We start from the raw sequence: 57,671 nt of genomic DNA, 5'->3' as shown, positions 1-57,671 counted from the left end.
GGGTTCTACTGGTATTTTTCTTTACTGCTGGAGCTTCGTGGCATCTTGGAAATTTGTTAGATAAGCATAATGCTCGAGCACGTGAAGCGAATATGGCTCATAAAACAGCCATAGGCTATATTGCAGCTGGTATCGCATTCTGGTTGTTCAGTATAATCATGGGATAAAGTGTCCTTGTAGCATAAAAGTAAGCAGGCAAAAGACTGCTTACTTTTATTTGTGAGATCCAATATTTTCTATTGTTACATTAACAGAAGGAAATAAAGAAACATTAGGGAATGTAGCCTCATCCCAGTGCTCTTTTACTCTTTCCCAAGCTAATGGCTGATAGGCTCTTAGTTTAGCAGCAAAATCTCCTGGATCGACCTGTAGCTCTTGATACATATGAAAAGCATATAATATATTATGCTTTACTTCTTCCGCTACTAATAGCTCAACTTTATGAATCGCCTCATCATCCATTGTGTCATATTGATTGCCACATTGACTTTCACCAAGATTACCTTTCATCCCAATGTCCAGAGTATAGTAAATATCCTCTCCGTTGACATGGGCAGTTAATTTTGTCTCATGACGAAAAAGCTCAAAGGCAAGTATCTTACCAGGATGGTCGGGGCATTCAATGGTAATGATGGCTGACTTTTCCGTGGCACCAAAAAAAGCCGTTCCTTTAGTGGCATACTCATCTATATACCCAACAAATTTGCCCTCCTTAAATAAGGCAGTTCCACCTATTGTGACGATATCCTCCACCAATTCAACCCTACTGATTTGCACTGTTTTCTTATTATCAATTGCTTGTGAAGTCTCTCCTAAACCTGGAATCCAGCCTGGGACATGAGGATTTTTCTCATATAAGTGCAGACTGTCAGACAAAAATATCCCCCCTGGCTCACCGTCAGGTGGCTTAAATTCTAGAAGTTTTTTCGCCTCACCTGAAGTAATTAAGAGTTTTATCAACCAGCGCATTTCAGCATCTCTGCGGAACAAATCAATAAGGGGCTGCAAACCACCCTGCCGAGCAGCTCCTTCGCTAATCACAATGGCCTGAATGTGTTCAAACCAAAGACCCTTACTTACTTGTCCTAACATATCCCTCAGCATTTCAAATATAGACTCACCAGTACTGGAAATAACATACGTGGATATTGATGCCTTTCTTGCTCCCTCGCCACTGCCGCTTGCAGGTGTTAGCTGTAGTATTTGATAACTAAGACGGTAAAGTTTATTGCCATGAGGCTGCACAAAGTTTTCAATAGATTTTTTTTCTTTTTCTTCCTTAGTATCTCCTCCCTCATCAGCTTTATCAATCGCCACTGCTAAAACAAATAGTCTTTCCTGTAATTCTCTTTGATCCCAGCAGCCACCAATTAACAGACTGATCGTGATAATAAGAATACACCCTAAACAAACCTTAGACCATTTACCGATTACAAAATGCCCTAAAGATAACAAAACGCCACCACCTCCACAGCATGACCTCGCTACAGACAATCTAAAGAACCTGTTATACTTATACATCCTACTTATGACTACCAATATTTCTTATTGTCACATTTACAGAAACATATAAAGGAATGGTAGGATATAGCTCATCCCATTGGTCTTCTACCTGTTCCCAGGTATTCGGTTCATGGACCTTTAATTTACTGGCAAAGCTACCGACAGGGTCTACCTTCATATCTTTTTTAAAAACTTTCTCTGCATAGTAAATATTACGTTTAATTTCTTCCGCAAATGCTACTTCCAGAATACGGAGATACTCTGGATCCAGAGTATCATTTAGGCTAATATCACCTTGAAGCTCTCCAACATTTCCATACATAGTAATATCAACGGTATAATAAATGACCCCATTTTCTACATGAAGTGTTAGCTTTGTATCATGACGAAAGAGCTCGAATATTACTTGATGTCCAGGGGTTTTAGGAGAGTCAATTGTAACAACCGCAGATTTTTCACTACCTAGCATAATTTTCAGACCTGCCACAGCATACTCATCTGCATAACCAATAAACTTATCCTTATTAAATACAGCAGAACCACTTAGCTTTACCACTTTATCAGCCATTTCGATCCGCGGTAAAAGAACATTACTGTTATTATCAAAATACTGAATCGTATACCCAAGATCGGTGCGTGCTCCAGCAACATGAATATTTTTATTATGTAGGCGGATAATATTGGCTAGATAGACACCACCAGGTTCCTTTGATGGAGGGGTAAATTCAATTATGGACTGGGCCTTCCCAGATGTAACATATATTTTAATCCGAGAACGCATTTCTGCATCCCGTTTGAAAAAATCCAAAATTTCCGATAATCCCACTTCTTTTAAAACTGCATCACTAATAACAATTACTTGTATATGTTCAAACCATAGAGACTTGCTGCTTTGTCCTAACATGTCTCGAACCATTTCAAAAATAGACTCACCTGTATTGGATTTGATAAAGGTTTTAGTCTCTTCCCCTTGTTCCCCACCCGAAGCAAACTTTAATATTTGTAAACTTACACGATACCGTTTCGTACCATGGGGCTGGACAAAGGTTTCTACTTCTTTCACTTCATCTGCCTTATCAATTGCCACTGCCAATACAAAATTACGATCCTGCAATTCCCGCATATCCCAGCACCCAGCTGTAACGATACATGTGCAAATTATCAGCAAGCAACTTATCCACTTCTTTTTAGCCACAGTCCTTTCCCACCTTACCTTTTTGCCACCAAGAGAGTAACAGTGCCATGGGAACCACCCCAAAAGAAAATGCTATACCTACCCACATTGTCAATTTACCCATCTGGTCATATATTTGGGGATTATCAATTTGCACAATACCTACGTAGATTATGGGTACTAGCAGTAATAGGGCTGGACGATGATCAGCGTGACGCCACTGCCGCATACATATTTGTGCCATAAAAAACATCATAGCCGCCAAGGTATCAAACACCACTGGTATCCAAGTCACAAGTAAATAATTTTCCAAACGTTCTATAAATGTACCTGGCAATTCCACACTGCGAATGACGATTAAAGCTGGAAAAGGTAAATTCTTAGCATCTTCAACCGTTAAGACTCCAATGATAACAATGATAATAATCAAAAACAATAAAGTCACTCCAATAAAGGCCAAACCAACTTCTTTTGCTAATTTACTAAGACTCACTTTTCTGTAGACCAGAGGAAGCAACAACAGCACACATTCATAGCCACCGTACATGCCCCATGTAGAAATGCCCCCAGCAACAACCCCCTTTACATCGACTGGCCATAAAGGCAGCAGATTTTCTGGCCGGAAGTTTAAAATGCTGGTCAGCCATACGATGAGTAATATACTGTAGGCTATAACAAATAAGAATTGATGTATACGCAAAATAGTTCCCCAATCTTGCAGCGCACAATAAGTACATAACACTAATAGAGCTAAAATTACTACCTCAGGTGGTGTCCGATCAAACATGTAAAAAGTTATAATTTTTCCTACACCAGAGAATATGGTTACAACTTGTAAAAAAAATACAAGATTGAACCAAGTAATTACAAAACTCCCACCCATGTGCCCAAAAATTCGTGGGGCATACTCTACTATCGTCTCATCCGGATACTTTTTACCCAACCTTAGCATCAAGTATGTAGCTATGTAAAAAAGTACTCCACCAATTATTACACTTATCCAAGATCCATTCTTCGCTTGCTCAATTAGGGCGCGGGGGGTCAGCATAATCTGAGCACCTATACAAGTCACAAATAAAACAATTGCTAACTGAAATGCTGACATGCTTGTTTTCGCTTCGAGATTAGCCATCCTCCTCACCGCCCCTAGTTTGATCCTTAGAACCAAATTCTTTAGGCCTTTCTTTTAGTAGTTTAGATGGCAGCCTGACTACACCATCTTTCCAATCGGATAAAAGAGTGATATCAAACAATCCTCCAATATAGGATTCACCAAAACTACGCAGGGAACATGCATGTATTGTTACCGCTAATATTCCTATTATGACGCCATATAGTCCTAATATAGATGCTAAAACCAGCATGGGGATTCGCAGCCAACGCAAGGCCAAATTAAAAGTATAAGAAGGCATAGAGTAAGAGGAAATGGCGGTAATAGCAACAACCACTACTAACAATGGGTTAATTAACCCAGCTTGCACTATCGTTGTACCAACCATAAAGGCGCCAAGCATAGTGGCAGCACCAGACAATCTTTGGGGTAGACGAACGATAGCTTCTTGGAACACTTCTAATAAGATCTCCATCATAATGGCTTCTAAAAAAGAAGGAAAGGGAGTACGCGCCCTCAACTCTGCTACAGAAATCGCCATAGTAGTCGGTAACATTCCTGGGTGGTATGAGACTACAGAAACATAGATAGCCGGTAAATAAATAGCAATAAAAGCGGTTACGTTTCTAGTCAAGCGAATTAAACTGGCGATTACTGGTTGTATCGTGTAATCATCTGGTGATTGCATCAAGACGTTATAAGTACAGGGAACTAGCAGTGTAGCAGGTGTACCATCTAAGATGAGTCCTACCCTTCCTTCATATAGTGCCGCAAGAACTTTGTCTGGTCTTTCTGTTGTTTGCACTTGAGGAAAGGGTGACCATGGATGATCTACGATAAACTCCTCAATCTTAGCTGAAGCTAATACTTTGTCCGTGTCAATCAATTTGATGCGACGCTCTACCTCTTCCACCAAACCTGGCTTTACTAAATTTGCTGCATACAGTAAAGCAATTGAATTCTTCGTCCTTTCCCCTACCTTTAGTATCTGCACTTTAATATTGGTATCACGAGAGCGGCGGCGTATCAAAACAATATTATCTGTAAGGCCTTCATTAAACGCTTCATTGGGTCCCCTAAGAATATGTTCATTATTGGCTCCGCCAATATTACGTTTCACGTATTTAATAGCAGAAATGCTCAACCCCTCAGAAAGGCCATCGATTAAAAGAAGAGCATTTCCCATCATCACTGCCTCAATTGCTGCGCTAGCTTTAGTTAAAACACTCACAGAAGAAGCACCTAAGATATGCTCTGAAATACTTTTCATCGTAGTAAAAATTTCGGATAGGTTACCTGTATTCGGATTATCGGGTCCCGTCTGACTCATCAGCGGTTTAATTACATTTCTTTCTAAATTGGAAGTATCAGCCATACCCTCAAGATAAACGAGTAATGCACTCTTCCCGCCCGCATCAAAATTACGAAATTCAATATCGCCGCAGTCTTTAAAAATGCTTTGCAATAATTTTTTATTTTCTTCCAAAATACTTGTAAAGATAAAGGGTTCAGAGGAGGGAGCCGCAACTTGGCGCAACTGATCAACAAGATCTTCTATCTCTTCGCCAAATACAGTGCTTTGTCTGGTCATCTTCTGTAATTTTGTTAATTCCTTCTCAGCTTGTTGTATGGAAGCGTCAGGTCTATCGGCTGATAGCTTCCGAATCCTAGGACATTTCATCCTTCTCATGTCACTCCTCCTTCCTGCAATTACTATTTTTTGCATTTTACTACATCTTTATACCAAGAAATTCTATGGATATTGCATAGAAAAACAGCCAGAAGAAAATCTGGCCGTTTTTGATTAGTTCCAACGTTTTTCAATTGTTACATCTTTGAAGTATTGCCCGACTATCTCTTCTGGTTTCTTGCCTTTTGTTGCTAAGTTATTTGCTCCCCACTGGGACAATCCTACACCATGTCCATATCCCTTGCCGCTAAAGACGATAGCGTCACCGGTAACCTCTATCTTGTCTAACAACATGGATTTAAGTTTTGTACTGCCAAGCCCCACCCTTACCTCTGGAGCAGATAGCTCCAGATTCTTGTTAATTAGTAAAGTAGTTGTACGACCCGATGGTCCTTTTTTCCCAATCTCTACACTTTCGATAGTATCAGCCGTTTTCCCCATCTTGGTCATAACATCCATCATTTCTTTTTTCGTAAACGAAGCCGTCCAATTTTTCACATCGCTAGGAGCTAATTCATCAGGAGAGGTAACAGATTGAATGTAGGGAGGTTCCTCATCCTTAAAGTTAAGCCCTTCTTTCGCTGTCGCTGTGATACCACCGGCAGAAGCATGAAACCAAGCTTGAATCGGCTTTCCTTGATAGGTAATCACCATACCTCTGGTCATTTCAACAGCCTTTTTAACATTATCATTTACGGCCTTTGCATCATATGCTTGAAATTCCTTAATATCTGTCGATGCCTGAGTTCCTCTTGCAGGGACTCCACCTTTTTCATCCATTGCTTGCAGGGTAAAGGTTCGCGCGAGTATGGCTTGAACCGCTAAAGCCTCAACTGGCCAATCATTCTTCATTTCTCCTGCTACCACGCCAGCCACATACTCTTCCATTTTCATTTTCTTCTTTTCACCTGTTTCATGCATAAACACCAAAATCTCAGGTTCGTTTCCCTCAATTGCTTGCTTTTGCGGCGCTGCAGGAGTCTGCTCTGGTTTTGACTGTGGATTCATAAGAGAACACCCGCTCGCAGCAAAAACGAAGATTAGTACCAAGGCAATTACAGCATACCATCTTTTATTATGCATCTGTCTACCTCCTAACTTACTTTATCCAGCGGATAAGTAGGACTAGGCTTCAAATGGACTTTGACCTCCATTTAGCACAAGTCTTCTTACTTATTAGTATGGTCGAAAAACCTAAATACATTCATTGTCCATTATTCATTATGCGAAAAATCGGCATTCCTATACAAATAAAGATTAACAGCAATACCCCAACTGCCCCAACCATGTTTTCATTCTTCCACAACCACTGAGAGAAAGTATATCCGTGAAAGCCAGACAATATCGCCGCTGCTAAAAACATATAATCCATTCTTACCTTCTCCTCTTATAAACTTTATTTTACGGGATAGGTTCGTATCATTAAGCCCGTACGACGAATCTTTGTATCAATTGTAATATTTACCTTTGCCTGACTATACTTCTCACACCAAGAATACTGCAAGTAATCTTGATAATTTTTAAATTCTGGTCTTATATAGTAACCAAAACCTATTACATCTGATTTAAGCTCCTGGGTATGCTGAATCATATTTGCCATTTCCTCATGACATACTTGGTTTACTTGCTCCTCAAGCAATCGAAGATAACTCTCCTGTTCATAGTTAATCCCCGAAGGAAGATTTGTAATTTCACCCTCTAACATAATCTTGATATCGATGACTGGACGTTCCTCTTCCAGAGCCACCTTAATTTTAGGTGCAGATCCCAATCGCAGATTCACATTTAAAAATTTCTTTGGGAGAAGAGGATCTTCCATTGAAAGAAAGCCATTATTAAAATTTCCTAACAACATCGCCATCATACGTGTCTCTGTAGTACTTAATGTACCTACCATCTTGTCACCATTAAATATGGCAGTACCGGCAAATTGTATAGGATTGCCACCTTGAAGCGGTATTTTGCCAGCAGTATAACCGTCAACTTTGCTGCCAGCTACCTTTGGGGTCGCAATTTCTCCTTTACCGGACAAATCGCTAATATCTACAAATGTTGCATAGGATTCTGCGCTATTACTTTTAAGCCTGATATAAAATTGGTGAAAACTGACACGTAAATAGTATCCAGTTTCTACTCCTGAATCAAGCATGGTCTCAAAATACTTCGATGCAGATATATTAAAACTAGGTTTATTCCTTTCTAGAAAATCTCTCGCCGTCCCCTTTGCCACTAAAACAAACATAGACCCGCGATATTCCCGATAACGCTTCAGCGATCCCCACATATTAGCCAATCCTTCACGCGCCAGTTCCTGGCCCACCACTAATACCTTAACATGGGACATAGAAGGCACCAAAGCTGTAGTAGATTTGAGTAAATTAAGAGATTCTGCTATGGTTATAGCCGAATTGCTTATTAAAACTGTATCTTTTTCCCCCTCTCCTTTGTTCCCTTCCACATTAGGCTTGGCGATCTGATATGTTACTTTAATCATACCCTCTTGCTCTGCTTTATCAATACCGATTGCAACGATATAAGCGACTTCCTCACTTTCTCTAGCACCATTGCATCCAGAAAGAAATATTCCCATACTCAGTAACATGGTTCCTAATATGAGGCGGATGTACACAATTTCCCCCTCCTCTTTTTCCACCATGCCATGATAAATAACAGGGCAGGAAAAACATAGATACCAACATCAAATAGCATAATTAGTTTTTGATCCACTTCCAAAACATAACCAATATCAGGGGGCATCATTGCTAAATTTGCAATTAATATCGCTCCTAATGGCACGATGGGTCTTAGTGTGGGCAGTTTTAATAATACAGCAAGAAGATATAAACCAACATATAGGCTGCCTGCGACGGCTAATAAACCAAACACCACCCACACGACAATAAATAAAGCCTCAATCCTTTGAAGGTATTGATTCAGATACACCAAACGTGCCAATTCAAAAAGCGGCATTGTCTTTTCTGCACCGACAGCATTACCAAAGATCATAGTATAAACAAGGATAAAACTAACGCGCAGCATTCCTGCATAACTTAACGCATAAAGAGCTGCCTTCTTAATGGTCCTTGTATTTTGAAAAGCTGGGGCCAAAAAAACTAACGCTAAGACCCCTACATTATATCCTGCCCCTTTAATGCCTGTCTGTACAGCTTGCATAACGCCATTGCCTTGCCACGGAGTAAGATTGTACACAACATAAAAAGGTATTAACAGCAGCAGTATCATTCCGATTGCTGCTATGGAAAAAGGCATGACAATATAACTCGTCCGCGTCAAGGCTTCAATTCCTAAGTAGCATAAAATACCTGCTGATACTGCATACCACACGATAACCACTTGAAACTCCACTCGCGGCAAAGCAGTCAGCAAGGTATATTCGGAATACAAGCGTAAAATGAGGGCACCGTTGCTCAAAAACATAATGCTATAGCTTAATAATATCCCCCATGCGCCTATTGTACCGATCAGCTTCTGGCACACCATAAAAATATCTCCGGTTATGCCCTTATGCACATAGGCCATCATGTACAAAATAATTAGAGGAATGATTGTATAAATCACCATTGCCAGCCATAAAATAGATCCATCTTGCTGAATGAGATTCGAAATGGTAGACAGGAATACACGAGGCATCACAATACCAAATACCAGAGCAATGCCATCTGCTACGCCTAAATTGCCGGGATACAGATCATTCATGATCGTTGCCTCCTTTCGATGAATCTGTAATCCAAGTTCTACTAGTGTTTTTCTGTCGAATCTCGTCCTTAGTATTCAGAGCATCCGGTCTGCGCTTTTGATGATAGGAAGAACTTCTGAAGATCGTATCTCCTCCATTCACTGTCTTAGGTGCTAGTGGCGCCAAATAAGGCATGCCAAAGGACTTTAAAGAACACAGCATAGCAATAAACAGTAAAAAGCCACAGGCAACGCCAATGAGTCCCATGGACATTGCTAACAACACAAATACAAATCGAGATAAGCGAAACGCTGATGCCAATCGATAATCAGGAATGCTGTAAGATGCTAAACCAGTCAAGGCAATGACAATTACCATGATGGGACTTACAATCTTAGCTGTCACAGCTGTCTGTCCCAAAATCAACGCTCCTACGATACCGATGGTCGAGCCTAGTATACCCGGAATCCGTAGTCCGCCTTCACGAATTAACTCAAAAGAAAACTCCATAAACAAAATTTCGACGACTGTAGGAAAGGGTACTTGTGCTCTGGCCGCAGCGATGGATAACAATAACTCTGTAGGTATCGCTTCCTGATGAAAGGTACTAATAGCCAAATACAAACCAGGGAGCAGTAAGGATAATAACGCACCAAACCATCTAACCAGACGAAGCATATTGGTATAATACAGATTCAAGCTAAAATCATCCGATGAATGCATTAAAGTGAAGAAGGAGACAGGTAGAATATGTCCAAAAGGGCTGCCATCGATAAAAATAGCTACCCGCCCTTCTGACAAGTGAATTGCTACTCGGTCTGGCCGCTCTGTTGATAAGGTTTGAGGAAATGGGTTTCTTGGAAAATCTTCAATAAAATGTTCTAGTATACCCGAATCCGTTATAATATCAGTACTAATGCCATTAACACGTCTTTTGACTTCTTCAACCAGTTCTTCATTGGCAATTGACTTGATATACATAACAGCGCAATTAGAATGTCCTCTTGCTCCAATAGGAATCATTTCGGTTACCAGATCACTGGCATGAAGCATGGTTCGAATAAGGGCTGTATTGACACGTAATACTTCTGTAAATGCATTTTGCGATCCACGAACTGATTGTTCCGTCGTAGGGTTGCCAATACTGCGATGTTCATACCCTTTTGTCTCTACCGTTACAGCTTCTCCAGCCCCATCAAAAAACACTACTGCATCGCCAGTATTAATCGCTTGCTGCACTTCCTTAAAACTTCCTATCCTTGAGGCTTGACCACTAGGAAGGCACTCTTCCATGACAAAGCTGATAAAATCTTCCCCTTGCACATGCTCTTTACTATTCTTCATGAACATTAAAGGTTCTAGTAAGGTCATATTTATAATTTTCTTATCGATAAGTCCATCCATAAATACAATCAGAACTTTAATCTTAGGCTGATCTGAAATGGTAATACTCCGAATTACCACATCCTTATTCAGAGGCAGCTGATAAATGGATTCTAGCATGCTCTGATTTTCATTAATGTCCGTACTAATCACAGTATTATTGTACATACCGTCAATGCTGTGATTCTTTATTGTATGCTTTTTAATTTCCTTCCACTCAGTCTGTATCATTTCAAACTCAGCTTTAATTTTCTTGACTACTTCATGTTTTTCTTTACTTCGCAAATCCTTACTGCTTTTTTGCATAAACGCATCTAATTTTTTCGCATAATTGATCATGAACTCTAACTCTCGTATGCCCTCTGTGACAGCAGCAGAGGGGAAAAATTCACCATCGATTTCTTCTTTTTCCGTCCGCGGCTCAACCAAAACAAAAGGAGTAGGCTGATCTGGCGGCTGATATACCAGTACATCTTTGATTCCTGTAATCAGATTACTGATCATACGTTTTCCCATACCGCCACCTCCTCAATATTTCATTATAGCTTTTACCAAAATGTATTTTTTTACTACTAAATATGAAAATAGAGACCACTGCCTCCAAAGGCAGCAGCAATCGCTATTAGCCCTGCATAAGAAAAAGGCTGCGCGTCCTTTTAAAAATTAAAACATTTTGAACCGCAAAGACGCGAAGGACACAAAGGTTTTTTATATATTTTTTGTGCACTCCTTTGTGTGCCGCGATAGCGGCATAGTGCCTTTGTGGTTCATAAAATCTTATCTTTTTCGCAAAACTTATGCTTCTATGCTTATAAAAAAACAAGGATTTAAGCAAGTTAAAACTCGCCTAAATCCTCGTCTTGATGTATTACAACATCTTACTCTTTCTAATGTCCGCCAGCACCTAATTTGCGCTGTAGGATTCTACTTGGTATGGTAAACAATAAATTTAATATAAGAATTGTAATGACTAATAATGCTCCAGACCCATTCGCAATTTCCACTCTGTCAGGTACAAGTCCCACAGCCATAACATACCAAAGATGTACAGCTAAGGTTTCGCCTGCTGATGTCACATCAAAATTGACAATTTGCCGCCCAACTGTCGTACCAGCTGTAAAAATCAAGATCGCTGTTTCTCCTAATGCTCTCCCCGCAGTCAGAGTAATACCTGTAATAATGCCAGGCAATGAATTTGGTAATACAACCCGCCAAATCGTCTGCCACTTCGTAGCACCAAGAGCCAAACTTGCTTCACGATAATGCACGGGGACATTTCGCACGGCCTCTTCCGTCACTCTGACTAGAACAGGCAGATTAAGCAGCATTAATGTTAAAGCTCCACCGATAATGCTGAAACCCATGCCTAATGCGTTGACAAAGATAATCATGCCAAATAACCCTAATACAATGGACGGAACCGTTGCCAAACTCTCTGTACTCAACCGAATCAAATCCGTCAGTTTATTATCATGAGCATACTCGGCTAAATACACCCCTGCGCCAATGGCTAATGGTATGGAAACCAAGAGGGATAAAAGTAAAATGTAAAAAGAGTTAAATAACTGAGCTCCTACACCGCCACCTGCTTGAATATCACTGGATTTACCAAAAATAAAATCCCATGACAGCACAGGCACACCTTTATACAAAATAAAGAGCAAGAAAGCAGCCAATATACCTAAGATTACAATACCTGCCAGCCACATTAGCAGCGTCGCTAGTTTATCAAAAACCTTCGCAGACATTTAGATCACCTTCTTTCTGGCAATTCGGCGAATAATCAGAATCATTAACAATGATAGCACTAACAGCACAAACGCCATTAGGAACAACGCATTTCCCCAGGCTGAACCAAAGGGAGTATTGCCCATTTCCACAACAATTTCACTAGGCAGCGTAGAGGTGGGCATAAATAAAGATGTAGCTAATTGTGGCGTGTTGCCAATTACCATTTGAACTGCCATGGTTTCCCCTACCGCTCTTGCCATAGCTAAAATAATCGAGGTCAAAATTCCAGGCAGCGCAGAAGGTAAAAGTACATGCCAAATCGTTTGCCATCTTGTTGCTCCTAGAGCTAAGGAAGCTTCCTCTAGACTCTTTGGTACCGCTCGAAGAGCATCTTCTGAAATACTCACAATCGTAGGTAAAATCATAATCGCTAGAATAATCGAAGCTGCTAATAAACCAAAGCCTATATTTACATTAAAATAGGTTCGAATAAAAGGTACAATAATAGTTAGGCCCACAAAGCCATACACTACAGAAGGAATCGCTACATATAAATCCGTAGCTGGTCTCATAATTTTGCTCAACCAAGCTGGAGCAATTTTCGCCATAAAAATCGCACCAGCTAATCCCAAAGGCGCTCCTAATAAAATTGATAGTACCGTAACTGCTAAAGAACCCACGATAAAACTTAAGGCACCATATTCCAGCCCCATGGGATCCCATTTTGCTGAAAAGAAGAAATCGAAAGGACTTACTTCTTTAAAGGTCAAGAGCCCCTGCCCGCCGACAAAAACAATAATTGTAACAATAATAATCGTCATCAAACTTGCACTGGCAATAAATAGATACCTCATATAATGATCATATAATAATTTCGTTTTATGTTCTTTACTTACTAATTGCATTACAAATCCTCCTATTTTGAAGAAAGATTAAGCTTACGCCAACCTTTAAGCCTATCTAGCATGAAAAGCTACTTCAAGACTTCTTGTAGTTAAATTGTAACCCATTCCTAATTTTCCTTTGTTAAGGTATTGTTAAGAAATTGTTAAGTCTAAACTGCCAAAAATTAACTTGGTGTAACAGCATTTCGTTCTTCCTAATTAGAATATCCAGTTTCTTAACATTCTACATGTAAAAATCTCATTACATATTAACTCAATCTTCTTGCTGCTGCATATAATAAAACATAAGAAGCAATTTTTAATAGAGGAGGATTACATTGAATAAATGTTACGTTATTGATACTAATGTTCTCCTACATTCCCCTAACGCAATATTTACATTCAACGAGCACACTGTAATCATTCCCGAAGTAGTTCTAGAAGAACTGGATCGTTTCAAATCGGAAAGCAGCGAACGAGGTGCCAATAGCCGTCAAGTCAGCCGCATTATTGACAACCTACGCGCCACGGGCAATTTACTTAAGGGAGTCCCCTTAAATGATCAAGGCGGCATCTTACGAATTGAAACCAATCATCTAGATACTAAAATTCCTGTTAATTGGCCAGGAAGCAAACCCGATAACCGTATTCTGCAGGTGTGTAAAGGGTTAGCTGAAAGTAGTCATTACCCGATTTTAGTTAGCCGCGATACCAATATGCGTGTAAAAGCAACTATTCTTACGATTCACGCTGAAGATTTCCGCAATGAAAAGGTAGCCAGCATCGAGGAGCAATATACTGGCCGAGGCACCATTTATACTACCTCAGAAGTCATTAATCGCTTTCATGAAGATGTTTTAAATACCATTGATCCTACTCTTTTATTCACCTATGATGAAAATGCTCAGATATTGATAAACACATCTTTAGAAACCAACCAATTTTTTCTGATTCGTTCTACAGATAATGACCGTCATACAGCTTTAGGTCGCTTTGACGGTGAAAAACTCGTCCATCTACGTTATCAGCACCACAATCCCTTTGGCGTTGTTCCTCGTAACATCGGTCAGATTTTCATGCAAGAATGTCTTATGATGAGCGCTAGTGAAGCCCCTTTAGTCATTATTAAAGGTCCAGCCGGTACAGCTAAAACCTTCTATTCCTTAGCTGTAGGCTTACATCAGCACTTTGAGTGCCGCCCCAGAGATTATAATCACATACTGATTTGTCGTCCTAACGTCCCTATGGATGAGGATATTGGTTTTCTTCCCGGATCAGAAGTCGATAAAGTAAGTCCTTTCATGAGAGGCATCAGAGATAATCTGTTTACCCTGATGAATGGAAATACACTCGATGATAGCAAAGATCTAATGCAAGCGGAAGATACCATCCAAATTTTATTTGACAAGCATACGATTCAAACAGAAGCACTCGCCTTTCAGCGAGGTCGATCATTACAAAAATACTGGGTCATCTTTGATGAAATGCAAAATGCTACACCTCGCCAAGCCAAAGGAGTGATCACTCGCCCGGGATTAGGTACCAAGATCATTCTTCTTGGTGATCCTGCCCAAATTGACCATCCATATCTGGATAGTCAGTCCAATGGCTTGGTGTATGCCAGTGAAAAAATGCGAGGGTCCAAGCTTTGTTTCCAAGTAACGCTGCAGCATGATGAATGCGAACGCTCACCACTAGCCGCTGAAGCGGCTATGAGATTATAATATAAAAAATAAACTGCCGATTTGGCAGTTTATTTTTTGCGCATTCGCTGTCCTGTTTCTAGGTAAATAACCCATTCTCCAATATTGGTAGCATGATCAGCGACTCGCTCTAAATAGCGTGCTACAAATAATAACTGAGTTGCCTGTGTAATATTACGGGGATCTTCCATCATGTACGTTAAAAGTTCACGAAAGGTTTGATGATAAATATCATCTACTTCATCATCTGCGGCACATACATTTTCTGCTAAAGCAATATCAAGCTTGATATAAGCAGCCAAGGAATCTCTTAGCATTTTTTGTGCCATTGCCGACATCCGTGGGATATCTACCAACGGTTTAATCAAGGGCTGTTCTGCAATGCCTAAGGCAATTTTAGCAATGTCAAAAGCATGGTCTCCCACTCGCTCTAAGTCTGTCGTGATTTTAAGTCCTGTACCGATAATTCGCAAGTCCCTTGCTAAAGGCTGCTGCCTGGCAATGAGTACCATACATTTATCTTCAATACTGCTTTCCATGGCATCAATGTAGTCATCACCAGCCATTACATGCTTAGCCATCTCTATATCCTGGGTCGTTAAAGAAGCTACAGCCTGGCCAATAGCCAGTTCAACGCGGGTGCCCATTTCTAAGATATCATTACGCAACTCTTCTAACTCTTGATCATAATTTTGTCTGGTGACCGTCATGCTCTCGCCTCCATTATCCGAATCGTCCAGTAATATAGTCTTCCGTACGTTTATCCTGGGGTCTTGTAAATATGACATCTGTTTGATCATGTTCTACTAGATCACCATTCAAAAAGAATGCCGTATAATCAGATACTCTAGCAGCTTGCTGCATGTTGTGAGTAACCATAACAATAGTATATCTCTGTTTTAATTCTGAGAGCAATTCTTCAATCTTCATAGTTGATATAGGATCTAGAGCTGAACAGGGTTCATCCATTAACAGCACTTCCGGCTCGATTGCCAATAATCTTGCAATACATAAACGTTGCTGCTGTCCACCTGACATGCCCATAGCTGAGCTTTGGAGACGATCTCGTACTTCTTCCCAAAGAGCTGCCCCCTTCAGGCTCTTTTCTACCAGTTCATCCAGCTGTGCTTTTTTAGTGATGCCATGAATGCGGGGGCCATATGCAATATTGTCATAAATCGACATGGGAAACGGATTCGGTCTTTGAAAAACCATCCCCACTCTTTTCCTTAGCAGCACTACATCTGTATCGGGATGATAAATATTGACCCCATCTAACAGGACTTCGCCTTCTATTTTTACATTAGCGATTAAATCATTCATACGATTTAACGTCTTGATAAAGGTGGACTTACCACAGCCTGAAGGTCCAATCAGAGCTAACAAGCTGTTTTTTTCCGCACCAAGAGAAATTTTCTTTAATGCCAATGCATCTCCATAGTATAATTTTAGCTTATTCACATGAATTTTATAATCCATAGATGTCCTCCTGCCACTTAGGCGATTCTTCATATATCGAAACTAATCATCAGATAAATATTGATATAGAAAATATACCACAAAATGCAGGTACTTATTATTATGCAATTATTATGTTTTTGTTAAATTTCGCTAAAGCGGTAGCCAACTCCTCGAACTGTCTCAATTGCTTCTGCCACTTTCGGCTCAGCTGCCATTTTTGCTCTTAGATGACGTACATGTACATCCACCGTACGAGTATCACCAAAATATTCATAACCCCATACCTTCTCCAGTAATTGCTCACGTGTATAGGCTCTGCCCACATTTGTAATAAATAATTTCAATAACTCATATTCCTTAGGAGTAAGCTCTAGCTTCTCTTGATCTAAATATGCCGTATAACTGGAAAAATTCAATCGTAGTTTGCCAACAACTAACTCGCCATCGTGCTGTACACTGTCTTTATGGCTTCGCCTTAGCACTGCTTTTACGCGAGCCATAAGCTCCCGAGGACTAAAAGGTTTGGTCATATAATCATCTGCGCCTAACTCTAAGCCCACAATTTTATCCACTTCTTCATTTTTGGCTGTCAGCATAATAATGGGAATCGCTGCTGTTTCCTGCTGTCCTTTCAATCTGCGGCATACCTCTATACCATCAATATCGGGAATCATTAGATCCAGTATAATCAAATCAGGCTTATTGGTTCTAACCAACTGCAATGCCTCATGGCCATTCTCTGCTTTGAGGACGTGGTAACCTGTTTTTTGCAAGTTAAACTCAATTAGTTCTACGATTGAAGGCTCATCATCAACTACCAATATGTTGCTTATCATATACTTCACTTCCTTAAAATAAAAACCAGGTTATATTAACCTGGTTTCTATTTATCTAAAATTTATTTATTTACTACGTCTTTTAAGCCTTTACCAGCTTTGAAAACTGGATTTTTAGATGCTGGAATTGTAATTTCAGCGCCTGTTTGTGGGTTACGACCTTTTCTTTCTTCACGTGTTTTTACTTCAAAAGTTCCAAATCCAATGATTTGGACTTTATCTTGTTGTGCCAAAGCTTCCTCAACACTAACAAATAAAGCATTGATTGCTTTCTCAGCATCCTTCTTAGTCAAACCCGCTTTTTCTGCAACACTTGCAATTAATTCAGTTTTATTCACAAAAATAGCCTCCTTATGAAAAATCGTTACGAATAGCTTATTCGCTATCATTTTTTTTATTCCTGTCTAGATTTTAAAAAAATACTAAAAAAATCCCAAATTCTTTATATTTTGTTACTTTTCGCCTCTTCCCAGAGAAAATCAAGCTGTTTTAGTGACATATTCTCCCATTTTAGCTTTTTTTCCTTCATTACCTTTTCAATGTATAAAAACCTACGGCGAAACTTATTATTGGTGGTATTTAAGGCAACTTCACCATCAATTTTTAAAAATCTCGCCAAATTTACAATTGAAAATATTACATCTCCTAACTCAGCTTCCATGTTAATAGCTTGTCCTTGGGCACAGGCATCTTTGAGTTCCTCCAGTTCTTCATATATCTTGTCCCACACAGGCTCAATCCTATCCCAGTCAAATCCGACTTTAGCAGCTTTCGCTTGTAGTTTGTAAGCTCTCATGAGACTTGGCAGTCCCTTCGGTATACCATCAAGCACAGACGGTCTCTCATGACCGTGCTCCTGCTTTTTTATCGCATCCCAGTTTAGCACCACCTCGCCTGCGTCTCGGACGCTTGTATCACCAAATACATGAGGATGACGACGTATCATTTTCTCTGAAATGCCGTCAATTACCTGCTGCATGGTAAATACCTTTGCTTCTTCTGCAATGCGGGCATGAAATACAATCTGTAATAGCAAATCTCCTAGCTCTTCACATAATAATTCTCCTTGTTGTAAATCAATGGCCTCTAGGACTTCATAAACCTCCTCCACAATATACCGTCTAAGACTGGAGTGGGTTTGCTCAATATCCCATACACATCCCTCATTCGAGCGAAGCTTAGCCATCACATCGAGTATAGGATCTAATGAAAACCGTTTAACTGCAGTACTGCGGCGCGGCACATACACACTGGTAAGATGATCAATCTCCTGCACTCTATCCATTTCGAACAAAGGTACTGTTAGTAACTGTTCATCTGGTAATCCCAAATTTTTCACAACGATCACTTCATAGTCATCGGGGTAATATTCCATTAACACCAGTTTAGCCTCTGAAGCAACGTAATGATTGTAGACTTGTGTTACCACTAAAGCAGTCATTAACTCTGGAGGCAGGGATGCTAAATCAGCAGCATCCAGTACCGTAATGCCTTCAATGGGATCTATGGCAAGTCTTGTGTATAAGACTTCCAGAAAACTCATCCCAGGCAAAATCCTAACGGCAATCCCCTGTTCACCTGCCAATTGTCGAATTAGCATCACTGTTTTCTCTGCTACAAGAGGGCTGCCTGGTACAGCATATACTACTTTTTTTCCCAGTGCTGCCTGACGTAAACAGTCATGAGCGATCGTCTCGTAAACTTCCTCAAATGACGTCTTCTCCTCATAAACATAGTCATAACTAGTAAATGCAATACCACGTTCCAACATTGCTGCTACAGTTGGATGCTTTGCAGTACGCAAAAGCAATTTTTCTGCAGTCTTTAATAATTCTAAGGTCTCTACGGTGATAAGACCAAAAGAACCGGGTCCTAATCCTACAATTGTAATTTCTCCCACATTATCGCCTCATATTCATAATTAAAGTAAATTTTTTATTATTTTCGTAATATACCTATTTTACCTAATAAACGAGCTATTTTGCTACCTATTTTAGGTAGTTTTTCGATATCCTGCTGCTCTATACCTCCTAATAATAAAAGAACAATACTGTATACTATACCACCTATACAAACAGAAGCCAAGGTTGCCATTGTATTATGCAAGGTTTTTAACATCACCGCATCATAGGTTAACAAAACCGTAGCGCCCATAATAATGGCAGCAGCAACCGTCTTTATCGTATCTTTTATATTGATGCTAAACCCTACATAGCGATATACAAAATACATATTCAAAAGAGCAGCCAAGGCAAAATCAACGTTTGTCGCCCAAGCAGCGCCTTTTATGCCAAAAGAAGGTATCGCAGTTAATGTCCAGCTCATAACAATTTTTACAGCAGCGGAGATCATCATATTAATAAGAGGAATCGCTGTATACCCTAATCCCTGCAATACTCCCGTCGTAACCTGATGAATCCCCAGCATAATGACACCACCTGATAATATGGCGATTGGTACTCCAGCATTGGGCGTACCATACAGCATTTGCGATATCGGTGTAGCCAGCAGAAACATCCCGACAAAACTGGGTATGGTAATTAAATTGGCAAATCGCATCGCCATAGCTGTGCGCTGATAGATTCGCTTGTGATCTTTCAGAGTAAAGGCTTCCGATATGGCAGGGACCAAGCTAGATGCCAATGATCCCGTCAAAATAGTGGGTACATTGATAAGAGCAATTGCCATGCCCGTCAGGTATCCAAACAATTCCGTTGCCTGACCTACCGTATAGCCGGCATTTTCTAACCGCGCCGGTACAATTAACAAGTCAATGCTAGACACGATTGGCAGCATAATATTTGCCAGTGACACAGGCAGGGCCAATTTTACAATCCGCGAAATAATTTTCCCGCTTGCTTCTTGTTTTATAATCGGCTGCATTGCTATTTTTGCTTTTAATGCGGTACTATGCCGCCAATAATAGTACATTAATACCACTAAGCCGGCTAAGGCACCAGGTCCTGCACCAAAACTGGCACCAGCAGCTGCATATTCAAGACCAATGGGTAATAAGTAAAAAGCTAAAAATACCATGGTTACGACTCGAATCAGCTGTTCAAAAATTTGCGATACAGCTGTAGGTGTCATCATCTGCAATCCTTGGAAATAACCACGATAACTAGATAAAATCGTAACGAAGAATATAGCTGGAGCCAAAGCAGCAATCGCGTAATACGCACGAGGATCACGTACAAATTGATTTTCAACCAACCATCCAGCACCAAAATATAATAGAAATGTAAAAACAATTCCCGTTATCGTTAATAAGCCTAATGAAATGCGAAATACCCGATTTGCACCGCGAAAGTCAGATAAGGCCACTTTCTCAGCAACAATAATAGAAATAGCCACCGGAATACCGGCAGATGAAATACTCAAGGCTAGTAAGTAAATTGGATATGCCATCTGGTATAATCCAATTCCTTCGCCCCCTAATAAACGGGAGAGAAGGATGCGATTTACCGAACCAATTATTTTTACCACAACGCCAGCAAGGGTTAAAATGAATGCCCCTTTTAAAAATGTATCTTTACTCACGTAATTTCTTCCTCCTAAAGCATTCCTATTACTACTTATTCAGAAGATGAACATTATATTATCGCAAAATACAATTACTGCTAATACTTCTTTTGTAAAAATAAAATATTTTAAGCCGCAAAGACGCGAAGAAAGAACAAAAAAGTAGCGAATCTGTGTCCGCTACTTTTTACAACTTTCATTATTATGTGGCCATTTGTTTTGCTAAGAATCCTGCAGCAGTTTCTGCTAATTTTACTTCCATTTCACTCATTTGCACTCCTTGCTGCTTCGTGCAAATAACCACTGCACCAATGGAAGTCCCTTCTACAATAATCGGTGCAATGACTTCAGCAGTAAATTTTGATACCTCTTCTTCTTCACCAGAGTCAATAATCGAGCCCTTAGAGCCTTTGGCTTCTGCAAGATTGTTCAATAAAACCGCTTTACGATCTTCCATAACTTTTTCCAGAGCTGATCCTAACGGTTTATTCATAAACTCCTTCTTTGAAGAACCAGCGACAGCAACTATCGTATCTCTGTCCGCTATTAAGATGATATGGCCGACTGCTTCATATAACGAATCGGCATATTCCTTTGCAAAATCACCTAGTTCGCTTACTGGAGAATATTTCTTTAAGATCACTTCCCCTTCTCGATCAACATATATCTCCAATGGATCACCTTCGCGAATCCTAAGTGTTCGCCTAATTTCTTTAGGTATTACAACTCTGCCTAAGTCATCAATTCTTCTTACAATTCCAGTGGCTTTCACCAGTATCCCCCCTTTTCTACAGTTTTTGACATCTGATTTCAGTGATAGTATATATCTTACGAGACTTTTTTATTCACACACATGATACCTAAAATTTTCTAAAAACAGGTATATAATACAAAAATTTCATTTGCATACAGGGATCTTAGGATTACCGTCTCTTTTTCTTCTTAGGAAACCAAAGTTGTAAATACTTTGACTAGCCAATTCAGTAATTTATCATTGCTAATTTGTACGGTCTTGAGTCGAATACCTTCAGGATAAATCATAACACGAGCAGGAAATGCTTCTTTCAATGCCATGATCTGCTCAGGTTTAACATTTGGTTTATCAATAAATGCTACTTCTATATAATTGGGCTGTTGAATCACAGAACGAATACCAATGGCCCTGGAGAAATTTTTAATTTTCACCACTTCAAGCAAATTTAATACACAACTAGGCGGTTCCCCAAAACGATCAATTAATTCATCCACAAGATCGGAAATATGTTTTTCATTTCTGCAGGCAGCAATCCGCTGGTATATTTCAATTTTATGCATGGCATCACTAATATAGTCGCCACTTATATAGGCATCTACATTAAATTCCAGCACAGGTTCAACAGGCGCTTCTAACGTCTGCCCTGTCTTTAACTGCTGTACGGCTTCATCCAGTAAACGGCAGTACATTTCAAAACCTACGCTTACAATATGTCCATGCTGCTGGGACCCTAACAAATTACCAGCTCCCCTGATTTCTAAATCACGCATAGCAATTTTAAAACCGGCTCCTAATTCTGCAAATTCTTTTATTGCCTGCAGCCGCTTTTCTGCAACCTCTGTCAGTACTTTATCCTGGCGGTAGGTAAAATAAGCAAAAGCCATACGATGGGATCGTCCTACCCGCCCTCGCATTTGATATAACTGAGACAAACCAAAATGATCAGCATCATATACAATAATCGTATTCGCATTTGGCACATCAAGACCATTTTCAATAATACTTGTACATAATAATACATCATCAGTACCTTCATAGAAATCAAGCATAGCTTGTTCTAACATTTCTTCCGGCATTTGTCCATGAGCTACACGAATTTTAGCATCGGGCAGCATCTCTGCTAAGCGGCGGTACATTTTATCAATGGTCTGTACTCGATTATAGACAAAGTATACCTGACCGCCTCGCTTTAATTCCCGCTTAATTGCATCACGCATCACTTCTTCATTGTATTCTACTACATAGCTTTGGACGGGGAATCGTTCTTCTGGCGGAGTCTCAATAATACTCATATCTCTTGCACCGACTAATGACATATGCAAGGTACGAGGAATGGGAGTCGCACTTAATGTCAATACATCAATCCCCGCACTCCATTTTTTTAATTTTTCTTTTTGTTTTACACCAAAGCGCTGTTCTTCATCGACAATCAGCAGTCCAATATTTTTAAATATAACATCTGATTGTAAAATACGATGGGTACCAATTAATACATCTACCTGTCCACTGGCTAGTGCCTCAACAGTAGCTCGCTGCTCTCTTGCATTCCTAAAGCGGCTAATTACATCTACTACTGGACCAAAGCCAGCAAAGCGAGCACTAATCGTCTGATAATGCTGCTGAGCTAACACAGTTGTCGGTACAAGTATCGCAACTTGTTTACCGCCCATGACAGCTTTATAAGCAGCGCGAATGGCCACCTCTGTTTTGCCAAATCCCACATCACCGCATAATAAACGATCCATAGGCTGGCTTTTTTCCATATCGCCCTTAATTTCGATAATAGCACTGAGCTGATCGGGTGTTTCCTCATAAGGAAAGGCATCCTCAAACTCTTTTTGCCAAGGCGTATCAGGATCAAAGGCAAAACCGGATGCAACCTTTCTTTGTGCATAGATCTCCAGTAATTCTTTCGCCATATCTGCTACTGCTTTTTCTGCTTTGCCCTTTGCCTTTAGCCAATCACTGCCACCCATTTTATTTAAACGAGGTGCATCACCTTCAGAACCAATGTACTTTTGCAGTAAATGTACCTGATCCGTAGGGACATAGAGTTTGTCTTCCCCCGCATAACGAATATGCAGATAATCCTTATGTACATTTCCTACAATCAGAGTTTCTACGCCTACATATTTGCCAATCCCATGATTGATATGTACTACATAATCGCCAATCTTGATATCACGAAAATAAGCGATTTGTTGACCTTTCCCTACTCTGGGGCGAGGTTTTTTCTTCTGGCGGCCCATAATATCTTTTTCTGCAATTACCAGCAGATGGGCTTGAGGCAGTTCAAAGCCTGCTGAGAGTAGTCCGACTGTTATTAATACAGTACCTTCGGTCAGAGTATGGATGACATCAGAAAAAACGGCAGGAATACCTTCCTCCGTCAAGGTATGTTGCAACGATACGGCCTTCTCTTGATTGGACATAAAAATGATAGGATAAGACTTATGCTCCTGGCAATTTTTTAATTCAGCAATCAGCATATCCATTTGACGATGAAAAGGAACAATACCTTTGGCTGTAATACTAATAATTTCATTAGGCTGGGTATAAGGAATCTTTTGCAGCATCAAGGAAATATATAACACATTGTAATGCACTGCCACCGTTACTATATCTGACCACATAAAGGTGCTTTTCTTAATCTCTGGATTTTCCTTCACTAGTTTGCCCATCTGTTCGCGGATGCGAGCAGTCTCGTCAAACACAATGGTTGAAATCGCTGGTAAATAAGATAAAAACACCGTTGGAGTTCCACTTTTTTCAATCTCAGATAAAGGAAGAATATCCACTTGCTCTACCGCGTGCATAGATCGCTGTGAGGCAAGATCAAACTCCCGCAGGGAATCCACCTCATCACCAAATAACTCTAAACGAATCGGGACTTTACTGCTGATGGGGAAAATATCAACAATACCGCCTCTGGCACTAAACTGACCGAGCCCCTCTACTTGATCCACCCGTTCGTAACCAAAACGTACCAGCGACTCCAGCAAGTCTTCACGTATCATTTCTGATCCGTTACTAATTGTAATGCGATTATTTTCAAAGTGTTCTCGGGGCAGTACTCTTTGCATTGCTGCCTCAGGCGTGGCTAAAACGATTATATTTTCCCCTCGGATCAGACGCCCCAAGATATCCATGCGCCGAGCTGCTAACTCAACACCTTTTGCAACCGCTGTAAATGTAATAATATCTAAAGCCGGCAGTTCGAGAACAAGGGTATTGGGAAGCAACGTGGCAAAATCTGCGCGCAGCTGTTCTACCGACTCATGATTACCAGTAACAATCACAGTAGGCTTAGGAGCAGACTGATACGCGGCTGCTAATAATGCACTTTTTTGCACACCTGTTACGCCATAGATTTGACTTTGACTCACAGTCAATTGCGAAACGGCAATAACCCGCTTCATTCCAGGATCTTGTTTCATAATTTCAAATAATTTGTTCATAGCACCTCTTCCTATTATAAGAAAGCATTTCATACTGTACAATTACGTGCATAGAAAAAACCGTTCGGAGTCTTAAAGTGAAAAGGTAAAAAGGGGCTTTAGCTGTTGCTAAAGCCCTGCATCATTACTTCATTATACTTCGAACCTTATTGATTTAATCCATTTTTTTAATGTAGAAAATTGATTTGCTGTTGAACCGCTTTTTTTTCATCAAGTCCTAAGGTCTCTATACACTTATCGCACAAGGAATGAACATGCATGGTATTTTCTTTCACATCAACTTTTATTATATCTTGACGCTCTTCAGCCGTCAAGCAATCAAAACCAAACTTAACTTCATCAACTTGATCTACTTCAATTACATCAATCGCAGCCCCACAATGGGCACAATTATAAAATATTTTCATAAAAGGGCTTCCTCCTTTTCGATAATGAGTCCGCATTGAGAAGAGGTGGTATTTCATCTTTAAGACGACAAACGGATTAAGGTAACATTCCACATTACATGTACACAACTTGCCACGAGTATGGCAATCCAAATACTGCTGCTTATGTATAGTCCCAAAAGAGTCAAACATCCAAATAGACTATGGCCGATAATACTGACTAATGCGGCCCATTTACCTCGTTTTCCATCGGCGGTATTATACCAGTCATAACCTGCTTCTAATATTCCAAATACCACGTGAGTCACTAAAATATCTGCAGCTAGATAATAAGAACAAAGGCTCTTCGTTACTTCTTCGACTACTGGACTATAGCTAATAACCGCTTTCATTCCCACATATTTTAATAATATCTTATTTAATAAAAAGCTCAGTGCCGCCATGAGACAACCAATTACATAAGCCATCTTTACCTCATTAGGTACAAACGTAATGAGCCTATTATTGCCACGATAAAAAGAATTTATACAAAATTAAAAGCTTTTGAACGTGTTAACGTCCTCCTTAAAGGACTTTTCTATGCTTAAAAAAATAGGCGGATAAAAATGTAGCATTTTTATCCGCCTATCTATATGAAATATATATTACAAGACAGGAACACTCGATTTCTAGCTGTTTTTTCGCAGCCAATCAATTGCTTCTTCTGCCCGGAATCCAATAATTCCCTGTTTAAACAACACATCTGCCATGAGAAAGCTGTCATCAAAAGGCTCCTCCATCATGTAAGGTAATGCCATGCAATACATAGAAGCACTTTTCGCCGCCTCCACTCCATGCAATGAATCCTCCATTACCAAACAATTTTCAAAGGGTACGCCCAGCCGTTTGGCGGCTTCCCAAAATACATCTGGCGCAGGTTTTCCTTTCGCCACCTCTTCTGCCGATAGGATTACATCAAAGTACGCTGCCAAATTCGTAATGGCTAATATCATGTCAATGATTTCTGGAGATGAACCGGAAGCAATAGCTAAAGGATAGTTATTTTCTTTTAGAAATTGTAAAAACCGATACATCTCAGGAAAAACAATCGTATTTTCTTTGGCAATCTCAAGATAATATTTATTCTTTTTGGCTACTAAAATATCGATCGACTCATTGAGCCCATATATCCCTTTGATATCCTCCATCATTTCTCGTGTTCCAATGCCAACATATTTCTTCTTCATTTCTTCACTCAATGCTTGTATCCCATATTCCCCCAATAACACATCATCTGCTTTGGAGTAATTAGGTTCACTGTCCACTAACGTTCCATCTAAATCAAAAATAACCGCTTTCACCTTATGATTTAAAACTTCACTATTTTTCTCCATTTTGTCACTCCTCTCTGCTATAAGAAAAGTATTCGCACTGATCGTATATTTTCCTCTATAAGAAAAACGATTACGCTCCGGCCATCACTAGATTGATCCTGCCAAAGTCGGTATCAATCGCCACTGCATAATTCGATTTCCCCCTTAAAGCAGCACCTCTCGTAACTCGTTGAGGATGTAAATCAAGATCGAGTCCCATGTTGGAAAGATTAATGCAAAAAAGACCATTGGTAACATTCAGAAATTCTCCTGCACTATCAATAGCCAGCTCATCCATTTCACAAATTTTTTCTCCACTATATCGGCATGCTATTTCCAATAATACGCTCTCTTCGGCAGTAAAACTGCTATGCAAAATGATGTCTCCCGTCATGCTTTGTGAAACAAACCATTGATTCGAATCATGTTCATAAGTAATTGCTGCCAGCAAAGGACTGGTATCTAAAAAGCGAACCATAGCTCGAAGAAAAAGTGATATGTAATCATAATACAATTCTACATTCTCATCATCTTGAGGAATTTTTAATTGAGTCCGAATCTGTTCTTTAAGATAGGATATATCGGACTGTTGATCTAAGCTGCCTTCTGCTTTGTACTCTTCTAAGACATTCTCCAGCTGTGCTAACGTCATGTAGCCTTTATCGACCAATGTCTGGCCAAAGTTGAGATGATCATTTTCTTGAGTATCTAGCAAAGTGATCAATTGCTCTTCTGACAAATAGCCTTCATCTAAGGCTATCTCACCAAATCGTTTATCAATCCGCTGTTGCAACCTGTGAATTTCCTCTACTTGCTCAGCAGTTAGAAAGCCTTGGTTAATGGCCAATACGCCTAATTTCACTTGTACTGCACGTCTATTTTCAAGAGCTTCCTGCACTTGACTTGGTGTTAACAATCCTTGATTTAATATATATTGAGCAAAAAATTGACTAAACATTTAGCTCTCCTTTCGAATGATGTCATTTACCGCTTTCACGATTTGACTACTATTGTACGGTTTCTGAATAAAATCAATTGCACCTAATTTAAGAGCCTCTAATAAATTGGCAGCAGTACCTGTTGAGGAAAGCATAATGATCCTTGCCTCACGATGTATTTCTTTAATCTTTTTCAAAGCATCAATTCCGCTGACTTTTGGCATCACAATATCCATAAATACTCCATCAGGACAAAATTGGCAGTATGCTTCTACCACTTCTTGTCCATCTTTAGCTTCAAATACTTGACAGCCTAGTTTTTCTAACTCTTCTCTTAGCTTTTTTCGTAATAATAAGGAATCATCACTAATTAGAATCTTTAATGGCTTCTGCAAAAAAATCCTCTCCTTATAAGAAAAACTCTGACGCGTACTAAAAAAAATAAAACCTTTTGAACCGCGAAGACGCGAAGGTTTTTGTGCTTCGGCACTACAGGGTTTCTACATTGCTAGGTCATGGAAAATCAACAGTGCATTTCCCCCATCAATCTTCCCAACATACTCGATTAAGCAAGCCTTTTAATTCTGTTTCTATTTCAGAATGTACCTGGGCAGCGCTTTGCAAATGGGTTTCGATTGGTGCGTTATCAGTTAAGGATATCACGATATCAGAAATCATTCTTTCAATCTCAGCAAGATTAAATTCAGCAGCAGCTTCTTCGATCACATCGACGCCTTTCACGTTCCAATCTTTTAAGCACGATAGTAAATACTCATTCATCACTGTCCCCTGACCAAGAACCATATTGCCATTTGGACTTACCAGTACTTGATTAAGAGTCATTCCAAGCTTGATCTCTGAAAGATGTAAATAACTCAATAGAATTCTCCTCCTAACACAAACGTCTTACTTATGACTGACAGGATTCACTTATGCAACTCTCGAACTAAAACAATTTTTGTATCTGTAATTAAAAGATAACACAAAAAATAACGTTAACTATTACTTTCAAGTTAACATTTTATTAATTTTATCAGTAAAACTTTATATTCTCTCTACTATAAGAAAATGTTTAACAAGCAGGAGATTGCTTGCTATGCTCGCAATGACGAACTACTGCTTCATCCTCCAGAAAATTATACCTTCTCTACGTACAAAAGAACCCGCATATTCGCGGGTTCTTAATTGTTTCAAATTTCTTTCTCTAATATAATCTTATAATTTCAGCACATATCCGCGAGCTCGCATTGCTTTTAACATTTCGGCTCGTTTTCCCAGTTTTTTGCGCACACGATAAATCAACACGTTGATTTCATCGATTCCTGCATCAGGAAGTGCACTTTTGCCAAGAATTCTTTCCGGCCATACTGCCGCCCTAATTTCATCATAGGTCACTACTGTATTGGCATGATCATATAGCAGCTTAAAGAAGCGCCATTCTTTTTCCGTCAAGCTAACCAGCTGCCCGTCAATATGGCATTCCCACTTAGCACACTCCACAGCAATTGAAGTATTCTTTCTCAAAGACATGGATTGGGTTTGACTTAAATCCATTGTTTCTTCATTCTTGGAAGCGCTGACAATTCGGATTGCCACGATACCCATAGACAAGCTGATTGTATCTCCTGTATGAAGAATATACTTTTCATAAGGAGTGATTGCTTTTCCATTTATCATTGTGCCATGCTTACTCCCTAAATCGCACAGTATTACATCATCTTCATTATGTACAATATAGCAATGCTTACGAGATATCAGCTGATTGGAAAAGCTCACATCTACTTGCTGATCAAGACTGGAGCGACCAAGGTACACTTCGCCGTTAAGAAGTTCGATGCGAGTGCCGGCTTCGTAAGGTTCTCCTCTTTCCACTATAAGACAAGCACGTAATTGCAAAACCAACCCTCCATAGTCACAGTCATTTATTTTACTATACTCTTTTAGTCCTGCTCTTTCAATACTAAAAATGACTCTTCTTGCTATAACTGACTACGATTGCATCTTACCGGGTCTGGCAACTACCGATTGCTATCGTGTAACCAAATTATATTTCCGGAGAATCCCTATCGTCACCTTTTTAGCGGCTGGACCTGCAAATTCTTCCTGGCTATCAAGATTAGTGGCAAATACATAAGGGTGTCCCTTTATAACAACAAAACCTACGAACCAACCTGTTGATAAGCCATCTTCAAGTCCTGAGCTTCCTGTCTTTCCATATAGTATGTACTCATCACCTTCCTGTTGAATCATGATCCGTTTAACGGTTTTCATTACGCCTTTATCAAAGGGAAGAGTTTCCCGATATAACCCTTCAAGAAAATCAATCTGCTCAAATGGAGAAATCTTCAATGAGCTACTGAGCCAGAACCGATCAATGCCCCCGCTAATGTCACGATTACCGTAGGAACACCGGTCCAGCCATTCCTGCATACGCCCTTCACCGATATCCCGAGCCATCTCTTGATAATACCAAACAACAGAATTTCTCATGCTAGAACCAAGAGTATGATCTTGATTCCAGTTATCTAATGTCCTTTTAGTGCCATCCCAATATTTAATCTCATATTCATCTTTAACGGCTTTTACCTGCAAACCAATTAATGAATTCATAATCTTAAAGGTGGAGTTTGGGGCTCTTTGCTCTTTGGCTCTCTCGTTGTTATAACTAAATATTTTTCCTGATTCTAAATCTTTGAGGACGAATGTTCCTTCACTCTTTGGAAAAAATTCATCTACGCTGATAGCAGCAACATCCAACGCCTCAGCTGGTTGTATTTTACTGGCACAAGAAGCTGCAACCGAACCTACCATAAAAAAGAGCATTATTAACATCACGATACTTTGTTTTTTCATTATTACCACCTCTTAATATTTTCTACTATTGTCCCTAATTATAATATTGTAAAATACCAAAAACAATAACAGCAAACTAACACATTCCTAACTTTAATCAAATAAAATGAAACAAGATTGTAATATAACAAACGAGATGTAACTACATCGTAAAAGCCGCTAATTCTTCCTTAAAAGGTAGATGATTAGCGGCTTTACAATTAATAAGAATATCCCATTCCTTTGGATCAATGAAAAACCATTGCACCATTTATGGATTACATCTTATTTCACTAAACTAAATTCATTCAAAATTATTTCGACCATTACCTGAATAACGCACTAGATGTGAAAATCCCTTTGCTTGAAATTTGAAGATGGTTAAGTTTTCATCAAATGTTTCAGGACAGGATTGAACTTTTGAAACTAAAAATTCTAAGCCATATTGGGAGAAGATAGTCCATAGCTGACAAGGAAGTTCTTCTAATTCCTTATATGTTGCTAAGAACTGCTCATGGTATTGCCCCTCAAAAAGCCTCTTTCTCCATAGACTGTCTTGACTAATTTCCATCGCTACATCTTCTAGATACTTCTCGTGAAATTTCTCTGCTATCGCAAATTGCATCCTATTATTTCCTACTTTCTTGTTCATAATGAATCCGACATTATGACAATTCTATCACGACTTCAAGCATTTAGCCATTGCTACGCTTTTTGCAGAATATAGAATGAACTTTTTGCTTATCATCCGATCATACTTACTGTGCAATAAAGTTAATACTTGACACCTATTGTTTACTTGGTATACTATTGCTATGTAAATAAAAAACTGTATTCTATAATAGCAAAGGAAGTAAGTAAATGCCTAACCAAAGTCAGTATGTACTGGAAACAATGTTGCGAATAATCCATAAGGCCTCCGAATTAATTATAGAACCACGAATTTTTGGGACCGAAGTTTTGTATGCATCTGAAATCCACATGATTGACATTATTGGTCGAAATCCGGGGATCCACGTTACAAAAATCGCCAATAAGCTAGGTATTACGAAGGGGGCCGTTCCTAAGATTATTTGCAAACTCTTACAAAAAGAACTGATCTATCGCTATCAAGCAAAGGACAATAAAAAAATGGTTCTCTTTACACTCACCCCAAAAGGCCATGCGTCTTTTCAAAGCCATATTGAATTTCACAAAAAACTAGATCAGGGCATTATTAAGAAGTTCAATTCATTACAAGAATCCGAATTACTTATGTTTCATGATATCATGCATGAAATCGAAGAGTACATTGATAGAATCGAAAAATAAAGACAATGTTAGCGAAATGTTTACCAGGTAAACATTTCGCTAACATTGCCTATTGCACTACTCTCCTTATAAAACAACTGCCCTCTCTTAAAAAATCCTACTATGATTGGCTCCAGTATATAAATCTCAATATTTTAGGAAAAGGTGATATTATGAAAGTTACTACAAAATTTATTAAATTTATGATCGTACTTTTGCTCGTACTTGGCGGGGTCGGCGCCTATTACTATTCACAACACGGTGAAGTATCAACAGACGATGCCGGTATTGACGGCCGCACAGTAGTATTAAGCCCGAAAGTACAAGGCTATGTGAAAACCTTGAATGTGCAAGACAATCAGTTAGTAAAGTCCGGCGATGTACTTTTGGAAATTGATCCTACTGATTATATTATCAAGCGGGACCGGGCTAAGGCTGCATTGGCTGCCGCTCAAGCAGCGGCTAATGCTTCTCATAGCAACTTGGAGACGGCTGCTATTTCTGCTCCCTCTAGCATTGATGCGGCAATCGCTCAGGTGTCATCTGCACAAGCAACTTGGGAAAAAACACTAGCCGATAGACAACGCATGGAAAGCTTATTCAGCTCTGGTGCCTGCTCTTCGCAACAGTTGGATCAAGCGGTCGCAACAGAAAAGTCAGCTCGCTCCACGTTGGATCAAATGCGCGCTGGTCTTCATTCAGCCAATACAGCACCTAGCGTGATCGCAGCAGCCAAAGGCACAAGTGAGCAATTAGAGGCACAAGTAAAACAGGCCGAAGTGGATCTTGCACAAGCTGAAAATGATCTGGCAAATACCAAAATTATAGCTCCTATCGATGGGCGTATTACAAACCGCAGTGTAGAAATCGGCAATTATGTGCAGGCAGGAAGCCAATTAGCTTCTTTAGTCGGCACAGACTTATGGGTTGTTGCCAATTTCAAAGAAACACAGTTAGAACATATGCAGCCTGGACAATCCGTTGATATCAAGATTGACGCCTTCCCTAATGTGAAGCTGCACGGTAAGGTAGACAGCATCCAAGCTGGTACAGGCTCCCATTTTTCTCTTTTCCCGGCTGAGAATGCTACCGGGAACTTTGTTAAAATCGTACAGCGCGTTCCCGTAAAAATCGTGTTTGACAACTTGCCAGATAGCATTCATCTAGGTCCTGGCATGTCGGTAATACCAACGGTTCACACAGCAAACGCAGGATATCGTCATGAGTGACGATACACTAAGACCCGTAAACCCTCTTTTGATATCAATCGCCGTTAGTCTTGCCGCCTTCATGGAAGTACTGGATACAACGATTGCCAATGTTGCACTTTCTCACATTTCCGGCTCACTGGGCGCCAGTTCAGAGGAAAGCACCTGGGTGCTTACCTCCTACCTGGTAGCCAACGGCATTATTCTACCCCTATCCGGCTGGTTATCCGCCCTGATGGGACGCAAGAACTTTTTCATCTTCTGTATTTTAGGATTTACTCTTACCTCTTTTCTATGCGGTATTGCCACTTCGCTGCCTATGCTAATTGTATTTCGATTATTGCAGGGTTTAACAGGTGGCGGCTTGCAGCCTAGCCAGCAGGCCATCATCAAAGACAGTTTTCCCGCGGAAAAGCTGGGAATGGCCTTTGCCATTACAGGAATAACAACAGTATTAGCTCCCATATTGGGACCAACGCTAGGCGGTCTCATCACGGATAACTTTAGCTGGCGCTGGATTTTTTTTATGAACGTGCCTGTCGGCCTGTTGGCGGCCTTTCTCGTCAATAGCTTGGTTGTAGACCCACCCAGTGCACAAAAACAAAAAGTCGATTCTATCGACTATATTGGCCTCAGCCTAATTGCCCTTGGTCTCGGAGCCCTGCAAATCGTTCTAGATAAAGGACAACAGGAAGATTGGTTTGACAGCTCCTTTATCATAATCTTTGCGATCATTGCCGCTGTCGGTCTTATTCTAGCTGTTTTTTGGATATTACGGCAGAAAAACCCGGTAGTTGAGCTAAAGCTCTTTGCCATTCCCAGTTTTAGTTTACCCTGCATTATGATTTTCTTTGTTGGTTTTGCTCTTTACTCAAGCGCCATGTTATTACCTATGCTGGTGCAAACAAGCTTCGGTTATGACGCGACACTATCCGGCTTGGTACTTTCACCAGGCGGGATCGCCACCTTGTTTATGATGCCCATTGTTGGTAAACTGGTAAATAAAATTCAGGCAAAGTATCTCATTTCTTTTGGCATGCTGCTAAGCGCCGTTGGCATGTGGGCAACTGGGCTCGTAACACCGCAAACGGGTTACGGCACCTTTGTCCTTGTACGTGCCCTGCAAACAGTCGGTATTCCCTTTCTATTTATACCTGCCAGTACCCTCGCCTTCTCGAAAATTTCTCCAGAAAGCAGCAGTAATGCCTCAGCAATTGTTTCTTTAATGCGTAATTTAGGAGGCAGCATTGGCATTGCGCTGGTAACGAACAAACTCATACACAGCCAGCAGATCGAACAAGCACATCTGGTACAGCATCTGACCACTGCTGATCCTGGTTATCAAAGCGCAATTGCAAACTACACTCAATCAATTATGAACTTGGGTGTGCCAGCCGTTCAGGCGTCCACCATGGCAATAGCCAAAATCTATCAGGAGCTTATCCAGCAAGCCAATATTCTCGCTTACAGAGATGCTTATAACTTCGTTGCCATTATATTGGTGGTTCTAGCTGTTGTTGCTCTGTTCATGCCAAGCAACGCACTGCAGAAAAAAAGTGCTCCGATTGCATCACATTAGAGCAATTCTAACTTAAATATTCTGATTCTACAAAGAAAAGAATGGGCATTACTCTTTTGCGAGTAATACCCATTCTTTCTTATATTTCTATGTTCAGAGCAATTTCATCACAGTTGGGAAACTTAGTACAGTTAATGCATTCTTTCCAGACCTTATGAGGCAATTGATCTTTTGATAATTCGTTAAAACCCTGTTTTATAAAAAATCCAGGCTGATAGGTCAAGGTAAAGATCGTCTTTATCTCTAAGGTTTTTGCTTCTTCAATTAGTGCCTGTACAATGCTGCGACCAATGCCTGATTTCGTGACATGAGGTGCGATTGCCATTGCTCTAATTTCCGCAAGCGCATCCCACACTAAATGCAGCGCCCCCATGCCAACAACTTCTCCATTATCTTCTGCCAAAACAAAGTCCCGCAGGCATTCATACAGCATATTACGCGAACGCCCTAACATTAATCCTTGTTCAGCATAAGCGTTAATTAATGTGTACATGGTTTCTACATCTTTGAATGTAGCTTTACGATAAAGCACTTATACCACTCCCTTAACGTATAATTATACATTATACATTAATAAAAATGCTTTCACAATCCATTTATCTGACTCTACTACCTTGGTTTGCTTCCTATTCTTCTCCAGGTGCTTTTTTTATGCCTAAAAACATATAATTACTACCTTCAAAAATTTTATAGAAAAGGAGGGGTTTCTATGGAGAAAAAAGACAAATGTCTAAGTTCCTTTCCTGAATGGGTAAAAGCCAGAGTGAATCTAGCACTGAACCATAAACATAGTTGTATTTGCAATTGGTATCTTGAAGAATTCATCGATCATAACAACTATGACAACTGTTTGTTCAAAGCATGGTATTTGACAACCACCAGTCTGATTAGTCTTTGCTTAACCTTTGATCAAATCAATATGATTGAGTATTTCAAAAAGGATATTATAAAAATCGAAACGGTATTGAATGTACTTGAAGATAAATGCACTCATAAAGAAATAGTGTGTACTTACAGCATTAAAATGCTGTGTATAAACGGAGATATCATCAAGCTAAATGAACCGGAGGTAAAAAGAGCGGATCATAAAAATTTATATATGGAATTTATTGAAGCTTTTAAGCAAAACTTTTGACTTTGTTATTTTAAAAATCTATAATAAGTATTTCTAACTTATTTTCATTACAAAAAACTAAGCCGATTTCAAAGAATTTAAGCTTGCCTCTTAAAACCTACTTAACTGGTAAAGACCCAACATACAGTTTCTTACTGTCTATTGGGTCTTTCTTAACTCTTTCAGTCCTATATTCGTCATCTGTATTAGCAAACTTGCAACTATACATTTAGACTGTGGACAAGCCAACATCATATCTATGTCCTCAGTTAAGAAAATAGGATGAATCATCCAAAGAAGGAAATATACAATTTATGAACGATATCTACTACCCATAAGGAAACAATCGTGAACACAATTCCAAAACCACCTAAGGTCCATGCGATAAAACCTGCCGATATTCTCAGCAGGTTACTATAAAAGTCTTTTGTTAATTGATTGTTATCTTACAGTTTTCAGTAGTGTTAACTCAGTCTCTTGCTTAAATAATCGAGTGTTTAAAGTCTCTATACTGGCACTTAAGGTAGTAATGTCTTCTCTAGTTGCTGTCCGTGCTACATCTTGAGATAAGGCAGAGATAAACCTTGCATTTTCTGCGAGTCTACTATCAATATTATCTAAACTATTTTCAATGGTATCTAATCTTTGTGTTATTTGAGATTGACCCTCAAATAACTTAGCTTGACCTTCAAATAGCTTAACTTGTCCATCAAATAGCTTATTTTGTCCATCTGATAACCTCTTCAATTCCTTAGTTGTTTCTAATTGACCTTCTAGTAACTGCTGCAGAATCTTTTCCATAGGTGCACACCTCCGATCATATCATTAATTTATTGTATCACTTAAATCTATAAATATCTAGCAGCTTCTTAACAAGCAGGAGATTGCTTCGCTATGACCTTCGGGAAGACGAACAATTCATCATGTTACTTACCTTTATCTAAAAAAAGTGATCGAAAAAAAACATGCCTGGGTTGACCTATCCAGGCATGTTTTCTATCTGTATTTATGATTTCATTTATATTCTAGCACCAAGCCCACCCCAACCTCTTCAACAGTTGCGGCTTTTGCTAAACCTATTTTGGAACGCAGATCGGTACAATGGCATGTATGGATAGCATGAGGCTGGCACTTTTTAAAATATTCAACAGTATTGCCCAGCCTTCTTTGGGAGGGATTTAATAGATGGAACCCGCCAACTACATCATATATTCGTTCTTCATTACATACTTTTTTAGCATATTCGATAATATTGCAAATCCCCGCATGGGAGCACCCCGTAATGATCACCAACCCATTATCGGATATATATGCTAACGCAGAATCATCAAGTACATAATCATCTTCCCAAGTACCGCCCCGCAACACTTTGCCAATTGGATCTCCTATCTCAAAAGAATGATTTCGTTCAATTTCTCCCAAAAATACAATTTTAGGAGTGAGCCATATAGGTTCTTTACTAAGTTGTAATGAAAAAGTTCTCTTGAATTGATTGTTAGATAACATTGGTCCAATATCAAGCCCATCTACATTTCTCTCTAAGAACGCGTCAGGATGAGCGATTATTGTAGGTTTCTTGCACCCATATCCTTCACTTGCAGCCTCAGAATAAAGCTTAACTAATTCGCCTAGCCCCCATGTATGGTCGTTATGACCATGTGAAATAACGATTCCATCTAATGCTAATAGATTAATACCCATTTTAGTGGCGTTTCGCAGGAATAGATCTGAATATCCAGTATCAAACAAGTATTTCTCATCATCACACTCGATAAAATAGGATACTCCGGGTTCAGCATAAAAATATCTATCAATGATAGTATTATTATCAACTAAGACTGTTAGTTTCACATTAGCCCTCCATATTTACTCACTCTTCTAAAGGTATTACCTTAAGTACAAAAAAATTAATACAATTCTAATCTTCTAGAAATAATGGCATATTGGCATATAATCCTGGTAAACCACCAGTATGCAAGAAAAGTACGTTATCACTCTTTTTGAAATAACCTTTTCTAGTCAGATCAATTAGCCCAGCCATTGCTTTCCCGGTATAGGTAGGATCAAGCAAAATCCCTTCAGTCCTAGCCGCTAGTTTGACAGCTTCAATCATTCCAGCAGTAGGCACTGTATATCCCTCTCCCAAATACTCATCAAACAAGCTAACTGCTTCCTGAGGTATCGGAACGTTAACTCCCAGATAATCTGCTATTTTTTCGATTATTTCTGCTATACGCTTTTGCAGAACTTCTTTCGAATTTAAAACACTGATTCCGGTTATCGGTATATGGCAGTAATATCAGCCGACATTTCAGTCCTTCTTTCACGGCGGCAGCTAACGTTAAGCGACAATGGTTGGATTGTATACCACCGCATGTGATCAGTGTATCTGCTCCTTGTTTTAGAGCGTCGGCAACTAAGAATTCCAGCTTGCGCGTCTTATTTCCGCCACCGGTTAAACCAAGCAAGTCATCACGCTTTATATAAATATTCGCCCCTCCGACAGCAGCAGTCAGACGTTCCAATTTTTCCAGCGGCGTGTGACCTTCTGTATACCGTCGCCGAGGATATTGTGCTAAATACATCCCATTACCTCCATTTCTCTTAAAGGATACGGCTATTTGTCTCATTTGAAACACAGGTTTTAACTTCTTCCTATCAAAAGAGAAGCTGTCCTTAGTCTACCAATAAGGTAGATTAGAAACAGCTTCTCTTTACTAAATGCTAAGTCCTGCTGAAAACTTTGTATGATCAACATTATTTTACTTTCGTAGTATTCTCTATTGTCATTTGCTCAAGATCTTTTAAAATTCTTGGGAGGTCCATGATCAATTGTTCTAATTCGTCTTTGCTCATTTCTACTTCTAGAATCTCTTCTGACATGTAACACCTCTACCTCCAAAAACATTCTGTCTTTGAATAAGAATATGCATAATACAGATTGTACATTGACAATCTTTGAATTATTTTTGAATATGGTAATTCTCACGAGTGTGATGATGTTCATACTTTTATTAAATCGATGTATTGGGGGCAATTCTTATTCGCCAACTCTGGAAGGCGCGAAAAAATTTTCGTAGTTGTTAATTATATCGTTGGATTACAAGAAACTCCTGCCAGATCCTGATAGAATCTGGCAGGAGTTTCGGAAGGTTTTGTCATTAACAGGCGGCAATCGCATCAATTTCAATCAGTGCACCAAAATGAAGGGTATTAGTTGGTACGATAGTACGAGACGGTTTATGATCTCCAAAAAATTCTATATATATCTCATTAACAGCCGACCAATACGTGATATCTGAAATATATACCGTAGTCTTAAGCACCTGCTGTTTATAGCTTCCACACTGTTTTAGTATATCATCCAGGTTTTTTAACGCTACCCGCGTTTGTTCTTCTATGCCTCCCGCGGGTAACGTTTCACCTACAGCGTAGTTAATTGGTAATTGACCTGATACATACACTAGATCGCCATGGATTACCGCAGGAGAATAATGCCCCTTGGATTGAAGAGAATAGGGCGTACTAACCATTTTCATGCAACATACCTCCAACATTTGTTTCTGTTAAATCCTTATTTTTTGAGTCCCATACCAGTTAACGGTACAACAATATTGAGTTTATTATCATATCCATCTTTAAAATATTGCAGCATTCCGGCGACTGCAGCTCCTGAAGTGACTTCTATATAAATTCCCATTTCACCAAGCATTTCCTGAGCCTTGATTACCTCTACATCATCCACTACAATAATATCACCTTTGCTGTCTGTTACAGCCTCTATCATTTCGTCGATTCTCTTTGGCTCTTGAATAGCAATGCCTTCCGCTGCAGTTGGTTTCATTTCACCAACTGACTGATTTTTAAATTTGCTGAATACTGGCGCACAATTCCTGCTTTGTACAACAATAATGCGGGGAAGTCGTCCCATTTCTTTAAATCCTTTATAAATTCCCAATAACATCGTTCCGTTGCCAGCAGGAACTACTATATAATCCGGAATGCCTATTTGCTCATAAATCTCAAACGCAAGAGATTTAGTACCTTCAAAAAACAAGGGATTATATACATGTGAAGCATAATACGTGGTTTTAGCAGCCTTCAATATTGCTTTAGCTGTGTCATCACGTGTCCCTGGAACCTTCACTACGTTTGCCTTATAAGCATTAATTTGTTTAATTTTTCCTGGGGATGTACTCTCTGGCAAATAAATATTGCACTTGATTCCTGCCGCAGCACAATATCCGGCAAAGGCAGCCCCTGCATTACCAGAGGAATCTTCAACAATTTCGTTAATGCCTAATTCCTTTAATTTATTAATCACGGCAAAGGCTCCACGATCTTTAAAAGAACCTGTAGGCTGCATATAATCCAGCTTTAAATAGATTTCCCTTCCCTGTAAAATCCTTTTTATGATCGGAGTCTTAACTTCTCCTAAGGATACGGTTGCCGTAATCTTTTCGTCCTCTTCTTTATACAATTGAAAAAGTCCGCCACACTCACACTGATAGTCAAGCCCCTCAATTGGATAGTCCTTTTCACATCGAGAACAGTAAAAATGCATCATAACAACCCCTTTGTATATTTTTTTGATGAATAGTTGACTATCATATAAAAAATTATATAATATACATATAAATCACCTTATATTTTATATAATATATATTTTTTTATATAAAATCAAGATATTTATATAAGTTTTTATATAAACGGAGAATGATTCAATGATGTACACAAACAAAAAATTAGAAACATATATACCTATAGCAAATTTAATCGCTAAAACCTTCGGTAAAAACTGCGAAGTGGTCATCCATGATTTATCAATTCCTCAAAATTCAGTAGTGTATACGATTAATAATCACGTAACGGGACGTGAAATTGGACAATCTTTTGATCACCTAGTGAAAGATGTTCTCCTATCTAAAAAATTCGATAATGATTATAATGCAAATTATATTACCATTACGGAAGATGGCAGAAAAATAAAATCTTCTACTGCACTCATTAGAGATTCCGAAGATAAAGTAATCGGAGCGTTGTGTATAAATTATGATTTAGAAAAACTAAATCATATTAAAAACTTTTTAGATGAATTTATGGCTGCTGAACAAGAAAAGATCGAAACAGCAGTGGAGCCTTTTGATAATGTAATGGAAATTGTGGTTGATTTAATAGATAAAATCATCGGTAATACAAAAATCGAGCACTTAAAACGAAAAGATAAAATTGAGTTAATTTATTTTATGGATAAAAAAGGACTCTTTTTAATCAAAGGAGCCATTGAAAGAGTTGCTGAAAAATTAAATATTTCTAAGGTAACTGTTTATAGTTATTTAGATGAAATAAAAAAACCTCAATATAAATAATGGGGCCTGAACAATGAATGCTACCCTGCCTAAGTTCGTAGGCAGGGTAGCATCAAAATTTATATGTTCAGATTTATCCCCTGTGCAATTCTGCTGCCAAGTTCATGATCTACCTGCATAAAATGTTCAATCATTCTCCTTTGAATAGGCTCGTAGGCTTGATTTAAATTTTCTACAATATTTGAGACCAAGTGTTTCTTTTCAAGCACCGACATCATCCGGTATCTGCAGCCGGCTTGATAATAATCATCACCTGTTATTTCTGATCGAGCCACATTGCCTGAAACAAATTCCTGAGGGCGTTTCCCGATCTCAGGTGCTGGCATGGGCATCCCACCGCCTAACGTATTGGGTAAATAGTTAGCAACACCTTCACTGTACATGGTTTGCATGGTTCCATCCTGCATCTTATTAGCAATTGGCCTTCTAGGCATATTAGTGGGAAGTGCTAAATAATTAACCCCATACGGTATCGTTGCGTATCTCCATAGGAAAAAATACGACCTTGGAGTATTTTATCATTTGAGAAATCGATACCCGGTACAATGGCCGCAGGAGAAAAGGCAGATTGTTCAACTTCAACAAAAAAATTATCTGGATTTTTATTTAGCACCATCCTGCCTACCGGCATCAATGGAAATAAGTCCTCTGGCCAAATATTAGTAGAATCCAATGGATCAAATGGTAGATTGCATTCATCTTCCACTTTCAGGATTTGTACACGCATCTCATATTCGACAGCATGCCCTGCGGCAATGGTATCAAACAAATCCCTACTCGCTACGTCAGGGTCACTACCGGCAAGTTAAACTGCCGTCTTACTGTCTATGTATTCAACACCAGCGCAGGGTTCCCAATGATACTTAACATATACTTCCTCCCCCCGTATATTCACCCACTTATAGGTATTAACTCCATACCCTTGAATGGTTCTATAGCTTTTGACAGTCCCATTATCCGCAAACAAGTAGGTAAGAAAATTCATAGACTCCGGCCTTAGAGACATGAAATCCCAGAAACGGCTGGCAGCTATCGGTCCACCTCGGACATTCGCAACTGGATCTGGCTTTAAGACATGAACTAAGTCTGGAAATTGAATCGGGTCTCTGAGGGGAAACACCGGAATATGGTTGCCAACAATATCATAATTTCCTTCATCTGTATAAAATTTTACGGAGAATCCTCTGATATCCCTCACGGTATCTGCCCCACCCAAAGAGCCGCCTGCTACTGAAAACCTAACAAAAACAGGGGTTTTCTTCTCTGTGTCCTGTAAAAAATCTGCCTTAGTTAATGAAGCCATTGATTTATAGGGTATAAAAAAACCAAAAGCTCCAGCTCCTTTCGCGTGTAGTACTCTTTCAGGAATCCTCTCCCTATCAAAATGAGAAATCTTTTCGAGGAAAACAATATCCTCAAGTAATATTGGACCCCATTCACCTACAGTTAATGATTGTTGATCATTAGTAACAGGTGTCCCCTGATTGCTGGTAAGATAGCGTTTCTCCATTTTCCTTCTCCCCCACATTACAAATTCTTTTATAATATATTTAATTTGGGGACTACTCATGAATAAGATTTTTAAGCTACCTCCTACTTTGCAGTTTTATAGAAAAAAGGTACTTTACCTCTGGTGTAAAGTACCTTTTTTCTACAATTTGAAGATGGCAATAGCCACTTCATTTATTTTAGCATTTTTCTTTATTCTGCTTGTCATTTTTCTTATTTTCATTATTAAAAATCTCTTTTGCAAATTCAACATTTTTGTTTTGTTTCTTTTGTTCTTGCTTACATTCTTGTTGTTTCATATTTATCACCTCCAATATTATTATTGCCAGATCTTTAATTAAAATCAGATGAAATATAAACCTTAATTGTTATTTCTTGAAATAAAAAAGCTCGCGAAATTTGCGAGCTTTTTTACTTTGAATGTCATTGGTAAAAAGCAATTCGTGCTGCAACTCTGCCAATTATTCAAGAGTCCTATTCGTTGTTTATTTGGAGGACCGGGCCTTAGCAATCTCTTCTAGGAATTTCTTGGCTGTTGCGGTAATTGCAGCATAATCCCCGGTCTTAGCACCAGCTGTTAAGCTGCTGCCAGCACCAACTGCCACGCAGCCAGCCTTAATCCATTCTTGAACATTGCTAACATTAACTCCACCAGTCGGCATAATCTGTGCCTGAGGCAAAGGACCTTTTATGGCTTTGACCATAGCCGGGCCAAAGAGTTCCCCTGGGAATAGTTTAACAATGTCACATCCAGCTTCCATACATTCAACAACTTCTTTTATCGTCATAGCTCCGGCCATCATCGGAATTTGATACCGATTGCACAAACGCACAGTTTCTTTATTCAGGCATGGTGAAACTACATATTGTGCCCCGCTGAGAATAGAAATACGAGCTGTTTCAGGATCAAGGACTGTCCCTGCCCCAATAATTAATTCCTCTGGAGAATAGGCTTTCGCCAATTCTTCCATAATATGATGAGCATTTGGTACCGTAAAAGTCATTTCGATAGCTTTCATGCCGCCAGCCAAGCAAGCCTCTGATATCCGCTTAGCCTGGTCCCCGTTTTCAGCTCTTACCACTGCAACTAAACCGGATTTACAAATTTGTTCAAGCACTTGTTGTTTACTCATAATCAATTCCCCTTTTCATTTGCAGCTATCTGCCAAAGCAAGTAGCCTTTATGTTTTTCCAGCCATACACATCACCCGTTTTTTACAAATCATTCTCAAAATTGATAATTCAATATCATTTCTTAAATATTTTTTGATAGATTCATGTAATTTATATTTTATTCGATTTATTCGTAAATCGCAACATTTTTATGATATATTCCAATCATTTTAGTTTTAATTTTAGATAACACTCTATCATTTATATATACAACTTGCCTAGATTTTGCATTATTGTTACAATAATACAATGAAATAAATTAAATTGAATGATGAGGAAATGCTATGCCTGGAACAAACCTACCAACACTATGTCTGCCTCTTTTGCGTAGCAGCTTTCAGAGTTTCACTAAATCTGAAAAGCGGGTTGCCAGTTTCATTTTAGAACGACCGCATGATATTATTCATATGACTATTTCTGATTTGGCGGAAGCTACAAAAACTGCTGAAGCAACAATTTCCCGTTTCTGCCGTAAATTGGGCTTTCATGGTTTACAAAGCTTAAAAATTGCCTTAGCTAGCGAAATACTGAGCCCCCTGGAAACTAACTATCAGGAAGTACAACCTACTGATTCATTTGAAACGATGGGGACCAAAATATTTAACAGTATTTCCGAGGGTTTACAAGATACACTGAAATTACTTGATTTTGATGCACTGCAAAAGGCTGTTGCTATTCTTGATCATGCCCATAAGATTGATATTTATGGCTTTGGTATTTCAGCAGTAATTGCCTCTGATATCGAACACCGTTTCATACGTTTTGGCATACCAACAAAGGCCTATTCCGATTTGCATATGCAGCTTATTTCAGCATCCATTTTAGAACCGGAAGATGTAGTAATCGTCGTATCACACACTGGGTCTAATACTGATTTGCTGAATTCCGTGGAAGTTGCAAAACAAAGCGGAGCCCAAGTCATTGCAATTACCAGCCACTTAAAATCGCCTCTTACTAAAAAAGCTGATCTCGTTCTGCACGGCATGAGCCGGGAAGTGAATTATTCTTCAGAATCAATGACATCACGCCTGATTCATATGGCAATTGTAGATCTTTTATATATGGGTATGATATTTAAAAACCAGGATAAATTCACCAATAATCTTAATAAACTGCGGCTGGCAATTGCCAACCGTAAAGAATAGTTCCCTGCTAGTTCACCATAAATAAAAATCTGGACACCATCAAAGAAGCTGCCTCTCATACTTTTGTATTGGAGACAGCTTCTAGTTAATATAGGGAAGTAATTATCTTCTTTTTAAAAATAGTTATTTATAAGGAACGCATTGAGATTTCATTGTCCATACGAGTCATTGAGCTGTCCCTCGACTCGTTCTATTTCCGTTTTTACAATATCCAATAATTCTTTTGGATGGCTTAACTTTATCTTTGCATTTAGATTTGGATCTTTCGTCCCCCATAAAGCAAGCGCGAAATCAACACCTGCGTGATGGGCACTTTGCATATCATAACCAGTATCACCGATATAAATCGTCTCAGCTGGAGATGCTTGGGCAAGTTCCAAACACTTTAATATAGGTTCTGGATCAGGTTTATGTTTAGTAGTGTCATCAGCACAAACGATATAATCAAAATAATCATGTAATCCAAATGGATAAAAATCGTCAAGTAGTTCTTGTTTCGTTTTGGATGTAACAATACCTGTCTTGATTTTTAGGTCGTGCAGGTATTTTATGATTTCCTCTAAATCAGGAAATACCCGTATAGAGTTATAAAATTCTTTTAAATATTCATTCCACTTTAGACATGCTTGGTCAGTATCTGCAATGTTTAGCTGTCGTAAGGCGACAGATCCCGGAATTCCTAATACAAAAGACAATTCATCGGCTGGGTAATCTATACCTGTCTCTACTTTTAATAATTTTTGTAACGAACCGATAACCGCTTTTTCCGTATCAATAATGGTTCCATCAATATCAAAAATTAAATATTTGTACATGATTCATCCTCCATCCCATTCATAGGGGCTGCACATATTGCAGACTAAATTTAATGCTATGCCTACTACTCTATTTACCATTAAAATACAAAAACCCTGCAAGTTCTTTTTTAGATTTCTTGCAGGACTGAATTATTTTTGAAAGTATTTCCCCATGACTGCAAAAAAGCCTTTGACATGGGAGTGCGATTGGCAACAGAGAAGGCTAACTAAGATGTGTTTTAGTTAGCCATTCCTCTACTCCTGCAAAATTCTCAAAATGAACTCATACAGATTGCCATAGGAAAATAGATAGCCCGGTATCCCAGCAGCTCGGGCCGCATCTATATCCCGCTGCATATCACCGATGAGAAATGATTTTTCTAAGTCAACAGGCCATTCTAAGCAAGCTTGCTGGATCATGCCGGGTAAAGGCTTGCGGCAATTGCAAAGAATAGCGTACTGATCAACCTTCCCCTCTGGATGATGGGGGCAAAAATAAAAAGAATGAATCACCGCACCCTGTTTTTCTACCTCTTCCGCCATGCAGCGATGAAAGTTATATACGTCCTCTTCCTGATAAAAACCTCTGGCAATCCCACTCTGGTTGGTAACGACAAATACCAGATAATCTAATTCATAGAGCTTCTGTAAGGCAGCAATAGCCCCTGGCATCCATTCCAATTCTTCTCGACGACAGATATACCCTCGATCTACATTTAGTACCCCATCCCGATCAAAAAACACGGCTGGCTTTTTCTTCATATCCTTCCCCCTCCCTCTTTAACACATAGAGAAAAAATACGTTTTCCTTCCTTAATGCTGGAGCTTGCTAGTCAGTCCTTCCAGGTTAAAACATTGTACATATCGATCAATGGAATTTTTGATCTTATCCAGCACATAACGGTTACCGTCAATCCCTAACGTCTTCATATTCTCATGCAGCACTATCATTTCACGCTTTACTTCTTCATTTTCATAGGTGTAGTGACCACAAATTTCACATATTGTTGCTGTCAATTCTGTCTCCCCTAGAATTGCTTCCACAGACAAATGTACATCATCACCAATCACCCATTTTTTCCATCGTCCACTATTCACGGCTTCTTCTGACATGACTCTTTTTAAATTTGACTTTACAGCTAATCTGCCATTTTCAAATTCCTTTTCTTCTAAGCGAATGAGTTCTAAGTAGGCTTTCGTTTCAATATAGCCAAATTCAGGTGCCACATTCATGGCAGTAATATTAAGGGATGGATGGTCTAGAATGATATAGTCATCCAGATAGTCCCCATTATGCTCCTTTAAGCCAACTCCATATTTTTTTGCAGTATCCGCCAGTAGTTTTGAGCTATGATAATTAAACTCTCCCACATTTTCCGTTAGTCTGGTCAAGGTCCCCGTCTGTCCCACGATAAATACGGGGATGGGAAGTCCTCGCTTAGACAGTTCTGTAGTCAACTGCTGAATAAAGATTTCATAACTCTCCTGACTGGTTAGCCCTCCATTGGTTTCCTCGGTGCCCACTTCATAGCCAATCTCCGGCAAGTTGCGATGCTTTCGTTCCATCTCCACATATTCAATAAGGTTGATCGTTCTCCGAAGGACGACCTCCATGTCAATGGATTTCCCAATCACATAGGGATCTTTGGTCGGATCAATATGCAGTAAGTCAAAGCTATTCACCAGATCTTCTACATACGACTTTTTCGCCAATTCCATCGCAATGGCTTCGGGCAAATGACTATTGCGCTCATTATCCCGCTGCCAAGGTCCGCCATGATCGCGGCACAAATAATATAGCCCTGTAAAATCGACTGCTTTTGCAATCTCTGCAATGGCCTCCTTAAAGCCTCGCTGATCCCAGTTGCATACATAACCGCCCCCCAACTCCTTCGCATCTACTTGATTTCGGCTGGCGATAAACAGGATCGGGAAATCTTTTTCCTTTGCTAATTCTAAGGACGCGACAATAAGATTTCTGGACATGGGCCCAATTCCGAGCAAGGTAGTCCGAAAACCCGTCTCTTCCAAGGTAAATATCTTATCCATTACTTCACGTATATTCATTTTATTCATTGTAATAATCTCCTCTACAAAATACCATTATGGAATCATTTTATGTACCAATTACCAAAGAGTTCCTTTTTTCTTTATCCCGAATTGCTAACTGTCATTGCGAGCGTCAGCGAAGCAATCGCCTCCTACCTGCCTAGATATTTCCTTCTTAACATCCACCTTCAAGAAATTCACCATCAAGGCCGTAACCACTGTGCCGCAAAAAATTCCTAAGATATAAAACATCGGATTATCAACCACTGGCAATACGATGGGACCACCATGAGGTGCATGATCTGCCACTTTACCTAAGGCTCCAATGACGGCCCCCACTGCCGAACCTGTCATGATGGAGGGCAGTACTCGCAGGGGATCAGCAGCAGCAAAAGGAATGGCTCCTTCGGTAATGCCAATCATCCCCATCGCCAAGGCTGCTTTTCCCGCTTCTAACTCTTCCCCGCTATACTTCTGCCTTGCCAGTAAGGTAGCAAGCCCCATTCCCAAGGGAGGTGTACAAATGGCAATACCAATCGGTCCCATGACGGTATAGACCCCTTCCGCCATCAATCCAAAAGCAAACATGCAGGCGGTTTTGTTAACGGGTCCCCCCATATCAAAAGCAATCATCAGACCTGTAATAATGGCGATGACGACAGCCCCTTGCTGGCTGATGCTTTTCAAGCCATCTGTAATCCCGCCCATCACAGCGGCAATGGGTTGTCCCAGTAAATAAATATAAGTAAGACCAACAACTAAGGAGCTTAAAATGGGAATGACAAAGATGGGCATTACAGGACGTAAGTAACTGGGAACCTTCCAGCCTTTGATCCATTTCACAATATAACCCGCAAACAATCCCATAACCAAGGCACCAAGAAAGCCTGCCTTATAAGGACTGTCGGCAATTGGCTGGTTTGCCAGATAACCGCCAATCATACCAGGAACTACCCCCGGCTTACCTGCAAGACTATAGGCAATATAACCAGCTAAAATCGGAATCATCAAGGTAAAACCTGCAACACCGATATTCAAAATGTGATTGGCTAAGGCACTGGTAACCTCCATCCCCTTAGCTCCCGGTGTCCCCGTTGCCAAAGCTCCAGCAATGCAGATACCACCTACCACTACGGATGGAATCATATAGGAAACACCTGTCATCAGATGGTTTTTCACTTTTTTCAGTTCATCCATTACAAGTTCACTCATGCCTGTTCCTCCTTCTTCTCTGCTTTTTCGATCACGGCCATTGGATTTTCAATGGCTTTACCCACTTCCACCGTGATGCTGGGCTTGCCACTAAATCGTTCTTCCCCTTCCACATTCACACCCACGGCAAAGATAACAATGCTGGCCTCCTCCACATCCTTTGGCAACAATTCATTTTCAATCCCCATAGCTCCCTGGGTTTCGATCTTGATATCATGTCCCCTACCCATTGCAGCTTTCTCCAAAGCAGCCTGAGCCATATACGTATGAGCAATCCCCGTCGGACATGCACATACAGCAATTATTTTCAAAATAATTTCCCCCTTTATTAGAAAAACGCTACGCGTCCTTTAAAAAACCGATAAAACAATGGAACCGCAAAGACGCAAAGGACACAAAGGGTTTTTATTATTTTTTCGTGCACTCCTTTGCGTGCCGCGTTACCAGGCAACACAAAGGAAACACGAGGAAACTATAATCATGAATTACTTTGTGTTATTTGTGTCTGTATGGTTTTTACTTAATTCCCCTCTAGAGAGGGGTGCCCGCAGGCGGGGTGTGTCGGTCTCGTGTGTCGTCCCCTTATAACCCCATTTCCTCAAATATTTCCATAACTTCACATACATCCATAGCCCGTTCCAGCCTCTCCCGATACGAGTCATTCATCAACCCTCTACTAATATTGGCTAAAATTTTCAAATGCAGATCACTGGCTTGCTCTTCCGGTACACCAATCAGAAAGATAAGTCTAACCTTATGTTCGGATCTACCATCCCAGAGAAATTCTTCCTGGCTTCTGGCAAAAGCGATAAAGGGAATCTCTACATCGCTGCTTTTACCATGAGGAATGGCGATACCATAACCGATAGCAGTAGGAAACAACGCTTCTCGGGCAAATACGGCCTGTATAAACCCTGCAACATCACGAATACGACCAAGCGACTTTGCTTTTTGGGCTAAGGTTTCGATGATTTCAGCTTTGTTTTTCGACTTCATGTTTAATTCGATAAGTGACTCATGAATGATCAATTTTTCGCCTCCCAGTCTATTTTTTGTAATACAAGGATGTAAGAAGATCTTTAAAGATTGTCTACAAAAATGGATTTAGTATTTTCTTTTCGATATACTATAGGTAACCAACCTAGGGCGTAAAAGTACTTGTACACTCCTTTCACTTGCAAGATTATTATGCAAATAAAATTTACTCTTCTTTAAGATTCTCATAGACTTTGTTTGTTGAATTGTAAGGATTTAAGTTCTGAAACAATTTATCACCTCCCTAAGCTGCTTTAGATTTTGGATAATTTCCTCCACTTTTTTGTTTCTTATCGCACCATTCATTGTCAAAAAAAATTACCCACTCAAAACCTAGAACATTAGCAATTTGCTTTGCAGAATCGGGACTAGGATTACGCAAACCACTTTCAATTAATGCATATGTTGAACGATTAATTGTCAATGAATCTGCTACTTGTTGCTGAGTTAATCCCCTCTTCTTACGAAGATCAATTAGCCAAATCCTATCATGTTTCATGTTAATCACCTACCTTTATTATATTTGTTTCTTAAGGCAACTTTATGTTCTTATTATATATTTCCTTAAGCAACATTGTCAATTGTTTTTAATAATTTTATTGCTTATAGCAACAAGTAGTTTTAGTTGCTCTTAGCAACGTTTATAATAATACTCAAGGTGGTGAGTCAATTGATTTCTACTCGCTTAGTTCAATTACGAAAAGAAAAGAATCTTACTCAACAGCAATTAACAGATATATTAAACATCTCAAGAAATACATATGCACAATATGAAACTGGGCGACGTGAACCAGACTTTAATACTGCTCTAATTTTCGCAAAGTTCTTTGGAGTAACTATAGACAACCTTCTTGGTAACAATATTGAATCACCTAATCTCTCTCAAAAACAGCCTACGGACTTAATTAGATTTCTTGACGAATCAGAAGTCTTATTTGATGGTGTACTACTGACTAAAGAAGATAAAGCAAAAATTAAAGCAGCACTTGAAATTATATTTTGGGATACGAAGCAAGAAAAGAAGCGGAAAAAATCGTAAAACGATTTAGTCTGAACCCCAAAACTGGGACTTAATGAAAGAAGACCTTGATTATGTCGTATGGAACTGCTCCCGATATTTAATTGGGGGCAGTTTATCTAGTTTTAATTGTAACCGTTCATTGTTATAATATTAGATGTATTCTTCTACGATCTCAATGATTTGTTCGTTGGTCTCGTTAAAATCTTGAGAATAGAAGCCTTCAGTCTTCAAATGTGAGAAGAACGACTCGATAAGAACATTATCATAGCATACACCCACTTGGGACATGCTTTGGGTAATGTTCTTTTCTTTTACAAACGCTTGAAACCTTGGCGAGGTATATAATACTCCTTGATCAGAATGAAGAATGACACCATCTATATTCCGATTTTTAATAGCACGATTAACCGTTTCAAATGCTAGTTCTAAATTAAGGGATGGTCCTATGATACTACTGATAACTTCATTATTAAGTCCATCAATGATGGCTGATACATACAGATTGGATTCACCGTCGGTAATTGTTGAAACATCAGTATACCATTTCTGATTGGGTGCATCCGCTTTGAAAATTCGTTTGATTAGATCCGCTTTTTTGACTGTTTCGTCAAGCTTGTATCGAACGAATTTTTTTCGACGGATTTTTGCCCGGAGATTATTTTTCTGCCATAATACGGCTTATTCGCTTATGGTTGTTGTTTAGCTGATATTTGATTCTTAGCTCTGCCACAACTCTCCTATATCCGTAGCGCCTTTTATGCTTAGTGCAAATGACTTTAATAAGCTCGATTAGTTTATATTCATCTTTTTTATCATTGGGTTTATTTTCCAACGATAATAATTACTTTTGGGGATCTCAAGAAAGGCTAGCATCTCTCGAATTGAATATTTACCCTTAAGTGATTCAATTATTTCTAAGAATTGGCCTTTTGTTATTTTCCTAAGATCCCATTTAACTTTCCCAGAAGTTCATTATGCATCTCAAGCTGCTTGACTCTAAGTTTCAGCCGTTCAAGCTCTGAATATTCCTCAATCCCTTTCTTGTATGTATATTGTTTTCCTACAGGTTGGTGAAAGCGATGGGTTTCACCATTTCGATACCAACTCATGCACCTTTCTATTTGCGTATCATTTTTAATTCCCAGAGCTATCATAATCTCATGTTTACTGTGGCCTGCTAATTTCATATTGATTGCATTCCATTTCACTTCGATTGGATAATGTGCTCGTTTTGCCATAAAAATACACCTCTCATGTAATATAGATTTACTATACGACATAAGAGGTGCCTTTTTCTTTTGTGTCCCATTTCAGGGGTTCAGATTAGTTCAGACTAGATTTTTTCCGCTTCTTTTGTTACATCCTTTAACAGAGTGAATATTTATAATTCCTTCAATAATATATCCTTAATAGATAGCCTAGGTCTTGGTAACGGGTTATAACTTGGATAACCAATTGGTAATAGTGCAATAACTTCATAATCTTCATTAAGATTGACTAATTCTCTAACCTTTTCCCGATCAACAAAACCAACCCAACAACTTCCCAGTCCTAAATCAACTGCTTTTAGTGTCATATGATCAATTGCAATTGCAGCATGTTGCCACGTATAGTATTTATCTATTTCTGGATTAGCCATTCTTTCCACTTTACCATCTTTCTCAAAGTTATCCATTTGTTGCTTTGTTTCTTGATAGAAATCTTTGAATGCTCCGATATTTTTTAATTCTAAAAATTTTTCTTCTTGTTCCAACCATGCTTTTTTATATGCACAACAGACAATTACAACTGGTGCATCTTTTACAAAAGGTACAGTGTATTCATTTAGCTTTTTTTTCACTTCAGAACTCTTAATTACTACATATCTGGTAGACTGTATATTTGATACAGATGGAGCAAGTCGCCCTGCTTCAATAATTTCCTGAATATATTTATCGGGTACAGGTTGTGCTTTAAATTTCCTAATACTCCTTCTTGCTTTTATAACTTCATTAAAATCCACCAAAAATCACCTCTTTTAAAAAATCAATTATTATCTACATTAATTTTAAGTAATAAGCTTTTTCAAAATTCTACTATATTTTTGTTAGTAACATACTTATAGTTAGTATTATACAAAAATTCATTTACTATTGTCAAGTGTATATTGTAAAATGTAGCTGGGGTGATTTTTAAATGGCAATAACTCGAATATGTAACAAATATAAATCTGCTTTCAATATATTAGGTAAAAAATGGACTGGTCTGATTTTAAGGGTTCTACAGGAAGGTCCTATGAAGTTTACAGATATTTCTAACTTAATCCCTGAAATGAGTGATAAAATGTTAGGTGAACGTTTTAGGGAACTGGAAATACAAGGTTTGATTACTCGTAAAGTTTATTCCACAATACCCGTTCGAATTGAATATGAGCTAACGGATAAAGGAAAAGGATTAAAACTTGCTCTTGACGAGATTCAAAAATGGGCTGAGACATGGATTTAATTAGAGACAAGACGCAGATCGAGTAGCCGGGGCTTCACAGCCCCAAGCCCTCAGTCGAGTAAGCCAAGGGAATCTCACTCTTAGCTTCTCACGGGTAGGGTCGAAGACTGGCGCGCATCCCATAAGTTTCCCAGCGAAAAGTTTTATCGTTTTCACGATGAAACTCAGTCCGGCTATCTTAGTCACGTTTCCAGCCTCCGCCACGTCGAACGCAGCGTGCGGATTTCCCGCACTACGCTCTCCGGTTTGTTTCTCGTTAAGGTTTAAAATGTCAAGGGGACAGGCCCGTTGACACTTGCACCTTCTTACCATTTCACGGTTTAGTCCCAATGTCTCCGCAATCCCCCTTAGGGACAAGTTAGATTTTTCCACCAGAAGCTTTATCAGTTCCTCTCTTAGCGATTTATTGCCTACACTTCTCAAATCATTGATTCCTATTCCTTTTTCAGCCATTTGATTTTCGCAAGCTGGCACGCTTAACAGCAGTAGAGACCCGTACAGGCCGCGTTCAGTCATTTTTGCGCGCTGCCGCACAATTCGTAGAGCCCACTACCCCCCTTCGAATTTTGGATCTTAGCGGAGGGTCAGGAATGATGGCTATCGAATTTGTCCGCCAGTTCCCTTTGGCTTCAGGCGTCATTTTTGAACAGCCCGGAGTGGCCGATGTTCCCGAAGAGTTTGGAATATGTCACGGGGACGGTTCTTTTGAGTACCTATCTTCTTCTCTCATTTACATAGTTTGAAAATATCATCTTGGGAATGCCCCATTATTTATATCAATGCAAGTACCATTAATATATTCTGGGCACTCTGTTGCCAACCAATATATCGTCTTTGCAACTTCTTCGGCTTTTGCAAATCTATCTGTAAATACACTATTTTTTATAGATTGCTTTCTCTGTTCTGGTATCACTGCCATCATATTGGTTTCCACAGGGCCTGGTGCTACAGCATTTATTACAATTCCTTTTGGGCCTAATAATGTAGAAAAACTTTTAGTCGCATTAATTATTCCAGCTTTTGATGCTCCATACCAAATATCGGGATGACCAATTTGTCCTGCAATTGAAGCTGTATTTACAATTCTTCCAGTACCCGCTTCAATCATAGATTTTGAAACTTGTATTATAAATTCTATTGGTGCATAAAGATTTATCTTCATAATCTTATCTCTATTTTCTTCAGAATAATTGTCATATGGAATAGAGTTCATTATTCCAGCATTATTCACAAATATATCAACATGACCAATTTTGCTAACTAAATCCTTTATACCATTTACATTAGATACGTCATATTCTATCTTCTCTACATTATCATTTTTATTAAATTCAAAGTTATTATAGTCTCTTGCAATTGTAATAACCTTATAATTATTTTGAACAAAAAGACGTGTAGTCTCTAGCCCAATACCTTTATTTCCGCCTGTTATTAATACTGTTTTTCTCATTACATTCTCTTCTTTCCTGTTAAAAATTTTTTACAAAAAAAATCACGGGAACGGTTCTTTTGAATACTCCTCTCTTTTGTTTCATGTCATAATATACGATCATAAAATTTTCTTTGAAAAACATATCCCATATTTCTATCCTATTTACCATTAAAATACAAAACTCCTGCAAGGCTAAGCTGCTTTGCAGGAGTTTATCGTATATATTGCTTTTTTGATCAGCTTTAGCTATTGTCTATTCTCTATGCTCATTGCATGGACAGGGGTTCGACACGGCGATCCATACCGAATCGTATATACAACATCTATTGTATGTCATGGGGACGGGGTTATTGACACCCCCTTATTAGGAACATCGAAAGAAGTCTGAATGTCCAGAATCTCTACCAAAAGAAAAACGCCCCATTACTCAGGCGTTTTAAGAAAGATTCTTATGAAGTTTATTTTACCATCCTTACCGGTCTTGCTTCTATATAGCCTCGTTCTCCCAATGGCTCAAGCTGGAATCTCGGGCCATCCTCGTCTGCCCATTTAAAACCATAAAATTCTGGATTATAGTTTTTCATAACCTGCCACAACTCTACAATGGCTTCTTCAAACTTCTCATCCTCAAATGCTGACCCTTGGAATACCATAACCTTACAAGGTGGCAAATCAATGATTTCAAACCCATCTGGGACTCCTCCAATATAATCAAGGGCAACTTCTACTCCCTGTGCATATATGGATGTTCCAGTCCGTATCAAATTCTCTGGTAGCCACATTCCGATCGGTTCATACAAAGCGTTTTTTATACTGCACAGTATGCCCCATACATCGCAACCAACTTCGCTACAGTAATCAAAATAATTGTCTGCATTGATTCCTCTTTTCAAAATCAACTTCCTCGCTGGTCGCTCCACCACTTGAACAAAAACAGTGTTTGTTTTCGTTTTTTCTGACATGTTCATTTCTCCTTTCTGCAACATGAGGTAATAAGCACGGATGGGGCTGGGCATGAAAAGCGGAATCGGCGGCGTTTTTTTGCGATAGTACTGTGGTGTCATGCCGAATTTTTCCGAAAACGCCCTTGTAAAACCCTCATGAGAATCAAAAGCAAAATCAAGTGCTACATCAATAATTCTTTTATCCTCATCCCAAAGCTTCACAGCAGCCTGAGATAGACGAAGAATACGTATATATTCCAGAGGTGTTTTTCCTGTAAGTTGCTTAAAGATCCGCGAAGTATGCCACGGCGAATATCCCGCCTCCCTTGACAGCATGTAAAGATTTATTGGCTCGTTTATGTGCTCCCCGACATAATCCTGTACCCGTTGCACCGCATTTATCTTATCCCAGTTCTCCATTCTCTCACCGCCTCGTATAAAAGCATATCATATTGCAGAATCCAATTTCTTGACTTACTTTGCTTTAAAATTCTCACTTACTTTCATTACAATCTTCGCTACAGAAAACTCAAAGGGTGACAGAGGTCGAGTAGAAGCACGCCTCACGACGCGCCCCCCTCAGTCGAGTAAGCCAAGGGAATCTCACTCTTAGCTTCTCACGGAACCGGACTTGAAGGTCTCCCCTCATCCGGCTCTTATCATTCAACTCATTACAACATTCCTATTACGGTATTGCCAGTGTGCAAATAGATCAGGCTCTCTTTTCTTCACCTCAGCTAGCCACATTTCTGCTTTCTTTCTGTGTCCTCGAAACCTTTTGAATTTACACATTGCCCATTTGACCAATCGCCTATCTACACAGTCTAATGAAAAATGTCAAGGGGACAGGTCCTTTGACACTTGCAACTTTCTTACCATTTCACGGTTTAGTTCCAATGTCTCCGCAATCCCTCTTAGGGACAAGTTGGATTTTTCCATCAGAAGCTTTATCAGTTCCTCTCTTAGCGATTTATTGCCTACACTTCTCAAATCATTAATTCCTATTCCTTTTTCAGCCAAATACCTATTTATATATTCAGTCACATTTAACTGGTCTATTTCCTTCTCTTCACGAACATCCAGAAAAGTTCCCTCACTAAACTCATGATTGAACCTTACAAACTCTATTAAGGCTTTTTCATTAAAGTCCGAAAGAATACCCAATACTTCCCTTGTATCCGTCAGGTTTCTTCCCATACCTATATAATCCCTATAGCTACTCCACCGGCTTTGCATCCCCGCCCGGCGATTTTTCCAAATATATGCTTTATTCACTAATAATGCACACTGGCAGATGACAAATTCCTGCCTGACGATGAAGTCAGGTGAAAATTAGAAAGCTTGGCTTTTGCCACACCGTCGTCAGATTAGTCACACTTGCCAACTCCGCAACATATTATGTAACATGGAGGTGATTATTTTGACTGAAGTAAAAGGTCAATGCCAGGCAGCTGCGGAAAACACAAACCACAATCACGCGTTTATTACTATCGCGGATGTGGCCCGCGGACACCAACATGGCATCCTTGGAACAACTGGACCGGCAATCTATTCGGGTGACAGCCATGTTCACCGTATCTTTGTCAAAACTACTACCGATCCAAAAGGCGGACCTCTTCATTGGCATTTTGTCGATGTGACAACTGGGCCAGCTATTGATTTAGCAGGAGGTGAGCATACCCACCAATTCTGTGGTGAAACGAGCGTGGTTCTTGGGCATGATCATCGCTTTAACAGTGTGACGGACGCTGCTCCGGATCAAGAGGAGTACAACTGCAACTAAGATGAATGTCCCTGCGAGGACAGTTAGGGACGCCCTTATTTGTCAGCCTTTGACATTTGGTCGAGTAGAAGCGCGTCTCACGACGCGCAACCCTCACAGAACCGTGCGGGCG

63 protein-coding genes and 2 pseudogenes (1 of these 65 running past the window's edge) are annotated in these 57,671 nt (G+C 39.4%); 12 read left to right on the top strand and 53 right to left on the bottom strand.

The genetic code is table 11. From position 1 onward, the window contains the following. Positions 1 to 167: the 3' portion of a hypothetical protein gene (locus LMF89_RS15865; protein WP_229535940.1), read on the top strand. It extends 70 nt beyond the left edge of the window; only the last 167 of its 237 coding nucleotides appear in the window; its start codon lies beyond the left edge, outside the window; its stop codon occupies positions 165 to 167. 46 nt (positions 168 to 213) lie between these two features. Here LMF89_RS15865 and LMF89_RS15860 read toward each other — a convergent pair whose 3' ends face one another. The 11 genes from LMF89_RS15860 to pstC form a co-directional block, all read right to left on the bottom strand. Beyond that, positions 214 to 1,455 carry a Ger(x)C family spore germination protein gene (locus LMF89_RS15860; protein WP_229535939.1) on the bottom strand — a complete coding sequence of 414 codons (1,242 nt, stop codon included), beginning with the start codon at positions 1,453 to 1,455 and terminating at the stop codon, positions 214 to 216. 67 nt (positions 1,456 to 1,522) lie between these two features. After that, a complete protein-coding gene (locus LMF89_RS15855; RefSeq protein WP_229535938.1) occupies positions 1,523 to 2,698 on the bottom strand; it encodes a Ger(x)C family spore germination protein in 1,176 nt (391 codons plus the stop codon). Then, entirely contained in the window at positions 2,691 to 3,809 is a 1,119-nt protein-coding gene (locus LMF89_RS15850; protein ID WP_229535937.1) for a GerAB/ArcD/ProY family transporter, read from the bottom strand. Before LMF89_RS15850 ends, LMF89_RS15855 begins: the two co-directional genes overlap by 8 nt. Then, positions 3,802 to 5,478 (bottom strand): spore germination protein, encoded by a 1,677-nt coding sequence (locus tag LMF89_RS15845; RefSeq protein WP_229535936.1) that lies wholly within the window; start codon positions 5,476 to 5,478, stop codon positions 3,802 to 3,804. Before LMF89_RS15845 ends, LMF89_RS15850 begins: the two co-directional genes overlap by 8 nt. 114 nt (positions 5,479 to 5,592) lie before the next feature. Then, complete coding sequence (locus tag LMF89_RS15840; RefSeq protein WP_229535935.1) at positions 5,593 to 6,561, bottom strand: SpoIID/LytB domain-containing protein; 969 nt, start codon at positions 6,559 to 6,561, stop codon at positions 5,593 to 5,595. Positions 6,562 to 6,682: 121 nt separating this feature from the next. Further along, a complete protein-coding gene (locus LMF89_RS15835) occupies positions 6,683 to 6,850 on the bottom strand; it encodes a hypothetical protein (protein ID WP_007956217.1) in 168 nt (55 codons plus the stop codon). A 24-nt stretch (positions 6,851 to 6,874) separates the two neighbouring features. Beyond that, positions 6,875 to 8,107: a Ger(x)C family spore germination protein gene (locus tag LMF89_RS15830; RefSeq protein WP_229535934.1), complete on the bottom strand. Its 1,233-nt coding sequence runs from the start codon at positions 8,105 to 8,107 to the stop codon at positions 6,875 to 6,877. Further along, positions 8,086 to 9,195, bottom strand: a complete 1,110-nt coding sequence (locus LMF89_RS15825) for a GerAB/ArcD/ProY family transporter (RefSeq protein WP_229535933.1) — start codon at positions 9,193 to 9,195, stop codon at positions 8,086 to 8,088. The genes LMF89_RS15830 and LMF89_RS15825 overlap by 22 nt, the downstream gene beginning before the upstream one ends. Beyond that, positions 9,188 to 11,074 carry a spore germination protein gene (locus LMF89_RS15820; protein ID WP_229535932.1) on the bottom strand — a complete coding sequence of 629 codons (1,887 nt, stop codon included), beginning with the start codon at positions 11,072 to 11,074 and terminating at the stop codon, positions 9,188 to 9,190. The genes LMF89_RS15825 and LMF89_RS15820 overlap by 8 nt, the downstream gene beginning before the upstream one ends. A 371-nt stretch (positions 11,075 to 11,445) precedes the next feature. Then, complete coding sequence (gene pstA, locus LMF89_RS15815) at positions 11,446 to 12,306, bottom strand: phosphate ABC transporter permease PstA (RefSeq protein ID WP_229535931.1); 861 nt, start codon at positions 12,304 to 12,306, stop codon at positions 11,446 to 11,448. After that, positions 12,307 to 13,194 (bottom strand): phosphate ABC transporter permease subunit PstC, encoded by an 888-nt coding sequence (gene pstC / locus LMF89_RS15810; protein WP_007956224.1) that lies wholly within the window; start codon positions 13,192 to 13,194, stop codon positions 12,307 to 12,309. 317 nt (positions 13,195 to 13,511) lie between these two features. Here pstC and LMF89_RS15805 point away from each other — a divergent pair, with 317 nt between their 5' ends. Further along, positions 13,512 to 14,897, top strand: coding sequence for a PhoH family protein (locus LMF89_RS15805; RefSeq protein WP_229535930.1), 1,386 nt, complete (start codon positions 13,512 to 13,514; stop codon positions 14,895 to 14,897). 29 nt (positions 14,898 to 14,926) lie between these two features. Here the strand turns inward: LMF89_RS15805 and phoU are convergent, their stop codons facing one another. The 17 genes from phoU to LMF89_RS15720 all read right to left on the bottom strand — a co-directional run bounded on the left by phoU (position 14,927) and on the right by LMF89_RS15720 (position 31,040). Then, a complete protein-coding gene (phoU, locus tag LMF89_RS15800) occupies positions 14,927 to 15,586 on the bottom strand; it encodes a phosphate signaling complex protein PhoU (protein ID WP_007956227.1) in 660 nt (219 codons plus the stop codon). Positions 15,587 to 15,599: 13 nt separating this feature from the next. Next, positions 15,600 to 16,355, bottom strand: coding sequence for a phosphate ABC transporter ATP-binding protein PstB (gene pstB / locus LMF89_RS15795; protein WP_007956229.1), 756 nt, complete (start codon positions 16,353 to 16,355; stop codon positions 15,600 to 15,602). 122 nt (positions 16,356 to 16,477) lie between these two features. Next, a complete protein-coding gene (locus LMF89_RS15790; protein ID WP_007956231.1) occupies positions 16,478 to 17,173 on the bottom strand; it encodes a response regulator in 696 nt (231 codons plus the stop codon). A gap of 62 nt (positions 17,174 to 17,235) precedes the next feature. Then, entirely contained in the window at positions 17,236 to 17,511 is a 276-nt protein-coding gene (hbs, locus tag LMF89_RS15785; RefSeq protein WP_017531241.1) for a non-specific DNA-binding protein Hbs, read from the bottom strand. A gap of 104 nt (positions 17,512 to 17,615) precedes the next feature. Beyond that, positions 17,616 to 19,073 carry a bifunctional methyltransferase/pyrophosphohydrolase YabN gene (gene yabN, locus LMF89_RS15780; protein WP_229535929.1) on the bottom strand — a complete coding sequence of 486 codons (1,458 nt, stop codon included), beginning with the start codon at positions 19,071 to 19,073 and terminating at the stop codon, positions 17,616 to 17,618. A 38-nt stretch (positions 19,074 to 19,111) separates the two neighbouring features. Next, positions 19,112 to 20,713: a putative polysaccharide biosynthesis protein gene (locus LMF89_RS15775; RefSeq protein WP_229535928.1), complete on the bottom strand. Its 1,602-nt coding sequence runs from the start codon at positions 20,711 to 20,713 to the stop codon at positions 19,112 to 19,114. A 184-nt stretch (positions 20,714 to 20,897) separates the two neighbouring features. After that, positions 20,898 to 21,467, bottom strand: coding sequence for a stage V sporulation protein T (gene spoVT / locus LMF89_RS15770; RefSeq protein WP_007932376.1), 570 nt, complete (start codon positions 21,465 to 21,467; stop codon positions 20,898 to 20,900). Positions 21,468 to 21,637: 170 nt separating this feature from the next. Beyond that, positions 21,638 to 24,907: a transcription-repair coupling factor gene (gene mfd, locus LMF89_RS15765; protein ID WP_229535927.1), complete on the bottom strand. Its 3,270-nt coding sequence runs from the start codon at positions 24,905 to 24,907 to the stop codon at positions 21,638 to 21,640. A 167-nt stretch (positions 24,908 to 25,074) separates the two neighbouring features. Beyond that, positions 25,075 to 25,314 (bottom strand): anti-sigma-F factor Fin, encoded by a 240-nt coding sequence (locus LMF89_RS15760; RefSeq protein ID WP_229535926.1) that lies wholly within the window; start codon positions 25,312 to 25,314, stop codon positions 25,075 to 25,077. Between the two features lie 59 nt (positions 25,315 to 25,373). After that, the gene (locus LMF89_RS15755) at positions 25,374 to 25,760 is read right to left on the bottom strand and encodes a hypothetical protein (protein WP_007956236.1); all 387 of its coding nucleotides are present in this window, start codon (positions 25,758 to 25,760) and stop codon (positions 25,374 to 25,376) included. Positions 25,761 to 25,961: 201 nt separating this feature from the next. Further along, entirely contained in the window at positions 25,962 to 26,666 is a 705-nt protein-coding gene (locus LMF89_RS15750; RefSeq protein ID WP_229535925.1) for an HAD family hydrolase, read from the bottom strand. A 70-nt stretch (positions 26,667 to 26,736) separates the two neighbouring features. After that, complete coding sequence (locus LMF89_RS15745) at positions 26,737 to 27,603, bottom strand: cyclic di-GMP-binding domain-containing protein, MshE-related (RefSeq protein ID WP_229535924.1); 867 nt, start codon at positions 27,601 to 27,603, stop codon at positions 26,737 to 26,739. Next, on the bottom strand, positions 27,604 to 27,978 hold the full coding sequence (locus LMF89_RS15740) for a response regulator (RefSeq protein WP_229535923.1): 375 nt from the start codon (positions 27,976 to 27,978) through the stop codon (positions 27,604 to 27,606). Positions 27,979 to 28,126: 148 nt separating this feature from the next. Next, positions 28,127 to 28,462 carry a hypothetical protein gene (locus tag LMF89_RS15735; protein WP_229535922.1) on the bottom strand — a complete coding sequence of 112 codons (336 nt, stop codon included), beginning with the start codon at positions 28,460 to 28,462 and terminating at the stop codon, positions 28,127 to 28,129. 336 nt (positions 28,463 to 28,798) lie between these two features. Further along, positions 28,799 to 29,479, bottom strand: coding sequence for an FHA domain-containing protein (locus LMF89_RS15730; protein WP_229535921.1), 681 nt, complete (start codon positions 29,477 to 29,479; stop codon positions 28,799 to 28,801). Between the two features lie 132 nt (positions 29,480 to 29,611). Further along, entirely contained in the window at positions 29,612 to 30,436 is an 825-nt protein-coding gene (blaOXA, locus tag LMF89_RS15725) for a class D beta-lactamase (RefSeq protein WP_229535920.1), read from the bottom strand. Between the two features lie 283 nt (positions 30,437 to 30,719). Further along, the gene (locus tag LMF89_RS15720) at positions 30,720 to 31,040 is read right to left on the bottom strand and encodes a hypothetical protein (protein ID WP_229535919.1); all 321 of its coding nucleotides are present in this window, start codon (positions 31,038 to 31,040) and stop codon (positions 30,720 to 30,722) included. A 236-nt stretch (positions 31,041 to 31,276) separates the two neighbouring features. On the opposite strand from LMF89_RS15720, the gene LMF89_RS15715 reads away from it, so the two are divergent. The 3 genes from LMF89_RS15715 to LMF89_RS15705 all read left to right on the top strand — a co-directional run bounded on the left by LMF89_RS15715 (position 31,277) and on the right by LMF89_RS15705 (position 34,492). Then, complete coding sequence (locus LMF89_RS15715; RefSeq protein WP_229535918.1) at positions 31,277 to 31,726, top strand: MarR family transcriptional regulator; 450 nt, start codon at positions 31,277 to 31,279, stop codon at positions 31,724 to 31,726. Between the two features lie 152 nt (positions 31,727 to 31,878). Next, on the top strand, positions 31,879 to 32,934 hold the full coding sequence (locus LMF89_RS15710) for an HlyD family secretion protein (RefSeq protein WP_229535917.1): 1,056 nt from the start codon (positions 31,879 to 31,881) through the stop codon (positions 32,932 to 32,934). Then, positions 32,927 to 34,492, top strand: coding sequence for a DHA2 family efflux MFS transporter permease subunit (locus LMF89_RS15705; protein ID WP_229535916.1), 1,566 nt, complete (start codon positions 32,927 to 32,929; stop codon positions 34,490 to 34,492). The genes LMF89_RS15710 and LMF89_RS15705 overlap by 8 nt, the downstream gene beginning before the upstream one ends. A gap of 79 nt (positions 34,493 to 34,571) precedes the next feature. Here the strand turns inward: LMF89_RS15705 and LMF89_RS15700 are convergent, their stop codons facing one another. Then, positions 34,572 to 35,024 carry an N-acetyltransferase gene (locus tag LMF89_RS15700; protein ID WP_007956278.1) on the bottom strand — a complete coding sequence of 151 codons (453 nt, stop codon included), beginning with the start codon at positions 35,022 to 35,024 and terminating at the stop codon, positions 34,572 to 34,574. 177 nt (positions 35,025 to 35,201) lie between these two features. On the opposite strand from LMF89_RS15700, the gene LMF89_RS15695 reads away from it, so the two are divergent. Beyond that, on the top strand, positions 35,202 to 35,627 hold the full coding sequence (locus LMF89_RS15695) for a hypothetical protein (protein ID WP_229535915.1): 426 nt from the start codon (positions 35,202 to 35,204) through the stop codon (positions 35,625 to 35,627). 420 nt (positions 35,628 to 36,047) lie between these two features. On the opposite strand, the gene LMF89_RS15690 is transcribed toward LMF89_RS15695, so the two are convergent. The 7 genes from LMF89_RS15690 to LMF89_RS15665 form a co-directional block, all read right to left on the bottom strand. After that, positions 36,048 to 36,407 carry a hypothetical protein gene (locus tag LMF89_RS15690; protein ID WP_229535914.1) on the bottom strand — a complete coding sequence of 120 codons (360 nt, stop codon included), beginning with the start codon at positions 36,405 to 36,407 and terminating at the stop codon, positions 36,048 to 36,050. A gap of 213 nt (positions 36,408 to 36,620) precedes the next feature. Continuing rightward, positions 36,621 to 37,457 carry an MBL fold metallo-hydrolase gene (locus LMF89_RS15685; RefSeq protein WP_229535913.1) on the bottom strand — a complete coding sequence of 279 codons (837 nt, stop codon included), beginning with the start codon at positions 37,455 to 37,457 and terminating at the stop codon, positions 36,621 to 36,623. Between the two features lie 67 nt (positions 37,458 to 37,524). Then, the gene (locus LMF89_RS15680) at positions 37,525 to 37,827 is read right to left on the bottom strand and encodes a pyridoxal-phosphate dependent enzyme (RefSeq protein WP_229535961.1); all 303 of its coding nucleotides are present in this window, start codon (positions 37,825 to 37,827) and stop codon (positions 37,525 to 37,527) included. After that, positions 37,796 to 38,191 carry a pyridoxal-phosphate dependent enzyme gene (locus LMF89_RS15675; RefSeq protein WP_229535912.1) on the bottom strand — a complete coding sequence of 132 codons (396 nt, stop codon included), beginning with the start codon at positions 38,189 to 38,191 and terminating at the stop codon, positions 37,796 to 37,798. The genes LMF89_RS15680 and LMF89_RS15675 overlap by 32 nt, the downstream gene beginning before the upstream one ends. Positions 38,192 to 38,363: 172 nt before the next feature. After that, positions 38,364 to 38,489 carry a hypothetical protein gene (locus LMF89_RS25845; protein ID WP_255711412.1) on the bottom strand — a complete coding sequence of 42 codons (126 nt, stop codon included), beginning with the start codon at positions 38,487 to 38,489 and terminating at the stop codon, positions 38,364 to 38,366. Positions 38,490 to 38,767: 278 nt separating this feature from the next. Next, entirely contained in the window at positions 38,768 to 39,145 is a 378-nt protein-coding gene (locus tag LMF89_RS15670; RefSeq protein WP_229535911.1) for a RidA family protein, read from the bottom strand. A 35-nt stretch (positions 39,146 to 39,180) separates the two neighbouring features. Then, a complete protein-coding gene (locus tag LMF89_RS15665; RefSeq protein WP_007956293.1) occupies positions 39,181 to 40,173 on the bottom strand; it encodes a pyridoxal-phosphate dependent enzyme in 993 nt (330 codons plus the stop codon). A gap of 157 nt (positions 40,174 to 40,330) precedes the next feature. Here LMF89_RS15665 and LMF89_RS15660 point away from each other — a divergent pair, with 157 nt between their 5' ends. Continuing rightward, entirely contained in the window at positions 40,331 to 40,975 is a 645-nt protein-coding gene (locus tag LMF89_RS15660; RefSeq protein ID WP_229535910.1) for a helix-turn-helix transcriptional regulator, read from the top strand. 59 nt (positions 40,976 to 41,034) lie between these two features. Here the strand turns inward: LMF89_RS15660 and LMF89_RS15655 are convergent, their stop codons facing one another. The 3 genes and pseudogenes from LMF89_RS15655 to LMF89_RS15645 form a co-directional block, all read right to left on the bottom strand. After that, on the bottom strand, positions 41,035 to 41,367 hold the full coding sequence (locus tag LMF89_RS15655) for a catalase-related domain-containing protein (protein WP_229535960.1): 333 nt from the start codon (positions 41,365 to 41,367) through the stop codon (positions 41,035 to 41,037). A 56-nt stretch (positions 41,368 to 41,423) separates the two neighbouring features. After that, positions 41,424 to 42,485, bottom strand: a pseudogene (locus LMF89_RS15650) (catalase). A 484-nt stretch (positions 42,486 to 42,969) separates the two neighbouring features. Further along, a complete protein-coding gene (locus LMF89_RS15645; RefSeq protein ID WP_229535909.1) occupies positions 42,970 to 43,617 on the bottom strand; it encodes a bifunctional 2-keto-4-hydroxyglutarate aldolase/2-keto-3-deoxy-6-phosphogluconate aldolase in 648 nt (215 codons plus the stop codon). 324 nt (positions 43,618 to 43,941) lie between these two features. Between LMF89_RS15645 and LMF89_RS15640 the strand changes: the two genes are divergently transcribed. Then, positions 43,942 to 44,802 (top strand): MurR/RpiR family transcriptional regulator, encoded by an 861-nt coding sequence (locus LMF89_RS15640; RefSeq protein WP_229535908.1) that lies wholly within the window; start codon positions 43,942 to 43,944, stop codon positions 44,800 to 44,802. A 149-nt stretch (positions 44,803 to 44,951) separates the two neighbouring features. Here LMF89_RS15640 and LMF89_RS15635 read toward each other — a convergent pair whose 3' ends face one another. The 7 genes from LMF89_RS15635 to LMF89_RS15605 form a co-directional block, all read right to left on the bottom strand. Further along, the gene (locus tag LMF89_RS15635; protein ID WP_229535907.1) at positions 44,952 to 45,617 is read right to left on the bottom strand and encodes an HAD family hydrolase; all 666 of its coding nucleotides are present in this window, start codon (positions 45,615 to 45,617) and stop codon (positions 44,952 to 44,954) included. A gap of 237 nt (positions 45,618 to 45,854) precedes the next feature. Continuing rightward, on the bottom strand, positions 45,855 to 46,361 hold the full coding sequence (locus tag LMF89_RS15630) for a D-glycero-alpha-D-manno-heptose-1,7-bisphosphate 7-phosphatase (protein ID WP_229535906.1): 507 nt from the start codon (positions 46,359 to 46,361) through the stop codon (positions 45,855 to 45,857). A 51-nt stretch (positions 46,362 to 46,412) separates the two neighbouring features. Further along, entirely contained in the window at positions 46,413 to 47,675 is a 1,263-nt protein-coding gene (locus LMF89_RS15625; RefSeq protein ID WP_229535905.1) for a class II D-tagatose-bisphosphate aldolase non-catalytic subunit, read from the bottom strand. An 87-nt stretch (positions 47,676 to 47,762) separates the two neighbouring features. Next, positions 47,763 to 48,860 (bottom strand): PTS fructose transporter subunit IIC, encoded by a 1,098-nt coding sequence (locus tag LMF89_RS15620; RefSeq protein WP_229535904.1) that lies wholly within the window; start codon positions 48,858 to 48,860, stop codon positions 47,763 to 47,765. Continuing rightward, positions 48,857 to 49,171, bottom strand: coding sequence for a PTS fructose transporter subunit IIB (locus tag LMF89_RS15615; protein ID WP_229535903.1), 315 nt, complete (start codon positions 49,169 to 49,171; stop codon positions 48,857 to 48,859). The genes LMF89_RS15620 and LMF89_RS15615 overlap by 4 nt, the downstream gene beginning before the upstream one ends. A gap of 271 nt (positions 49,172 to 49,442) precedes the next feature. Then, positions 49,443 to 49,889, bottom strand: a complete 447-nt coding sequence (locus LMF89_RS15610; protein ID WP_229535902.1) for a PTS sugar transporter subunit IIA — start codon at positions 49,887 to 49,889, stop codon at positions 49,443 to 49,445. Positions 49,890 to 50,139: 250 nt separating this feature from the next. After that, complete coding sequence (locus LMF89_RS15605) at positions 50,140 to 50,394, bottom strand: helix-turn-helix transcriptional regulator (protein ID WP_229535901.1); 255 nt, start codon at positions 50,392 to 50,394, stop codon at positions 50,140 to 50,142. A gap of 162 nt (positions 50,395 to 50,556) precedes the next feature. On the opposite strand from LMF89_RS15605, the gene LMF89_RS15600 reads away from it, so the two are divergent. After that, positions 50,557 to 50,934: a helix-turn-helix transcriptional regulator gene (locus LMF89_RS15600; RefSeq protein WP_229535900.1), complete on the top strand. Its 378-nt coding sequence runs from the start codon at positions 50,557 to 50,559 to the stop codon at positions 50,932 to 50,934. A gap of 132 nt (positions 50,935 to 51,066) precedes the next feature. Here LMF89_RS15600 and LMF89_RS26265 read toward each other — a convergent pair. The 4 genes and pseudogenes from LMF89_RS26265 to LMF89_RS15590 all read right to left on the bottom strand — a co-directional run. After that, positions 51,067 to 51,576: pseudogene (locus LMF89_RS26265) on the bottom strand (transposase); the annotation flags it as partial. Next, complete coding sequence (locus LMF89_RS26260) at positions 51,572 to 51,748, bottom strand: helix-turn-helix domain-containing protein (protein ID WP_369412618.1); 177 nt, start codon at positions 51,746 to 51,748, stop codon at positions 51,572 to 51,574. The gene LMF89_RS26260 and the pseudogene LMF89_RS26265, both read right to left, overlap by 5 nt. Positions 51,749 to 51,848: 100 nt before the next feature. Continuing rightward, positions 51,849 to 52,154, bottom strand: coding sequence for a hypothetical protein (locus LMF89_RS15595; RefSeq protein ID WP_229535899.1), 306 nt, complete (start codon positions 52,152 to 52,154; stop codon positions 51,849 to 51,851). Positions 52,155 to 52,297: 143 nt separating this feature from the next. After that, positions 52,298 to 52,918, bottom strand: coding sequence for a nitroreductase family protein (locus tag LMF89_RS15590; protein WP_229535898.1), 621 nt, complete (start codon positions 52,916 to 52,918; stop codon positions 52,298 to 52,300). A 173-nt stretch (positions 52,919 to 53,091) separates the two neighbouring features. Between LMF89_RS15590 and LMF89_RS15585 the strand changes: the two genes are divergently transcribed. Further along, on the top strand, positions 53,092 to 53,400 hold the full coding sequence (locus LMF89_RS15585) for a winged helix-turn-helix transcriptional regulator (RefSeq protein ID WP_229535897.1): 309 nt from the start codon (positions 53,092 to 53,094) through the stop codon (positions 53,398 to 53,400). A 590-nt stretch (positions 53,401 to 53,990) separates the two neighbouring features. After that, on the top strand, positions 53,991 to 54,143 hold the full coding sequence (locus LMF89_RS15580) for a hypothetical protein (protein WP_229535896.1): 153 nt from the start codon (positions 53,991 to 53,993) through the stop codon (positions 54,141 to 54,143). A gap of 5 nt (positions 54,144 to 54,148) precedes the next feature. On the opposite strand, the gene LMF89_RS15575 is transcribed toward LMF89_RS15580, so the two are convergent. From LMF89_RS15575 to LMF89_RS15565, 3 genes are all read right to left on the bottom strand, one after another. Continuing rightward, positions 54,149 to 54,850 (bottom strand): SDR family NAD(P)-dependent oxidoreductase, encoded by a 702-nt coding sequence (locus LMF89_RS15575; RefSeq protein ID WP_229535895.1) that lies wholly within the window; start codon positions 54,848 to 54,850, stop codon positions 54,149 to 54,151. A gap of 440 nt (positions 54,851 to 55,290) precedes the next feature. After that, positions 55,291 to 56,196, bottom strand: coding sequence for a helix-turn-helix domain-containing protein (locus tag LMF89_RS15570; protein ID WP_229535894.1), 906 nt, complete (start codon positions 56,194 to 56,196; stop codon positions 55,291 to 55,293). 417 nt (positions 56,197 to 56,613) lie between these two features. Then, on the bottom strand, positions 56,614 to 56,973 hold the full coding sequence (locus LMF89_RS15565) for a hypothetical protein (RefSeq protein WP_229535893.1): 360 nt from the start codon (positions 56,971 to 56,973) through the stop codon (positions 56,614 to 56,616). A gap of 223 nt (positions 56,974 to 57,196) precedes the next feature. Between LMF89_RS15565 and LMF89_RS15560 the strand changes: the two genes are divergently transcribed. Beyond that, positions 57,197 to 57,559 carry a YmaF family protein gene (locus LMF89_RS15560; RefSeq protein WP_229535892.1) on the top strand — a complete coding sequence of 121 codons (363 nt, stop codon included), beginning with the start codon at positions 57,197 to 57,199 and terminating at the stop codon, positions 57,557 to 57,559. Positions 57,560 to 57,671: the final 112 nt, after the last annotated feature.

The sequence above is a fragment of the Pelosinus baikalensis genome, from assembly GCF_020819555.1.
Lineage (GTDB): Bacteria > Bacillota > Negativicutes > DSM-13327 > DSM-13327 > Pelosinus > Pelosinus baikalensis.
This window is presented reverse-complemented; position numbering and strand designations above follow the sequence as displayed.

Coding starts and splice junctions, on each gene's coding strand:
- pstC (WP_007956224.1), bottom strand. CDS start 13,194: ATGCAATTAGTAAGTAAAGAACATAAAACGAAATTATTATATGATCAT.
- LMF89_RS15655 (WP_229535960.1), bottom strand. CDS start 41,367: ATGCAAACCATGTACAGTGAAGGTGTTGCTAACTATTTACCCAATACG.
- LMF89_RS15625 (WP_229535905.1), bottom strand. CDS start 47,675: ATGAATAAAATGAATATACGTGAAGTAATGGATAAGATATTTACCTTG.
- LMF89_RS15595 (WP_229535899.1), bottom strand. CDS start 52,154: ATGGCAAAACGAGCACATTATCCAATCGAAGTGAAATGGAATGCAATC.
- LMF89_RS15835 (WP_007956217.1), bottom strand. CDS start 6,850: ATGGATTATATGTTTTTAGCAGCGGCGATATTGTCTGGCTTTCACGGA.
- LMF89_RS15580 (WP_229535896.1), top strand. CDS start 53,991: ATGATGGCTATCGAATTTGTCCGCCAGTTCCCTTTGGCTTCAGGCGTC.
- pstB (WP_007956229.1), bottom strand. CDS start 16,355: ATGGATTATAAAATTCATGTGAATAAGCTAAAATTATACTATGGAGAT.
- LMF89_RS15750 (WP_229535925.1), bottom strand. CDS start 26,666: ATGGAGAAAAATAGTGAAGTTTTAAATCATAAGGTGAAAGCGGTTATT.
- LMF89_RS15635 (WP_229535907.1), bottom strand. CDS start 45,617: ATGTACAAATATTTAATTTTTGATATTGATGGAACCATTATTGATACG.
- LMF89_RS15665 (WP_007956293.1), bottom strand. CDS start 40,173: ATGATGCATTTTTACTGTTCTCGATGTGAAAAGGACTATCCAATTGAG.
- LMF89_RS15820 (WP_229535932.1), bottom strand. CDS start 11,074: ATGGGAAAACGTATGATCAGTAATCTGATTACAGGAATCAAAGATGTA.
- LMF89_RS15660 (WP_229535910.1), top strand. CDS start 40,331: ATGATGTACACAAACAAAAAATTAGAAACATATATACCTATAGCAAAT.
- LMF89_RS15620 (WP_229535904.1), bottom strand. CDS start 48,860: ATGAGTGAACTTGTAATGGATGAACTGAAAAAAGTGAAAAACCATCTG.
- LMF89_RS15670 (WP_229535911.1), bottom strand. CDS start 39,145: ATGAAAATGGTTAGTACGCCCTATTCTCTTCAATCCAAGGGGCATTAT.
- blaOXA (WP_229535920.1), bottom strand. CDS start 30,436: ATGAAAAAACAAAGTATCGTGATGTTAATAATGCTCTTTTTTATGGTA.
- LMF89_RS15630 (WP_229535906.1), bottom strand. CDS start 46,361: ATGAAGAAAAAGCCAGCCGTGTTTTTTGATCGGGATGGGGTACTAAAT.
- LMF89_RS25845 (WP_255711412.1), bottom strand. CDS start 38,489: ATGTCAGAAGAGATTCTAGAAGTAGAAATGAGCAAAGACGAATTAGAA.
- LMF89_RS15605 (WP_229535901.1), bottom strand. CDS start 50,394: ATGAAACATGATAGGATTTGGCTAATTGATCTTCGTAAGAAGAGGGGA.
- LMF89_RS15710 (WP_229535917.1), top strand. CDS start 31,879: ATGAAAGTTACTACAAAATTTATTAAATTTATGATCGTACTTTTGCTC.
- LMF89_RS15570 (WP_229535894.1), bottom strand. CDS start 56,196: ATGGAGAACTGGGATAAGATAAATGCGGTGCAACGGGTACAGGATTAT.
- LMF89_RS15715 (WP_229535918.1), top strand. CDS start 31,277: ATGCCTAACCAAAGTCAGTATGTACTGGAAACAATGTTGCGAATAATC.
- LMF89_RS15695 (WP_229535915.1), top strand. CDS start 35,202: ATGGAGAAAAAAGACAAATGTCTAAGTTCCTTTCCTGAATGGGTAAAA.
- LMF89_RS15645 (WP_229535909.1), bottom strand. CDS start 43,617: ATGAGTAAACAACAAGTGCTTGAACAAATTTGTAAATCCGGTTTAGTT.
- LMF89_RS15575 (WP_229535895.1), bottom strand. CDS start 54,850: ATGAGAAAAACAGTATTAATAACAGGCGGAAATAAAGGTATTGGGCTA.
- LMF89_RS15585 (WP_229535897.1), top strand. CDS start 53,092: ATGGCAATAACTCGAATATGTAACAAATATAAATCTGCTTTCAATATA.
- LMF89_RS15745 (WP_229535924.1), bottom strand. CDS start 27,603: ATGTTTAGTCAATTTTTTGCTCAATATATATTAAATCAAGGATTGTTA.
- LMF89_RS15850 (WP_229535937.1), bottom strand. CDS start 3,809: ATGGCTAATCTCGAAGCGAAAACAAGCATGTCAGCATTTCAGTTAGCA.
- LMF89_RS15760 (WP_229535926.1), bottom strand. CDS start 25,314: ATGAAAATATTTTATAATTGTGCCCATTGTGGGGCTGCGATTGATGTA.
- mfd (WP_229535927.1), bottom strand. CDS start 24,907: ATGAACAAATTATTTGAAATTATGAAACAAGATCCTGGAATGAAGCGG.
- LMF89_RS15840 (WP_229535935.1), bottom strand. CDS start 6,561: ATGCATAATAAAAGATGGTATGCTGTAATTGCCTTGGTACTAATCTTC.
- LMF89_RS15705 (WP_229535916.1), top strand. CDS start 32,927: ATGAGTGACGATACACTAAGACCCGTAAACCCTCTTTTGATATCAATC.
- LMF89_RS15720 (WP_229535919.1), bottom strand. CDS start 31,040: ATGCAATTTGCGATAGCAGAGAAATTTCACGAGAAGTATCTAGAAGAT.
- LMF89_RS15845 (WP_229535936.1), bottom strand. CDS start 5,478: ATGAGAAGGATGAAATGTCCTAGGATTCGGAAGCTATCAGCCGATAGA.
- LMF89_RS15565 (WP_229535893.1), bottom strand. CDS start 56,973: ATGGGAAGAAACCTGACGGATACAAGGGAAGTATTGGGTATTCTTTCG.
- LMF89_RS15825 (WP_229535933.1), bottom strand. CDS start 9,195: ATGAATGATCTGTATCCCGGCAATTTAGGCGTAGCAGATGGCATTGCT.
- LMF89_RS15790 (WP_007956231.1), bottom strand. CDS start 17,173: ATGATAAGCAACATATTGGTAGTTGATGATGAGCCTTCAATCGTAGAA.
- pstA (WP_229535931.1), bottom strand. CDS start 12,306: ATGTCTGCGAAGGTTTTTGATAAACTAGCGACGCTGCTAATGTGGCTG.
- phoU (WP_007956227.1), bottom strand. CDS start 15,586: ATGACGGTCACCAGACAAAATTATGATCAAGAGTTAGAAGAGTTGCGT.
- LMF89_RS15675 (WP_229535912.1), bottom strand. CDS start 38,191: ATGTATTTAGCACAATATCCTCGGCGACGGTATACAGAAGGTCACACG.
- LMF89_RS15690 (WP_229535914.1), bottom strand. CDS start 36,407: ATGGAAAAGATTCTGCAGCAGTTACTAGAAGGTCAATTAGAAACAACT.
- LMF89_RS15755 (WP_007956236.1), bottom strand. CDS start 25,760: ATGGCTTATGTAATTGGTTGTCTCATGGCGGCACTGAGCTTTTTATTA.
- LMF89_RS15640 (WP_229535908.1), top strand. CDS start 43,942: ATGCCTGGAACAAACCTACCAACACTATGTCTGCCTCTTTTGCGTAGC.